Origin of the sequence: Bradyrhizobium zhanjiangense (assembly GCF_004114935.1) — a bacterium.
GTDB lineage: Bacteria > Pseudomonadota > Alphaproteobacteria > Rhizobiales > Xanthobacteraceae > Bradyrhizobium > Bradyrhizobium zhanjiangense.
In genome coordinates, this window is sequence record NZ_CP022221.1 from 4,514,691 (window position 1) to 4,569,870 (window position 55,180).

Genomic DNA, 55,180 nt, shown 5'->3' on the forward strand with positions numbered 1-55,180 from the left:
GGGACCCGGGTGGCATGGATCGAGATCACCTTGACGCGATGTCCATTGATGAGTTGTGGGCGCTGCACACCGACGTGGGGCGCGTCCTAGCTGTCAGGCTGATCGCAGCAAAGCGCGAACTTGAAGAGCGGCTTAGTCAGCTCGGCAGGAGCGCAGACTGGAAGGAACCGGGGAAAAAGCACTAAGGCGCACGACAGAGCCTCCGGCGCGAGTGTTATAATTCGTGATTAATTTGAATTAACTTTATTTATTTTTTTTGGCTTGCTGTGTGATTTAATTGTTGCCTCGCTATGCAAAAAGCGCGGCGCTGCCTTCCTACTCCATTTCCCATGCGCCCGCTCGGAAGGTCCGGCCATGACTGGTCTCCATCATTTCCAGAATTCCCCAGCGTCAATGCGATCGGCAGCTCCCTTCGAATGGGCCAACTTGCCCGAGGCGGGCAATCGCGGAGGTCGAGCAGATACAGCTGCCGCTGTTCTTCGGCACCGCTTCGAAGCGCTCGCTGCTCAGATTGCCGAATTGGAAGCACTGCGCGAACGCGTCCTTGAGGCTGAGCAGAAGATCGCCTTTTGAGTTGGCAGCTACCTCCGCTCACGTCGGCCGTCCGCGCCAGATGAAGCGCCTGCCACAGCGCAGCAGCACCAATTGCTCGTGCCATGAACGACGATCAGCGCACATAAGCAGGTGGGCACCGTCACTTCTGCGCCAGCTTAATCGTTGCCACAGGCCACTTTCCGGGATGGCCAGCAATGGAAAGACGCAAGCCGTGCGCTTCGTCCAAGTACAATTCCTCGACAGTCCCTGCTGTACCGTCCGTGAGCACCACCGCCTTACCGATCAATTCTGTCTCGGCTTCGTGATATTCGCGTAGAATAGCAGAGGCGTGAGCTTCAGCCCGAGGCATCTGCCGCATCTCGTCCTGGCTATGCGAGCAAAACCGTCGAGACTGAACTGCGTTCCTTTCGCCTATCGGAGTAGAAAGGGTCGGCGAGACGGAGATCATAACTCCCGATCAATCGCAGCAGCATGGCTGCGGTTCTTCACCTTGATCCAGTGCTTCTGCCGACCGCCTCGGTACGGCCGACGCGCTGTGCAGAGCGTTGAAGCCGCTGATACCGTCGACGCCGAGGATCACGGCCTCGCCATCGATCACAAAGCGCCTCTGCCGGTTTTTCAGCGCGGCCTCAGCAATCCAGAGATAGCGCTTCGTCCAGTCGGTGCCGTTGCGAGAGAGGAGGCGCACGCGCTCATCCCGACACAATGTCGATTAACTTGGATTATTGTTTAAATTTTAAACTGCAGATAAACTGACATTTAATTGGCAGGGACTGCTCGGGGGAGCGCAACCTGAGAGAGGAGAGATCCATGAAGCTCACCTTTGGCGTTCTTTCCGCAGCGGCATTTGCGTTGGCTCTTGCGATGACGACCGTGCCACCTGCCTCGGCTTGCAACGGCAATGGGAATTGTCCCAACGCGCCCGGCCAGAATAAGCCTGGTCATGTCAGTGGAGCCCCCGGACCGATCGCAGGTGCCGGCCTTCCTATTCTCGCGATTGGATACGGCGTGTACTGGCTGGTAAAACGGCGGCGGACCCGCTAGGTCCCCGCGATCGCTCTCACCGATGCAGCTGGCCAGCAGCGAGAACTCCAAGCAACCTCCAAGCGGCCCCGGCCTTTCTCGACGCCCAAAAGCCCCACGGCCGGGGCCGTTCCACTCGGGCTTGATGCAAAGCAATCGGAAATTAGTTTAAAAGGATCTCATAGCGACGTTTGAGCCGGTCGCTTGTGGTCTTTGCTGCGTATTGAATGCGTGCAAGGTCGCAGCCTTCTTGCGCGACGACATGCAGCTTCCACTCTGAGGTGCCGGGTCGGTGATCGGGCCCGAACTCAACTTCGATGGACACGACCTTCTCTGTGCCTGGAAAACTTCGGATCTCCTGCAGCGCAATCCGCTCGAGCTCGTCCTTCGACACCGGTGATCTCGACACCGTTCGCTCCTAAGGATGGAGGCGGCTGCTTGAAGCCGCGCTCAGCTCAATGCAGTCAGTGACCTCGACGTTCCTCCTCAAGATGAGAAGGCGCATCGCGAATCGCTGTAAGCTCGCGCGGATCTTATGATCAGCGCAATTGCTGCAGAGCTTCCGGAGTCAGCTCGTATCGACCCCCCACCTTTTTCAACCAGCGTACTTTAAGCATACGCCTTGACCCGCACAGTGGACGGTTGCCTCCTGGATGAAATAGAAGGCCATCGCGTTCGATCAGATAGCCGTACAGCTGTGCGCTCCGCAGCGGCCTCAGCATTCCCGGTCTCGGGGCGGCCTGGACGCATCCTCTCTGGCGCTGTGAGCAGCCCGAAGAGGAACGGGGAATCGTCCGCTCTGGAACTGGAACCTTGCTTACCCCGTTTGGCTAGCGGGCAGAACAAGGAGAAGGAAACCATGCCCTGCTTTGGGCTGTGCCTACGGTTCTCGTGATCGGTGGCGTCAGCTACTATTTTCTCCGTGTCGTGCACTGATCCTGTTGCTTTGAGCGTTCGGGCGATGCTCGATGGCGCCTAGGTCGACGCTGCAGCACTGCCGGAAGCCCAGCGCACTCCCATTGCCCGGCGCTGGTCTGAAAAGGTCGAACCATGAAGCACGCGCTTCCGACAATCGGAATTGTTCTCGGGCTAGTCGTGACACCTGCATCCGTCGACCCCTGGAAGGATGAGAGCGGCAAAGGCCGATGGGGCTACGATCGTGGTCCTTACCGCGCCTACAACTACGACCGCGAATACAAGCAGGAGTATCACCGAGGCCACTGCAAGATCGAGCGCAAGTGGGGCAAGCACGGCGAGTACAAAGAAGAGACGAAGTGCAAGGGCTATCGCGACTGACGGGCGAGCTCCGGGCCTGCCGCGACTGGTTTACAACCCCAATGAGTCGTGTCGGCTCAGTCAGAACCAGCTCAGTAGTTTCCTGAATTTTCCTTAGTGGAACAAAGGTCTGCTTGCGCCTGGGAGACTGGGGGGAGGTTCAAATCCTCTCGCTCCGACAATTTTTCTCAACATCTGTCGGGTGGATTGACCGTCGGTGGGAGCCTGCTCCCGCCGGCGGCGGATGCGCGCTCACCAGCCCCATGCACAGTAGCGATGTCATTTGGTTTTTCCGAGTCGATTTGACGCGTCGGGCAAAACAGGAGCACGCAGTAGCGTCGGAGTTCTTTTAATTGCAGGCAATTTCGCTTCGGCGCCGGTTGTGTGTTCACAACACCTCGGCACGAATCTGAGCCACGCCACGATCCGTAATCCCCAAGCTGCGCGCAGCAGCGAGCGAAAGGTCGAGGACACGACTGCGGACGAACGGACCGCGGTCATTGACTGTGACGATGACGCTTCGGCTGCCGTGAGTGACGCGCAACTTGGTGCCGAAAGGCAGGCGGCGGTGCGCCGCTGTTAGCCGATTACGATCAAACGATGAACCGCTCGCTGTCTTGCCTTTGAAATAAGAATAGTAGGAGGCTTTGCCGGAAAAGACTCGATTAGAAGATTGGGCTCCTAAACGATCTTTCGAGGGCTCTTCCGGAGTCAGAGGTTGCGCTTGCTGTGGGGTCGAAGGTTGCGTCTGCGTTACGTCCTTCTTTGTCTGGTCGAGGCCTTCAGGAGCTGGCTCCGCCTGAGCTTTTGGAATGATGAACCACCTATCATCGAAAGTTTGTGCGACAGCAGGAGTCGAGTACATCGCCATCCAAGCTGGGATTGTTGCAATCGCGATCATTCTACAAAGAACTTGCATGATCGGCCTCACGCATGAAACTGACGGACAATGCAACTCATCGGCCTGTGTTCCTGCACACGCATTCTCGTGCAGACAAAGGTGAATGCATACCGATCGTTATATGCGTAGTTCCGAGAGTGCTTAGGCGCAGCGCAGCAAGCAATTGTCTCGCTGCGGCGCATCACGGCCGTAGATCTGCAACCCGAGGCACGAGATTGCCGCTCCAGCAGCCGCTGCTTGGCTTTTTACTCCAACAGTGTAGTCCTTCGATCTCGAAACTGCTCGAGCTTCGCAATTTGCGTTAGCTGCCAGAACTCTCAGTCGGGCAAGGTCGAGATCAATAACCTTCTGGGACTTGTCGACGCTCTAGCAATGAGCGCTTGCAATATCGACTGCTAAGCGGTTGGTCGCAAATATCCCACCACCATCCGAGTCGTCTCGTCCACCAGCGTCCGCACCATTTTCTCCGACAGCATCTCGGCCTGGTTCAGCACGGTGTTGTGCGCGACCGCTTCGATCGCGCTGACGCAGATGAACGTCGCTAGGGCCGGGTCGATCTTGCGCATCTCCTTGCGGCGGCTTTCGAGATAGGCGCGCACGAGAGCGTGGACCTCGCGGTTGAAGGCTTCGACGTCTTTGAGCTGGCCGGTGCGCGGGATCTGCTCGGCGAGGACGCGGTGCAGTTTCGGGTCGATGCGGTGGGCTTCGATCGCGACGGTGACGAGCTTGCGCACGGCATTTTCGATCGGCAGGTCGGCGACTTCGGACAATGCGGCGCGGACGAGGCCCATGATCTCCTCGTTGTGACGGTCGATCACGGCGGCGACGAGCGCCTCCTTGCTCGGAAAATACTGATAGAGCGAACCGACGCTGACGCCGGCGACCTCGGCGATGCGGTTCGTGCTCGCCTTCTCAAAGCCTTCGCGGACCAGAATGCGAGCGGTTGCCTCGACAAGTGCGTCGACGGTGGCGCGGGATCGCGCTTGCGAGGCGTTTTTCCGGGGTTTTGTCGGCGGTTTGCGCGCCATGATGTCGAATCCGAATGCGAGTAGGAAAAGCGAGCGAATGCTCGCATTATAGCCGCAAGTGGCGGCGGGTCGGCAAGAGTCTTTGTCGCCCTGAGAGATCAAGCCAGGCGGAGAGAAGTGGCCATGAGCGTCGCAAAGATGTTGTCGTCCCTGCAGTTTTGCCCTGACTTCGGTGCCTTGCGCCGCGGCGATCCCGCACCGAGCTTGCAGAGCCGTTGCTTCAATGCGTTGCTGCGTCAGCTTCCGTTCAAGCAGCAGCTCGCCTCAGCCGAAGCCGTGCAGGCGCATGTTCAGAAGCTCGCATTACAGCCGGCCTCGTATGAGCCGACGGGACTGGGCCGCGGCGTCGAGGTGACGTTGACCAAGATGGGCGGCTGGCCCGTGTATTACACCGTGCCGTCGTCGGGCCATGAGGGCTGCAATCACGTCATGTTCCTGCATGGCGGTGGCTTCATCAACGAGATCGTGCCGGCGCATTGGCGCTTTGTCGGGCAGATGACGCGGAAGGCGCGCGTCGTTTGCGTCGTGCCGATCTATCCGCTGGCGCCGCGCGCGACCGCGAAGGAGATCGTGCCGGCGACGGCCGAGCTGTTGCGCATGCTGCTGGAAGACGCGGGGTCCGCAAAGGTCACGGTGGTCGGCAATTCCGCCGGCGCGGGTCTTGCGCTCGCCGCCTGCCAGTGGCTGCGCGATCGCGGGCACCGGCAGCCGGCTCGCCTGGTGCTGATCTCGCCTGCGGCGGATGCCTCGGTCAGCCGTCCGGAGCAGGTCGCGCTTGCCGCCCGCGATCCCATTCAGGACATTCCGGGGATCGTCGAGGCGGGACGGCTCTATGCCGGCGAGCTCGATGTCGGTCATCCCTTCGTCAGCCCGCTCAACGGCGCGTTCCGCGCGCTCGCGCCGATGACGATCTTTTCGGGCACGCGCGACCTTCTGTATCCCGACAGTGTCGATCTTGTGGAGCGGGCGAGAGCGGTGGGTGTGGCGGTCGAGCTGCACCTGCTCCGTGACCAACCGCACAATTATGCGCTGATGCCGACGCCGGAGGGGCGACGTGCGCGTGCGCTCATTTTGCGCACAGTGGCTTAAAGGAAGGGCGTGACCATTGTCACAGAGCGCGGCGGCTCAATGAGGGTGGCGCTATCGAGCCCATGCGGAGGGAGAATGGGCGCGCCTCCGGGGCGTTTCCTCGACGTCGTAATTCTACGGGCCTACGCGTGGCCCTTGATCTCGTAGTGGCCCGGCACGCATTTGTAGCGCTCGAGGCGCCAATTGGCGTGATAGATCGGATGCTCGCCCATCCATTTCGCCAAGGGGGCCTGCGCGCCGATCGCGCATTGCATCATCGACATCTCGGGCGTCATGTTGCTGTCGGTCACGATTTCCTCGACGCAACTGCCTGAGCTGACTGCGCTTAGCCGGCAAAGCACGGCAACGACGGTCACGAACATTCCTGTCACCTCATCGGTTTTTTCTGACCACGAAGAGGATGCAAGCGGAGTGCCAGAGCCTGTGACACGCACACAACACGCTGGCCTGGCCGAATCGCCCCAGCGTCCACGCCAATTTGGCGATTCGGACTGTAAAAAAATTCCCCCTAACCCGAAGCCGGACAAATACGGGAACGGGGCAGTCATCCCCCGATTGTGGGACCAGCGCCACGCGGCAGCCTTTCGCGAGGCGCGCCCGACGCGCTGAGCCAGCCGCGCGTCGACGCGGCGGAATAGTCCGTCCGCCGAAATAACTGATGTCGGACCTGGCTGGACGCCGCTTTTACCTGCGGATGCGGCGCTGCTACAGTTTTGCGCGCGTTGCGGTGAGCGACGCTGTGACGAAGAAACATACCGACAAGGGGAGGGACCGAAGTCCCATGAAGGATTTTGCAGGAAAGATCGCGGTCATCACCGGCGGCGGCACGGGAATGGGGCGCGAGCTGGCGCGGCAGCTCGTGGCCGAAGGCTGCAACGTCGCGATGTGCGACGTCTCGGAAGCGGCGATGGCCGAGACCAAGCGGCTCTGCGAGGTCGAGAAGCTGCCCCAGGGCCTGCGCGTCACGACGCATGTCGCCGACGTCGCGATCGAGGATCATCTGAGGCGCTTTCGCGACGAGCTCGCCGAGCAGCAGAAGACGGACAAGATCCATCTGTTGTTCAACAATGCCGGCATCGGCGGCGGCGGCAGCTTGTTCACCAACACGCGCGAGCAGTGGGAGCGCACCTTCAACATCTGCTGGGGCGGCGTCTATCTCGGTGTGCGCACCTTCCTGCCGATGCTGGTCGCCGCGGACGAGGCCCACATCGTCAACACCGCGAGCGTCAACGGCTTCTGGGCCTCGATCGGCATGAACCAGGCGCACACCGCCTACAGTTCGGCCAAGTTCGCGGTGAAGGGATTTACCGAAGCGCTGATCAACGACCTCCGCCTGCACGCGCCACACGTCAAATGCTCGGTGGTGATGCCCGGTCACATCGGCACCTCGATCGTCTCCAATTCGCGCAAGGTGCAGAGCAGGGACGGCTCGGACCGACTCAACGCCGACGAGGTCGCGCTGACCCGCAAGCGCATGGTCGCGGCCGGCGTGCCGGATGCCGACAAGATGTCGGACGATGACATCCAGGCGGCGTTTGCCGAGCGCGCCCGCAGCTTCCTGGAGGATGCGCCGACGACGGCGGCAGAGGCCGCGAAGATCATTCTCGATGGGGTCAAGGCGGAGCGTTGGCGCATTCTCGTCGGCGAGGACGCCAAGCGCCTCGACGAGCGCGTGCGCGCCACGCCGGAGCAGGCCTACGACCGCGCCTTCTACGAAAGTTTTACGCAGGAGGTCGGCTGGCGGCTTGGCTGACCGCCCAAGAGGCGCGCGAATGTAGGTATGATAATCGTCATGGCAAGAGGTGCGCCGGTGATAATGCGTGCCACCTCTTGCCAGTTTTCTTGCCAATGTTCAGCGCCTTATGCCGAATTCGAATGTCACGCATGCGACGCGTCCGTGCGTTCAAGCGATGGTGATCTTGAATGGGTCTCATTTGACGCACGCCAGCTTGGTTGGCCAACCAAAATAGTCTAGTCAATCAGGGGTAACGCGACGATAGAGCGTAGCTCCCGATGATACCCGCATGCCTCTCCGACGACTGGACCCTTTGCCCGGAGAGAGAGGACATCTCCGCTGAATTCACGCGGCTGCTCACCGCGGCCCAGGAGGGCGGTGCCACGATCGCCGAATGCCTGATGATTGCGCGGCAGCTGAAGCGGGGCAACGATCAATCCTGGCATCGCGAATGGAAGAAGCTGGCGCAGGCCAACCGGCAGCGTGCCGAAGCCGCCTTCGCGGAAGGCCATTTGGCGACGGCACAGCGCAACTGGCTGCGTGCGACGAACTACTATGGTGCAGCGGCGATGCCGCTCGACCCGGCCGACGAGCGCCGCTGGGTCGCAGTGCTCGCGATGCAGGAGTGCGCCCGCCGCTATTTGTCGGCGCGCGGCCCGGCCGGCGAGGTCGTGACCATCCCCTGGATCGACGGACATGCGCTGCAGGGCTACTTCCTGCCTGCGTCGTCGGGAAGTGGGCGGGCGCCGACCGTGATCTGCATTGGCGAGCCCGGCCACCGCAAGGAGGAGTTTCTGTTCAAGCTCGCGCCGCATGCGCGCGAGCGCGGATTCTCGATGCTGGCACTGGACCTCTTCGGCGACCAGCGCGACGATTTTCTCGACGAGCTGCTGCGACGCCGGGATCTCGAGAGCTCGATTCCCTGCGTCATGGACTATCTGGAGATGCGCAGCGACGTCGATTTCGGGCGCGTCGCGATCGTTGCGGACGGCTGGGGCTCTTCCTTCGTCGCGCGCGCGGTGTTGCAGGAGCCGCGGCTTGCCGCCGCCGTCTGCGACGGCGGGCTGTGGGATCTGCACGAGCGGGCCTTCTTCGCCAGCCGATTCGCGATGAGCGACGTCAGCATCGTGCCGGTGCCGCATGCCCCGCTGATGGCTTCCAGCGCCGACTGCCCGGTGCTGATCACGCTCGGCGAGGACGGCTGGCTCAAGGCCGATCGGGCCCGTCAGCTCGTCCAGAAATCTCGGCTCGGAAGCTCGGACGTGATGCTGAAGGTGTTCACTGCGGCAGAGACCGGCGCGGCGCAGGCGCATGCGGACAACCCCAGCCTTGCCAACGAATACATCTTCGACTGGCTCGAATCGCGGCTCGGCGCGGCCGGGCGGATCTGATCTAAAGCGCGCGTCAGAAATCGAGGGTGAGGCGGACGCAGGCCTTCTCGAGGCGGGACTTCAGCATTGCGAGCTTGGCGGTGAATTCAGTGAGCTCGTGCTCGTCGAACTCCTGGAAGACGAATTCCTTGATGGTCTTGTACTGCTCGTTGAGGCTCGCCAGGTGCTTCTGCGTCTTCTCGGTCAGGGACAGTCGCACCACCCTGGCGTCGGTCGGCGAGGGACGACGGCGCAACAGGCCCTTCTTCTCGAGGAGCTTGGACTGGGTGGTGACGAACGAGGGATCGACGTGGAGGAGCTTGGAGACGACGTTGACCGGGATGCCGTCGTCCTTGTCGAGGTCGGAGATGGCCATCAGGATCAGCCATTGCGGGCCGCTGATGCCGAGCGTCCTCGCCCAGAACTGACGCAGCTCCTCCAGATACATGTTGATCGACGATATCTCCCAGGTGAAGCGCCTGATGATATCCAGATTTCCGATGGAGCGCAGGCGCGCACCCTCTTTCCTCGTTGCGGACACAGCGTCACTCCCGTGAACTGATTCTTCAGGCCGGTGTTCATGGAGGGCCATAGTCCACGCAAGCCTGCCCTGACGCAAGTGCAGAGCAGGGTAATTTCGTCACTAAAACTACAAAGATGATCAGCTCAGCAGATTTGGCTCACCCTGGTGTTGCGCGCGGGGCACAGGTTTAGTGAAACAATAAAGCTGACTAAATAAACTATTTTGATTAGCGGAACAGCGTAGGCATATTGGCTGGGACGGTGGGGGGTACTCGATCGTCCCGTTGCAGGTGGTTCGCTCACGTCCCTCGCGTTGCAAGCGGGTGCGTCCGAAAGCGCGAAGCGGCCGAGCGGATTGAAGAGGCGGGGACCTGGGGGGCCTCACGGTCCAGTCTCCGTAAAATGAGCAACTTGGAGGTTTTAAATGAAAGTAGTGAAGAGCCTTTTGCTCGGCACTGCGGCGGGTCTGATCGCCGTAGGTGGAGCCCAGGCGGCCGATCTTCCGGTCAAGGCCAAGGCGGTCGAATACGTGAAGATCTGTTCGCTCTACGGCGCGGGTTTCTACTACATCCCGGGCAGCGACACCTGCATCAAGCTGGGCGGCTATCTGCGTGCCGAAGTCGCGCTCAACGCGGGCGGCAACTATAGCGCCCAGTACAACGGCGTCTTCGCGGCGAACAACCGCCTGACGAACTACTACTCGATGCGTGCTCGTGAGGATCTCAACATCGATACGCGCACCGCGACCGAGTACGGCGTGGTCCGCACCTATTTCGACGCGGTCTTCACCTGGACGACCGGCAGCTATGTCGGCACCGGCTCTGCCACAGGTGCGACCGGCTACAGTGCCACGACGGCTGGCTCGTCCACCATCAACCCGACGGACGGCGGCATCTCGGGCGGATCGCTCGGCGTCTACTACGCCTTCATCCAGTTCGCCGGCTTCACCATGGGTAAGTCCGTGTCGCAGTTCGACGCGCCCTGGATCAATTATCCCGGCAACAACTTCGACCAGCTGGTCGGCGGCAGCGGCTCGACCAATGGCGTCGCCCAGTTCACCTACACGGCTGATTTCGGCCAGGGCGTGACGGCGACGATCTCGGCGCAGGACCAGACTCAGTTCTTCACGACCAACATCTGGAACACGGCCGGCATGAGCACCACCGGCGTCCTCGGCGGCGCCTACGGATCGAACGACATCGGTGGCACCCGGTCGCCCGACATCGTCGGCGTCGTCCGTGTCGACCAGGCCTGGGGCCTGTTCCAGGCGTCGGTCGCCGCGCACGACAATCACGTCGGCTACTACGGCGCCACTGAAGTCACCGGTCATCCGGAAGACAAATGGGGCTGGGCCGTCCAGCTCGCTCTGTCGATCAAGAACATTCCGACCGGCGCAGGCGACGTGATCAACGTGTCGGGCGTCTACACCGAAGGCGCGAGCCGCTACAACTTCCAGTCGCTGGCTGCGACCAGCTACTCGATGTTCGGCAGCTCGAATGCGGCGTATCAGAGCATCGGCTTCGCCGGCGTGTCTGACGCGGTGTTCGGCCCCGGCGGCAACCTCGAGCTGACCAAGACCTACGGCTTCCGTGGTGCCTACACCCACAACTGGAGCCCGTACTGGAACACGGCGCTCTACGGCGCGTGGGCTGCGGTCAACTACAGCGGCACGGCGAAGGGCCTGATCTGCGGCAGCGCCGCGTTCGCGACCCTGACCGGCACCTGCAACCCGGACTTCAACATCGGCCAGGTCGGCGTCATCACCCGCTGGACGCCGGTGAAGAACCTGACCTTCTCGGCCGACTTCACCTACAGCCATCTCGACCAGAAGTATTCGGGCGCGATCACGACCGGAGCACTGACGAGCGTCGCCAAGCCCGCGGCAACGTATGAGCTGAAGGACCAGGACACCTACAGCCTGCTGCTGCGCGCCCAGCGCAACTGGTAAGCACGGTCTTCGGATATGAAGCAGCCCCGGCGGGAAACCGCCGGGGCTTTTGTTACGATGAGAGGTTCGGAAATCCGGCAGCTTTCCACGCAGCCAATGAAGGCAAGCCATGCGATTCGATCGTCCTCAGACTTATTTACTTACCTGAGTTACTAAGCTATATACTCCCAGCCGATGACGAAAGTTGCGGCTCTTAGCTTCACGCTAAGCCTCCAAGAACCTCCGGTGATGCCCCGCCGGAGGTTTTTCGTTTTCTAGAGCATGATTGAGATGCGGCTTGATCGCTGCAACACCGGAGGTGCACTCCCTCTCCCGCTTGCGGGAGAGGGTTGGGGAGAGGGTGTTTCCGCAATGGGACAATCCCTAAGAGGAGACAGCCCTCACCCGGCGCTTCGCGCCGACCTCTCCCGCAAGCGGGAGAGGTGACCGAGCCGCGGCTACACACATTTCATGCTCAAGAGATCCCGCGGTTTCAGCCGCGCATGGCGCGGCTGCGCGAGTTCGGCCGGTAGGCGAGGCGGCTGTGGCCGGCGCAGTAGGACTGGCCGTCGGGTGCAGCGTTGCCGCAGAAGCAGAAATCGTCTTCGCCCGGCGTCGAGATCGGCCAGCGGCACCGGTTCTCGGAAAGCTCCAACAGCGAGCAGCGGTTGGCCTCGTCGATCGGCCCTGTGATCACGGGCGCGTCGGTCTCGCCGTAGATCGTGGCGAGCATCTCATATTGCAGCCGCGGCACGGCCCTCGGTGCGCGCGCCGGCGCAAAGCCCCTGTCGTGAACCTTGCGCTCGTCGGCCGTCCGGCCCCGCGTCAGATTCAATCGGGACAGCTTGCCGATCACGGCGTTGCGGCTGACGCCGATGTCGGCGGCGATCTCGCGGCAGGAGAGGCCGGCCTCGAAATGCCGCTTCAAGAGTTCAATGCGTTCGTCGGTCCAAGTCTGTGAAGCAGTCTGTGAAGCAGTCGGGGAAACAGCAGGCATGTGTAACGGTCCCAGGTTGCGAGATGTCGGCCATCCGCCGCTCGAGATCGGTCCGCCTCACGTCCGGCGCGCGCTCACGTCCTGCCATTGTCGCGGATCGACAAAAGCCCGTCCTTGATGGCGAGACGGATGCCTTCCTCGATCAAGGTACGTGCGACGCCGGGGACGCTGGTGCCGTGGGTGCCCTGTCTCACCAGTTTCTCCAGATAGGTGATGGTCGAGAGCGCCAAGGTTACGGGAATACGGTCAGTCTCGGCTTTTTCGGTGGCCATGGCCCGAACGCTAGCCTCTTACTCGGGTACATAAAAGTAACGATTAAGACTCTATTTAGGTTCAGGGGTGGAAGTCAAATCCGGGCCATGCCGGTGCATCAGCCCATTGGAATCGCTGGAGAAGTTCGGGCATGGCGCGGCGCGCCGCCCGAAAGCCGGGCGGCGGGATGCATCGACACGTCAGGGAAGGGTGGCCGGCTCAGCCGTGCACGATCGCCTTTTCGATCATGCAATGGATGCCCTTGGCGCCGTTGACGGTCTGGGTCACCCGCAAATCGGCGGCCAGGCTGCACAGCGTGTAGGCGTCCTCGCGCGACAAGTTTCGCGTCTCGCCGAGCAGCGCGATCATGTCGCGCAGCGCGCGCACCGCGCACTGGTCGAGGTTGGGGTCCATCGCCATGGTCATGTAGTGTGTCGCCGTCTCGGCGCGGGGATAGTCGAACTTGAGGTCCTTGCGCAGCGTCAGGCGGAAGCGGCCCCGGAGTGCGGTCTCGATCGCGGTGACGCAGACCTCGCCGTCGCCTTGCACGCCGTGGCCGTCGCCACAGGAGAACAATGCGCCCGGCACGAACACCGGCAAATAGAGCGTCGCACCCGCACCTAACTCCTTGTTGTCGAGATTGCCGCCCATCGCGCGCGGGATCAGCGAGGAGATGCGGCCCCAGCTAGGTGGCGGCGACACGCCCATCACGCCGAAGAACGGTTTGAGCGGCAGGTCCAGGCCCCATGGCATGCGGCCGACCATCCGCGACCGGTCGAGCGGGATATTCAGGATACGCGTCTCGTGGAAATCGTCGGGCAGGGTGCCGGACAGCGGCTTGATCATGTTCCAGCCCCAATCCTGCCGGAGCTGGACGTCGAGGATCTCGACCGCGAGCACGTCGCCGGGCTCGGCGCCTTCGACCGCGATGGGGCCGGTGAGGATGTGGCCGGGCAGCATGCGCTCGTTCCTGGCATGAACCTCGAACATCTCCGGCGGAATGTGAAACTTATTGCGGTCGGGCAGCATGTCCGGACCGCCGCTGATGGTGTCGACCGTCACCTCATCGCCGCTGGCGATGGTGAGGACGGGCTTGAGCGCGGCTTCGAAGAAGCCCCAATGACAGGTTTCGGGGCTGGAATGCAGGTGATGATGGGTCATTTGCCGCGCCCGGTTGGTTTCATCGGCCGCGGGCTTGACCCGACGATCGATCCTCTTTCAAGAAGATTTCTGAAGAAGGCCGGGCCGGTCAAGCCCGCGCATGACAGGCACGATCATTTCAGCGAGGCTCCCCTGTTTTTCGCTCTTTCCAAGACCCTCGGCGTCGCGCTGCTGCCGATCAATCTCCTGGCCGAACTCGGAATCCTGTCTGTCGTGCTGATGGCGACGCGCTTTGCTGCGCTCGGCCGCAAGCTCGCCGTGACGACGCTGGTTCTGCTCGCGCTCGCCGCGTTCTCGCCGCTGGGCAATCTCCTGATCTATCCGCTGGAGTCGCGCTTTGCGCCCTGGGATCCGTCGCGCGGTGCGCCCGACGGCATCATCGTGCTCGGCGGCTCGGTCGACACCGATCTGTCGGCGGCGCATCGCACGCCGGTCGTCGCCCACGCGGCCGATCGTCTGTTTGCGCCGGCCGAGCTCGCCCGCCGCTATCCCAATGCGCGCATCGTCTTCACCGGGGGCACGTCGAACCTGGTCTCGACCAACGCGAGGGAAGCTGATTATTCCGCGCCAGTCCTGGAGAATGCCGGCATTGCGAAGGAACGCCTGATCCTCGAGCGGGACTCCCGCAACACCTGGGAGAATGCCATCTTCACCAAGCAATTGGTGTCACCGAAGCCGGGCGAACGCTGGCTCCTGGTGACGTCGGCCTTTCACATGCCGCGCTCGATGGGAATCTTCCGCAAGGCCGGATTTGACGTCGAAGCCTATCCGGTGGACTGGCGAATGGGCGGGCGTGACGATCTCTTCTCCTTCACCAATATGGGTGCGGACGGCCTTGGCCGAACTGACGTCGCTGTGCGCGAGTGGATCGGCCTCGTCGCCTACCGCCTGATGGGCAGGACTGGCGAGTTGCTTCCGGGACCCACCAAGGACTAGAACGAGAGCCGCAAAACAAGAACAGACGGCGCGCGCGATCGCCGGCTCGGAGGACGCCATGCAACAGCAGAGTGCGGACAGGATCGATCTTGCCGGCCTCGTCGCCGATCTCAACAGCCTGCTGCGGCTGAAGACGACGGTGATCGGCATGAAACTGTTCGCGCGTGCCGCGGACATGGAGGCGATCCCAAAAATCCGGCGGCCGAACGCGATCCACACCACCGATCAGATCGTCAGCATGGCCGCGCGTCTCGGATGGACCGTCGGCATCGCGGCCGACGATCTCGTGGGCGCGCAATGCCGCGCGGTGATCGGCCTTGCGCCGCAGGATGAAAAATGGCTCGCCGGCGAAAATTACGTCGGCGTGTGGCACGGCACGGCGGAGGACGCACGTAAGCGCCAGGAGGCGCTGGACGTGGTGCCGTTCGGGCAGTATCAGGCGCTCGCCGTCAGTCCGCTGGCGAGCGGCCGGCTCGATCCGCCCGACATCTGCCTCGTCTATGCGACGCCCGGGCAGATGATCATCCTGATCAACGGGCTGCAATATACCGGCTACAAGAAGTTCGAATGGGGCGTGGTCGGGGAGACCGCCTGCGCGGATTCCTGGGGGCGGGCGCTCAAGTCCGGCGAGCCCAGCCTGTCCTTGCCATGCTATGCCGAACGGCGCTATGGCGGCGTGCCGGACGAGGAGATGCTGATGGCCTTGAAGCCCTCGCATCTTGCGAAGGCGATTGAGGGCATGAAGGCGCTGGCTAAGAACGGCCTGCGCTATCCGATCCCGCCCTATGGCATTCAAAGCGACGTCCGCGCCGGCATGGGCGTGAGCTACGCGAAAAAGTAAAGGCCGATCATGAGCTCTGCGAAATTCGACATCGTCGTCTATGGCGCGACCGGTTTCACCGGCCAGCTCGTCGCCGAATATCTGGCGGCGCATTACAAGGATGACAAGGCGCTGAAATGGGCGATGGCGGGCCGCAGCCTCGACAAGCTGAAGTCCGTGCGCGAGGCGATCGGCGCGCCCGTGGATACGCCGCTGATCGTGGCGGATGCGGCCGATCCAGCATCGCTGAAGGCGATGGTGGCGCAGACCAAGTCGGTGATCACGACGGTCGGTCCGTACCAATTCTATGGCGAGGGCTTGCTCGCGGCCTGCGTCGCTGCGGGTTCGGATTATTTCGATCTCTGCGGCGAGCCGGTCTGGATGCGGCAGATGATCGACAAGTACGATGCAGCGGCCAAGGCCAGCGGCGCGCGCATCGTGTTTTCCTGCGGCTATGATTCCGTGCCGTTCGAGCTTGGCACCTTCTTTGTGCAGGAAGAGGCCAAACGCGTGTTCGGCGCGCCGGCTGCGCGTGTGAAGGGCCGCGTGCGCGACATGCGCGGCACGCTGTCAGGCGGCACCGCGGCGAGTGCGAAAGCGACCTTCGATGCGGTTGCCAAGGACCTCAGTCTTGTCGCCATTCTCAACGATCATTTTGCGCTGACGCCGGGCTTCACCGGTCCGAAGCAGCCGAAGGGTAACAGGGCGGTCTATGAGGAGGATCTGCAATCCTGGGCCGCGCCGTTCATGATGGCGCTGATCAACACCCGCAACGTGCATCGTTCCAACATGCTGATGGACTTTCCCTACGGCAAGGACTTCGTCTACGACGAGATGGTTCTGACCGGTCCCGGCGAGAAGGGCGAGGCCAACGCGAAGCGCGTGATGGCGGCCAATGCCGAGAAGACCGGGCCGAATGCGCCGAAGCCGGGTGAGGGGCCATCGAAAGAGGAGCGCGAGAACGGTCTCTTCAATCTGCTCTATGTTGCCATCGCACTGGATGGCCGCCAAGTGCGCGCCGGCGTCACCGGCGACCGCGATCCCGGCTACGGCTCCACCTCGAAGATGATTTCCGAATGTGCGATCTGCCTGCTGCGCGATGCGGCCGACGTTCCGCGCGGCTTCTGGACCCCGGGCGCAGCGATGCAGCACAAGCTGATCAAGCGGCTGCGTGACAATGCGGGGCTGACGTTCGAGGTGGAAGGGTGAGCGCGGGTGCGCATCACAACCACGGTGTCATCGTCCGGCTTGACCGGACGATCCAGTATTCCAGAGACGGTGTGATTGAATCGAGAGGCCGCGGCGTACTGGATGCCCCGCCTGCGCGGGGCACGACAACGTCCGCCGTCACACCGCCCGCGCGTCATAGGCGTACATGAAGTCCATGCCCTTGGCGCCCAGCGGTAGCAGCCATTTCAGCATCTGATTTCTGATCCACGCACCGGTCGCGCTGAACTCGCGCTTGCTGTTGCCGTTGCGGCGGGCCATGGCGACGATCTTTTCGGTGCGCGGGCGCCGCTCGGCCTCGAAAGCCTGGAAGGTGGCGCTGAGCTCCTGGCCCTCCTGCATCAGCCGCGCGAGCCGCATCGCATCCTCGAGCGCCAGCGAGGCGCCCTGGCCGGCATGGGGGCTGGTCGCATGCGCGGCATCGCCGATCAAGAGCGAGCGCTTGCGCGACCAGGTCGGCAAGGTCGCGACGTCGAGCGTATCGGTGACGACGATGTTCTCGGCCGCTTCGATGATGTCGGGAATCGGATCGTGCCAGCCGCGGTGGAAACCGCGCAGATGCTGCTTCAGCGTCGCTGGGTCGAGCGCGCGGAACATCGTGGCGTCCATGCCGTGCGCCGGCTGCGTGCTCCACCACATCACGCCGTCGTTCGGATCGGGGCTGCAATAGCCGTAGCCGAAGAAGCCGCTTTGTCCGAACGTGGTCTCGACGTGACGGCCGATCGGCCTGCCGTCGAGCACCGCGTGCGGGACGAAGCCGCCGAAGCCGATCAGTCCGGTGTTGAACGGTTGCGGTCCGTCCGGCAGCACCTGACGGCGCGCCACCGAGTGCACCCCGTCGGCGCCGATCAGGAAGTCGCCTTCGGCCGTGGTGCCGTCGGCGAAGTAGGCGATGATCGGCTGGTCGCCGCGGTCCTCGATCTTGATCAGGCGCTTCTCGAAATAGAGCGAGACGCAGGCGCACCAGGCCTTGTCGATCAGGATCTCGTTCAGCGTGGCGCGACAGACGTTCACGGCCGGTTGGCCGAAGCGCCGCGCCAAGTCGTGGTTGATCGAGCCGAGCCGTTCTCCGCGCTGCGAATAGAAGTCGAAGGATTCCGCGACCGAGCCGCGGCTGATCAGTTCGTTCGCGAGGCCGATCTCGTCCATGACGTGCATGCCGTTCGGCGCGATCTGGAGGCCGCCGCCGATGCCTTTTGAATAGGGCCAAGCCTCATAGATCGCGGATTCGATGCCGGCGCGGCGCAGCAGGATGGCGGCCACGGGCCCGGCGATACCGGCGCCGATGATCAAGGCCTTGCGGGGACGGCTGGACATGGCTTGCTCCCGAGGTTTCCGTGGTGCTAGGAGAAATTACGGTTGCTAAATCTCTTAGCAACTAAGATGTACATCGAGTAAGAGAAGAGGCCGACCTTGTCAAGGACGAAGGCGCGCACGGCGTTGTTGCAGGAGCTCGAGGCGGCGATGCGCAGGTCGTCCGCGCAGGGCGTGCTCTATGGTCAGACCGTTGCGAACGTTGCCGGAATTGCCAATTCCGACCTCGAATGCATGGACATCCTCTATCTCGAAGGCCGCGTCACCGCGGGCCGGCTCGCCGAGGTCACGGGCCTCACGACGGGCGCGATCACGGGCGTGGTCGACCGGCTCGAAAAGGCAGGGCTGGTGCGCCGCGAGCGGGACGAGACCGATCGCCGGAAGGTCTTCATCGCGGTCGTGCCGGACGCGGCGATGAAGATCGGTCAGTTCTACGTGCCGATGCAGCAGGCGATGGAGAAGGTGTTCGGCGGCTATTCCGACGAGGAATTGCGCTTGCTGCTACGCTTCGCCAATGATGGCTACAAGGGCGTGCTCGCAGCCACAGAGGCGCTCAAGAGCCTGCTCGACACGCCGCCGGAAAAGCGGCCCGCTCTCAAGCTGAAGAAGCTTCGTCGCTAGCCGCCTTGTAGACCTGCGCGGCCGCGATCATGCCCCACATCGCGCCCAGCATCATCCAGAAGTGCCGCCAGTGGTCGGTGTCGATCACAAAACTTTCGCCGACAGTGCCGACGAAGGCTGAAAATATCGCGAGATAGGCGCGCTGCCAGGGCACACGGACGAAGATGTGGCGGAAGCCCATGATGACGGTGGTGAAGACCAGCGCGGGATAGCATACGCCGGAGAGCCAGCCGCCGGACATGAAGGCGTTGAGGTAGGAGTTGTGGGTGTCCTCGGGGAAGTAGCGGTGGAATTGCAGGGGTCCGATGCCGAGCGGCAGGTCGAGCGCCATCTCCGCACCGAGGATGTGGCGGCCGAACCGGCCGAAGCGGCCCTCGTCATAGCTCTGGTCGAAGCTGGCGCGCTGCTTGAACATTTCGGCAGTGGAGTCGAATGACAGCAGTGCTGCGATCAGCGCCAGCCCCAGCACCGCGGCGACGATCGCCATGATGATGATGCGCGAGCGCTGCGCGTTGGTGCGGCTGGTCAGCACCATCAGCGCCAGCATAAAGGCGGAGGTCAGCACCAGCCCGCCCCAGGCGGCTCGGGAGAAGGCGAGCAGGATCGCCAGCGACATGATGCCGAAGGCGATGACGTTGCGGAAGGCCTTGCCGAGCTTGTCGGAGACCACGCTCTGGAGCGCAAACAGTGCCGGCAGGATCAGGAAGGCGCCGAGCACGTTCGGGTCCTTGAACGTGCCGCGTGCGCGTCCGTAGAGCGTGAGGAGGTCGTTGCCGCCGGGAACCAGGTGGAAGTAGCCGGCGACCGCCAATAGCGAGGCGACCATGGCGCCGACCACGAGCCCGCGGCGGAGCATGTCGAGCCGGACCGCCGTATCCTCGGAGGTGACCATCGCGAAGAACACCACGGTCACCGCCATGTACCAGGATGTCGCGATCCAGCTCACCACCTCGGACTGCTCGAACAGCGGGATCGCGCTGATCGTGTAACCGACATTGAGCAGGACCAGCAGCGCGACCAGCGGCATCAGCGCGAGCCTCAGCCGCAGGCCGGTGGCGAAGAAGAAGACGGTCGCGAGCAGCGTCGCGATCTCGTAGGGGCTCGGCTCGATGAACACGATCGCGCCGGACGCGCCGACCAGCCACACCAGCGCGCGCTGCAGGGCCAGCACGCCGGGCGCAGCCGGTGCGGCTAATTTCACTTCATCGGCTGTCGCCGCATAGGCCATCACACGCTCATACGCTTACGCTACTGGTACGCCACAAATACCGCTGTCGTCGCCCGGCTCGACCGGCGATCCAGTACTCCGCGGCGCCTATTGCGGAAAACGATTGGCGCTGCGGAGTACTGGATGCCCCGGTCAAACCGGGGCATGACCACAACTCAATACGCGTTCTCGTTCTTGGTCAGCAGCGAGATCGGCGTCTTCAGGAGAATGTAGAGGTCGAACAGCACCGACCAGTTCTCGATGTAATAGAGGTCAAACTCGACGCGCTTCTGGATCTTCTCTTCATTGTCGATCTCGCCGCGCCAGCCGTTGATCTGGGCCCAGCCGGTGATGCCGGGCTTGACCCGGTGGCGGGCGAAATAGCCGTCGACGGCTTCGTCGAACAGGCGGCTCTGCAGCTTGCCCTGCACCGCATGCGGACGCGGGCCGACCAGCGAGAGATTGCCGGAGAACACCACGTTGAAGAGCTGCGGCAGCTCGTCGAGGCTGGTCTTGCGGATGAAGCGGCCGACGCGAGTGACGCGTGGATCGTTCTTGGTCACGACCTTCGAGGCGGTCGGATCGGCCTGATGGTGGTACATCGAGCGGAACTTGTAGACGTCGATCCGTTCGTTGTTGAAGCCGAAACGCTTCTGGCGGAACAGCACCGGGCCGGGGCTGTCGAGCTTCACCGCCAGCGCCACCAATCCCATCACCGGCAGGGCGGCGAGCAGCGCGAGACTGCCGACGACGCGGTCGAACAGCCATTTCATCACCAGATCCCAGTCGGTGATCGGTGCCTCGAACACGTCCAGCGTCGGCACCTCGCCGAGATAGGAATAGGAGCGGGGACGGAAGCGCAGCTTGTTGGTGTGTGCGGAGAGGCGAATGTCGACCGGCAGCACCCAGAGCTTCTTCAGCATCTCCAGGATGCGCGTCTCCGCCGAGATTGGCAGTGCGAACAACACGAGGTCGACGCGGGTGCGGCGGGCGAACTCGACGATGTCGTCGACCTTGCCCAGCTTGCGCGCGCCGGCGCAGGTGTCGAGCGCGCGGCTGTCGTTGCGGTCGTCGAATACGCCGAGCACGTGGATGTCGGAATCCTCCTGCGCCTTCAACGCCTCGACGAGCTGCTCGCCGTTCCTGTCGGAGCCGACGATGATTGTACGGCGGTCGAGCCGACCTTCGCGCGCCCAGGCGCGCACCAGCGAGCGCAGGACGAGACGCTCGGCCATAAGGGCGGCGAGCCCGAGGAAGTAAAAGGCGGCAAGCCACAGCCGCGACACTTCGCTGCCGAACTTGGCGAAGAACGAGATGCCGATGAACAGCAGGAAGACGACCGACCACGACCAGATCATCCGCGTCATCTGCCGGAGCTGCCCGCGGAACAACTGCACCTGATAGATGTCGGCGGCCTGGAAACAGACCACGGCGGCGACCGCCACCGCGATGATCTCCGCAGGATAGACCCAGCTGAAGGCACCGGCGAGCGGCATGACATAGCCGACATAGAGCGCAATGCCGACGAGGCTGAGCAGCGCGAAATCAGCCAGGCGGACGAAGCCGGCGATCACGATCGGCGAATAGGCGCGGGCGACCTTCTGATTGACGACCTCGAGCGCAGCGGGCGAGAGCCGGCGGCGGCGCTCCACAAAGGGTTGGGCAGCGGGCGTCGCCGCGGCGCTGGCCGCGGCATCGAGCATCGAGCGTGCGTTGAGCGGTTCCACGGGCGTCCACGTCCATTCCAAAGCCCCGCGGCACGGCCTTGCGCGCCCGGGCGAGCATCCCCTGGGCCTTCGATTATCGAACAAATCGGAAGATTTTCTAAAGCGGACTTAAGGATGGTTAATGATTGGCAAATGCGTCGCGATAGGCGGCGAGCACGCCGTCGACCATCGCGGCTTGCGAGAAATGCGCCGAGATGCGCGCGCGCAAGGCGGCCGCGCGCTGCGCCGTTGCTTGCGGATCGTCGAGTGCGGCCGCGATCGCCTCGGCCATGGCCTCGGAATTGCTCGGCGCGAACAGGGCCGGACTCTCCGCCCCGAAGATCTCGGGAATGCCGCCGATGCGGGACGCGATCATGGGAATGCCGGCCGCGCCCGCCTCGATCACGACATAGGGCATGGAATCGCCGCGCGAGGGGACGACCAGCAGCCGCCCCTTGGAGAAGCCGTAGCGCGCCTTGACGTGGCCGATGAAGCGGATCGCGCTGGAGAGGCCGAGCCTCTCGACCTGAGCCTTCAGCGCCGCGGTTTCCTCGCCATCGCCGCCGAGCGTCAGCGTGACCTTCTTGCCGCCCTCGTGCAGGCGCGCCACGGCATCGACCAGCAGATCCGCGCCCTTGATGTGCCTGAACTCGCCGACATAGGCGAGGTCGGTGGCATCGTCGGCGATCACGACCGGCTCGAACTCCTCAGGGGTGACACCGTTGAAGACGCAATGCACCACGCCCTTGGGCGTGCCGACGATGCGTTGATAGGTGTCGCGGGCAAAGGCGCTCTCGAACAGAAACAGGTCGGTCGCGTCCATCAGCGTGCGTTCGAGCCGCGCGTAGAACTCGCCCTTGAAGGTGTTGAGGGGATAGTGCAGCGAGCCGCCGTGCGGGGTGTAGATGCGGATGGTATCGTCCGAGCGCCGCCGCATGCGGATGAAGGCGCCGGCCTTGGCGCCGTGGCCGTGCATGACGTCAGGCTTGAGCGTCGCGATCAGGCGCCGCATGCGAAGCCACACCAGAACATCGCCAGGTGACGGTTCGCGGTGGATCGCCAGCCGGTGCACGCCGAGCTTCAGCCGCGGCGCGAGCTCGGCAAGCGCCTTGTCGGCGCGCTCGCCGCCGGTGAGGCTGTCGGCGAGGATGCCGACATGATGGCCGCGGTCGACCTGGCCATTGGCGACGTCGAGGATATGGCGGAAGATGCCGCCAACGGGTGCGCGCACGGCGTGCAGGATGCGAAGCGGCCGGTCGGGAGAGGGGGGCATGATCAAAACCAGCGCTCGACGGCGGCTACCGAACAAATCTCGCGAAATAATCGAGATGGATTAAGGGGCCTCGTGGTTAACAAACGGTGACGAGCGCGCGTGCGCCGGTCGCCGGACGTTGCGATTAACCCAGCGGCAACCTTAATGGAGTGTAATCGCTCCGGTTGAGATAGAGTCGCAGCGTTGCCCTGCGGGAGTGTTCGATGCGTTTAGCGTTCTGGCGTGCCGGCAAGGACAAGGCTGTGATCGAGCGGGCTGTCTCGAAGTCCAAAGCCGAAGTCGCGCCCAAGATCGAAGCCAAGATTGAAGCAGGGCCTGCGCCCGTTGTCGTGAAGCAGGCGCAAATCCAATCCGGCGACATCGACCTGCACGCGCTCGGCGCGGCATTGACGCGCAAACGCGGCTGGATCGTCGTGCCGACGGTGCTGGTGCTCGTCGCATCCATCGCCGTCGTGAATCTCGTCACGCCGCGCTATAAGTCCGAAGCCCGCATCCTGATCGACGGCCGCGAGAACGTGTTCCTGCGCCCGAACAGCGATCGCACCGAGGAGCGGCAGGCGCTCGACGCCGAAGCCGTCACCAGCCAGGTGCAGCTCGTGCTGTCGCGCGATCTCGCGCGCGAGATCATCAAGAAGAACAAGCTCGCGGAGCGACCCGAATTCGATCCGGTGCTGCAAGGCATCTCGCCGCTGAAATCGCTGGCGGCGCTGGTCGGCATCGGCCGCGATCAGTTCTCGATGACGCCGGAAGAGCGCGTGCTGGATGCCTATTACGAGCGCCTCCAGGCTTACGCCGTCGACAAGTCGCGCGTGATCGTGGTCGAATTCCAGTCCGCCGATCCCGAGCTCGCCGCGCGTGTCGCCAACTCCATCGCCGACGGCTATCTCGTGCTCCAGCAGGGTGTGCGCCAGGAGCAGGCCAAGAACGCCAGCCAGTGGCTCGCGGGCGAGATCGAGAATTTGCGTAAGAAGGTCTCCGACGCCGAGGCCAGGGTCGAGGATTTTCGTTCCAAGTCGAGCCTGTTCGTCGGCACCAACAACACCACGCTGTCGAACCAGCAGATGGGCGAGATCAATACCCAGCTCAACAACGCGCGCTCGATCAAGGCCGACGCAGAGTCCAAGGCGCGCCTGATCCGCGAAATGCTCCAGAGCGGAAAGCCGATCGAGGCATCGGAGGTGGTGAACTCCGAATTGATGCGGCGGCTGTCGGAGCAGCGGGTGACGCTGCGTGCGCAGCTCGCCGAGCAGTCGTCCACGCTGCTCGGCAATCACCCGCGGATCAAGGAGTTGAAGGCGCAGCTTGGCGATCTCGACAACCAGATCCGCGACGAAGCGGGCAAGATTTCGCGTTCGCTCGAAAACGACGCTCGAATCGCCAGCGGCCGGGTCGACGGGCTGACGACGAGTCTCGAGCAGCTCAAGAAGCAGGCGGCATCCACCAACGGCCAGGACGTGCAGCTCCGCGCGCTGGAGCGCGAAGCCAAGGCGCAGCGCGACCTCTTGGAAACCTATCTCGCCAAGTACCGCGAGGCCAACACCCGCGAGACCATCGATACCGCGCCGACGGATGGCCGCATCATTTCGCGCGCCATCGTCTCGAACACGCCGGCCTATCCGAAGAAGCTGCCGATCGTGCTGATCGCGACCATCGCGACGTTGCTGCTGTCGTCCGGTGTCGTCGTCACCGGCGAGCTGTTGCGCCAGACCGCGCCGCGCGCGGTGGGTGCGATCCTGCCGTCGCGGGTGGCGGTGCGTCATGAGCCGGTGGTCGAGCCGATGGTCGATCCGGTCGTCGACGAGCCGGGGCCGCTTCAGCCAGCGATGACGGCTGAGGCCGACATCACCGAATTCACCGAGATCGAGCAGTTGGCCGAGCGCCTGCGCGCAGCGGGCGCGGCGGCGAAGAAGATCACGGTGCTCGGCACCGCGGCCGGCGCATCGATCACGCTCACGGCGCTGACGCTCGCCCGGCATCTCGCGCGTGACGCTCGCGTCGTCGTGGTCGATCTTGCTGCGTGCTCGCCGACCATTGCCGCGGTGGCTGTCGATGCCTCTGCGCCTGGCCTTGCCGAGCTGATGCAGGGCGAAGCGTCTTTCGCGCAAATCATCACCCGGGACAAGCTGTCGCGGCTGCATCTGGTCATGGCCGGCCGCCCCGGCTTCGATCGCAGCTTGCTGCAATCGCCGCGGGTGACGCTCGCGATCGATGCGCTCCTCCGCGCTTACGACCACGTGCTGCTCGATGCCGGCAGCGCCTCCGACCTGCCGGCGGAATTGCTGACGACCCATGCTCGCGCCGTCGTGGTGCCTGAGGCGTCGATGGCAGCGGATGCGCGTACGTTGATGTGCGAACAGCTGAGGGCGGTCGGCTTCAGCGACGTGACGATGCTGAGCAAGCCGGTGCAGCCGTCGGATGCGAGGGAGACGCCGCGCGTCGTGGCGGCATAGGCTTTTCTTTCTCTCTCCGCGCGCTCGGAATCGTATCGTGGGCAAAGGCGCGCTTGCGCCGTGCCGACCATCGATCCAATACCGCAACAGAAGTGGTGGGCACGCTTTGCTTTGCCCACCCTACGATACTTTCCTTTGCGGGAGCAGGGCAGCTCGCAAGCGGAGAATTGCTACCCGAACGCCTGCCGCAACGTACGCGCCAAATCGAACAGCATCTGGTTCTGCTTGACCATTCGCTTGCCGCGGCTCAGTGAGGACATCGCCATCGCCGCAAGCTTTCCGCGTGAGGTCAGCGGGACAAAGCTGTCGAAAATGTCTTCGTCGTCCTTGCAGAACATCCGCTTGTAGTCGTCCGAGCCGATGCCGAGGTCGAGCGAGCAATAGCCGCGCTCGGCGCAGCCATCGATGATGTAGCGCATCAGGATCAGGCCCGGGCTGTAGCGGGCGTGCTCCGACATCGTGTAGGTGTTGAACATCATCGAGAGGCGCTGGCCGTCGGCGACGCCGGCGAAAATCGCGATCACGTCCTCGTCGCATTCGAGCGCGTGGATGTCGATCACGCGTCCGTCTCCGCGCCGGGCAAGGCAGGCGCTGCGGATGAACTGTTCGATGCCCGGTTCGGCGAAGACGTTCGGCAGCTTCTGCTCCGCCATCCGCGCCGGCTTGACGCGGAAGAACCAGTCGAGCAGGCGCACGATGTCCGCATCCTCGGTCGCAAGGTGGTAGCGGTAGCCGGCGAGGGCCTGGAGCTTCTTCTCCTTGCTCTTGAGACGGCGGCGGAACGAATTGCTGATCCGCGATGCGGGCGGGCCGGCCGGCTCCATCGCCAGCAACGGGCAGCCGTTGACCGAGCTCTGCAGCGGCAGCAGCGCAAACGGGTTCTGTTGATCGTGCCAGCGCTTGGGTTGCTGCGTCAGCGAGAGGACGTCGACATGCTCGTGCAGCGGCGCAAGCAGCGCATCGAGGTCCGCGAGGACGGCCTGTGCCGCGAATTCGGCGTTCCACAGGCCCATGTTGAAGGTGGTATGCTTGCCGCCCATGAAGCAGGCCGTGCGCACGCCGTGGCTTTGGCGCAGTGACAACGGCAGCAGCAGGAGCGGCCGTTGCTCGGCGTCGCGGGCGATCACGATGAACGGGCGGGCGCCCTCGCGTTCGCCGACCAGCTGCTGCCAGGGAGCAAGCAGGTCAAAGCGCTGATAGGGCGTGAAGAGGTGGCCGCTCTCCTCGAAGGCGCGCCAGGCCGCCTCGGCCTCGCCGAGATCGGTGACGATGTCGACCTGGGCGATGCGGCTCGTTTTCGACCGCGCTGGCGCTTCTGCCGTCCGGCTTTGCATCGCCGCAGCCATGGTCATTCGCGAAACCTGTCGAGAAATCAAAAATATACGTATTTCGGCCCGTGGCCGACCTTTGCAAAGAAGTGTCAACAAAGGGTAATGATAATAGGCGGGGGGAACAGGCGCCGGAGGGAGGTGTAGACCTTGGCATCCGACGACAGATGGCCGGCGCGTCTGCGGCTTGAGCTGGCCTGGTTCAGCGGTCAGGCTGCGCTGCGCAGCCGCGGTGCCGGCGCCATCCTGCGCTTCGCGCATGTGCGGCCGCGGCGGCGTGGCCGATTTCAGCCGCTAGGCCAGCACGAGATCACGCCGCAGTTCCTCGATCGCGCCATTCGCGCGCTGAAGCAGTGGAAGTACGATTTCCTTGGCATGGACGAGGTCTGCCGCCGCGCGGTGACGCTGCCGGAGAAGCGGCGCTTCGTGGCACTGACCTTCGATGGCGCCACTAAGGATCTCATCAACTTCGCTTATCCGGTGCTATCGCGCCACGCTGTGCCGTTCACGATCTATGTGCCGACCGCGTTCCCCGATGGCGTCGGCGAAGCTTGGTGGCTCGCGCTCGAACGGATGATCGCGCGCGAGAGCCGCATCAGCCTGATCATGGACAACCAGGAGCAGCGCTTCACCATCACTGACAATGCCGAGAAGCAGGCGGTGTTTTCGTATCTCGAGGGCTGGCTGCGTTCGCTGCCGCCGGCGGATCTGTCAGCGGCGATCGCCGATCTCTGCACGCGCTACCGAATAGACCTCGCCGCGCTCTCACGCGAAGCGTCGATGGATTGGGAAGACCTGACCAAGCTCGCCGCCGATCCGCTCGTCACGATCGGTAGCGCGACCGTAAACTATCCCGTTCTCGCCAACATGAAGGATGCGGCCGCGCTCCGCGAGATGACGATGGGCAAGGCGGTCGCGGAAGCGGCCTTCCGCCGCGAGATCAGGCATCTCGCCTTTCCGTTCGGCGATCGCTCTTCGTTTCGGCGCAGCCACGTCGTGATGGCGGAGGAGGCCGGCTTTGCCAGCGCCGTGTCGACGATCCCTGGTATCGTAGATGCGGAGGGACGCACCAATTTGCGCGCGCTGCCGCGGATCTCCTGGGACGGCCGGATCCAATCGCTGCGCAGGATGCGCGTGCTGATGTCAGGCGTTGCCTTTGCGCCGGTGAAACCGACGGGAAGCGCCAGGAGCTAGACGTTACGAGCTAGCCGCTACGAGCTGGATTTGGCGCGATCGGGACGCTGCATCCAGCTCACGATCGGCATCGCCGGCAGCACCCAACCCATGCCGACCACCACGTAGTAGATCGCCTGCCGCCAGCCGGACTCGGCGATCCACGGCATCTGCGCCAGCGCCATGCCGAGCAGAGCCCAGACCGTGGCCAGCACCAGGAGCAGGATGGCGCCGAGGAACTTGCGGGTGCGGATCGTCATGGCGGAATGTTGCGGCTTTCGCGTAACTTGCGCTGCGGGAGCGGGGGACTATAAGGGGCGCGCAGTCCGGTTCAAGCCTGGTTTTTGCTCCCAATGACGACGATTTCCGCCCCGTCCCAACCGCATCGCGCCGTGCGCGTGTGGCTGATCGCCGTGGCCGCGCTGATCGCGCTGATGGTGCTGGTCGGCGGCGCGACGCGGTTGACGGAATCCGGCCTCTCGATCGTCGAATGGAAGCCAGTCACGGGCAGCGTGCCGCCGCTGACCGAGGCGCAGTGGACCGAGGCGTTCGAGGCCTACAAGAGGATCCCGCAATATCGCGAGCTGAATGCGGGCATGAGCCTGTCCGAGTTCAAGGAGATCTTCTGGTGGGAATGGAGCCACCGGCTGCTCGGCCGTTTCATTGGCGTCGCCTATCTGCTGCCGTTCCTGTTCTTCCTGTGGCGCGGCGGGCTGCCGGGTGAGCTGAAGCGGCGGCTGTGGCTGTTGTTCGCGCTCGGCGGCCTCCAGGGCGCGGTCGGCTGGTGGATGGTAGCCTCGGGCCTGTCGGAACGCATCGAGGTGTCGCAATATCGGCTGGCGACCCATTTGATGCTCGCGCTTCTGATCTTCGCCGGCATCGTCTGGACGGTGCGGCGGCTCAAGGAGCGGCCGCAGATCGCCGTGCCGGCGCGGTTGAGGTTCACGAGCGCGCTGCTCCTCGTTGTGACCTTCGTGCAGATTTATTTCGGTGCCCTGGTCGCGGGTCTGCGGGCCGGGCGCGCCTACAACACCTGGCCGCAGATTGATGGTGCGTTCATTCCCTCGGCGGATCGGCTGTGGTTCGAGACGCCGTGGTGGCGCAACCTGTTCGACAATGTGCTGACGGTGCAGTTCGAGCATCGCATGACGGCCTATGCGCTGTTCGTGTTGGCGGCGCTGCACGCGATCGACGCGGTGCGCTCGCGCGCAGGTGCGGCGGCAAGCGGCGCGCTCTGGTTGCTTGCTGCGGTGAGCCTGCAGGCGGTGCTCGGCATCCTGACGCTGCTCAACCAGGTTCCGATTGGACTGGCGCTGGCGCATCAGGCGGTCGCGATCGGCGTGTTGACACTCGCGGTGATGCAGACGGAGCGGCTGGCCTCGCGGCAGTTGACTGAGGTGCGGCCGCGCGGTGTTCCGCTGGGTCAGGCCAGCTGATCAACAATAGCCGTAGACTCCGCACGCGTAAGGCAGGCGCCAGAAATAGTCGACCTGCTTCCCGCCGTAATACGAGCCCTGATAATCGTAGTCCCAGGGGCGACCGTAATAGCCCGGCAGCGTGTGCGAGCCGGGCAGGAGCGGGGTGCCCGGCAGGTTGCGGATGTAACTGCCGATGCCATAGGCCGGCGAGATCAGCGCGTCCGGATCGGTCTCGACATAGACTCTTGGTGCTTCCTGCGGCGGAACAGCGGCGCGCCGCTTCGGCGTGGCCGGCAGATCGGCAGCCAGCGCCGTTGAAACCGTCAGCATCGCCGCAAGGGCAGGCACCATCCAGCGCAGCATCGTCGGCTCCGAATCAAAGGGGCGATCCAAAGACGATGTATGCGGCAGATGTGGTTAATGACTATTAACTGAAGCGATCAATCCGGGGCGGCTTTGTACTCCGCCCCGGAATGATAAGAACTAAGCGCCCAGCGCCTGTTCCAGATCCGCGATCAGGTCTTCCTTGTCCTCGATGCCGATCGAGAGCCGCACCACGTCAGGGCCGGCGCCGGACCTGACTTTGGCGGCGTCGTCGAGCTGGCTATGCGTGGTCGAGGCCGGGTGGATCACCAGCGAGCGGGTGTCGCCGACGTTTGCCAGATGCGAAAACAGCTGCAACTTCGACACCAGGCTGACACCGGCGTCATAGCCTCCCTTGAGGCTGAAGGTGAACACGGCGCCCGCGCCCTTCGGCGCGTATTTGCGCGCGAGCTGATTGTACTTGTCGCTCGGAAGGCCTGCATAGCTGACCGAGGCCACCGCCGGATGGCCGGCGAGGAATTCGGCGACCGCCTTGGCATTGTCGCAGTGCTTCTGCATGCGCAGCGGCAGCGTCTCGATGCCGGTCAGGATCATGAAGGCGTTGAACGGGGAGAGCGCCGGTCCGAGGTCGCGCAAGCCCAGCACGCGGCAGGCGATCGCGAAGGCGAAATTGCCAAAGGTCTCCTGGAGGCGAATGCCGTGATATTCCGGCCGCGGCTCCGACAGCATCGGATATTTGCCGCCTATGGACCAGTCGAAGGTGCCGGCATCGACGATGATGCCGCCGAGCGAATTGCCATGGCCGCCCAAGAATTTCGTCAGCGAGTGCACGACGATGTCCGCGCCATGATCGATCGGGCGGATCAGATAGGGCGAGGCGAGCGTGTTGTCGACGATCAGCGGCACGCCGGCCTTGCGCGCCACCGTCGAGATCGCCTCGATGTCGGTGATGCTGCCGGCGGGATTGGCGATGGACTCGATGAAGATCGCCTTCGTGCGCGGCGTCACCGCGCGCTCGAAGCTTACGATGTCATCGGGGTCGGCCCACACCACGTTCCAGCCAAAGCTCTTGAACGCATGCGTGAACTGGTTGATCGAGCCGCCATAGAGCTTTCGCGCTGCGATGAATTCATCGCCGGGCTGGAGCAACTGCTGCAGCACCACGACCTGTGCGGCATGGCCCGAGGCCACCGCGAGCGCGGCCGTGCCGCCTTCGAGCGCAGCGACACGCTCCTCCAGCACCGCGTTGGTGGGATTGCCGATGCGGGTATAGATGTTGCCGAACGCCTGCAAGCCGAACAGCGAGGCGGCGTGGTCGGCATCGTTGAACACGAAAGACGTCGTTTGATAAATCGGAGTTGCGCGCGCACCGGTGGTGGGGTCGGGCTGTGCACCGGCATGCACGGCGAGCGTGGAAAATCCCGGAAGGCGATCGCTCATTGAGGGCGTCCTGTTCTCTTGGTCTGAAATCGCGCGGCATGCTGATCGCCACGGCGTCCGCCGTCAAGCTGCGGCTTCACATCGAAAACGATCGTGCTACGCATTGTCGCGATCGCGAAATGAATCCTACGCGATCGCGTCAGCTTTGCTCGGTCTTGTTTTTGGCGGCGCGATCTGATGCCGCGGTGTCGCCACCGCCGACACTCATCCGATTGAGGGATAGCCGCATGCCTTGCGTCGGTACCGGAGCGCGCTTGGAGCTGAGCGTGCGTGAATTCACGCCCATCCAGGAGATCTCGGACGACAAGCGGCCGTATTCGATCTTGGGGCAGCGGTTCATCACCACCTTGATACCGACGGACTCTGCCTTCGCCGCCGCAGCGTCGTCGCGCGCGCCAAGCTGCATCCAGATCACCTTCGGCAGTGGATCGAGCGTGAGCGCCTCTTCGACCACAGGCATGATGTGGCTGGAGTTGCGAAAAATGTCGATCATGTCGATCGGACGGCCGATGTCTGAGAGCGAGGCGACGAAGGGCTTTCCGAGCAGCTCCTTGCCGACGTGTCCGGGATTGACCGGGATCATGTCGTAGCCGCGCTGCGCTAGATATTTGAACGCAAAGTAGCTCGGCCGCACGTTGACCGGCGAGGCGCCGACCATCGCGATCGACTTCACGCTGTTGAGGATGCCGCGGATGTAATTGTCGGGATAGGCGTCGTGGTTCATCTCATATCTTTTCTTATTGTCATTCATCCCGCCATGTCGGCGTACGCTTTGCGATGAAGGCGCCAATGCCTTCCTCGGCGTCGCGCGCCATCATGTTCTCGGTCATCACCTCTGCCGCATGGCGATAGGCCTCGGCAAGACTCATCTCGGCCTGGCGATAGAATGCCTCCTTGCCGAGCTTGACGGTGTAGGCAGATTTCAGTGCGACCTGCTGTGCGAGCGCAATCGCGGCCTCGCGCTCGGTGCCAGCGGGGACGATGCGATTGACGAGGCCGATCTCGCGGGCGCGCGCGGCCGGGATCGGCTCGCCCGTCAGCAGCATCTCCATCGCCTGCTTGCGCGGCACGTTGCGCGACAGCGCCACCATCGGGGTCGAGCAGAACAGGCCGATGTCGACGCCGGGCGTGGCGAAGCTCGCCGCCTCCGAGGCGATCGCCAGATCGCAGCTTGCCACGAGCTGGCAGCCCGCCGCGGTGGCGATGCCTTGGACGGCAGCGACCACGGGCTTGGGCAGGCGCACAATCGCCTGCATCATGGCGCTGCACGCCGTCATGATCTGCGCAAAATAAGCCCGGCCGCGATCCGGATCGGTGCGGCGCGCGGTCAGTTCCTTCAGGTCGTGGCCGGCGGAAAAGGCGGGGCCGTTGGCTGCGATGACGGCCGCACGGATGTGCTTGTCTTCCGCGATCGCATTGAGGCTCGCATGCAGCTGTCCGATCATCGCCTCCGAAAGGCTGTTGCGCGCGGCTGGTCGGTTCAGCGTGAGCACGGCGACGCTGCCGACGATCTCGCGCAGCAGGATCGGCGGTTGCGGGGGGGGGGCACGGGCGGCCTGGGCGGACATCGAAGCGTTTCCAGTTGGATTATTGCAATTGGATGATGCAGATAACTTAATGTAACAGGGCAAGCGAAGCGAGGGTGGGAACAGCATGGCATTGGCGAAAATGAGCGTGGCGGAGGTCGAGCAGTTTCTGCGTGACGAATTTCCCCAGGCCTTCAGCGGCGATGACATCACGATCGAAAGCGCCGATGGCCAGACCTGCCTTTTGCGCCAGCGCTACAGCGAAAGGATGCTGCGACCGGGTGGAACCGTGTCTGGACCGACGCTGATGGCGCTGGCCGATTTCGCCATGTACGTGGTGCTGCTGTCCGCAATCGGGCCGATCGGGCTGGCGGTCACCACCAATCTCAACATCAACTTCCTGCGCAAGGGCCAGCCGGGGCAGGACGTGCTGGCCGAGGCCCGACTGCTCAAGCTCGGCAAGCGCCTGGCAGTGGGGGAGGTGAATCTCCTGTCGGGCACATCAGCCGATCCAATCGCCCATGTCACCTCGACCTATTCCATTCCAAATGTTTGAACTTTTTGCAGGTAATATAGCACCATATTTTTAAGTTATTGATTCTACGAATATAAATTCCGTCTTGGGGCATTGACCGCTGCGCCTCTCTTCTCTAGAAACCCGCCCAGTCCGGTGCGGTGTTCGCGCCGATGTCTCCCTCACGGAAATTCTGACATGAAAACCTTTTCGGCAAAGCCGGCCGAGGTGACGAAGAAGTGGGTGCTGATCGACGCCAAGGGTCTGGTCGTCGGCCGTCTCGCCACCATCGTCGCCATGCGGCTCCGCGGCAAGCACCTCCCGACCTACACCCCGCACGTCGATTGCGGCGACAACGTCATCATCATCAACGCCCAGCATGCGGTCCTCACCGGCCGCAAGCGCGAGCAGAAGACCTACTACAAGCACACCGGCTACGTCGGCCACGTCAAGGAGCGCACCGCGCGCCAGATCCTCGAAGGCCGTCATCCCGAGCGCGTGCTCGAGAAGGCCGTCGAGCGCATGATCCCGCGTGGTCCGCTCGGCCGCGTGCAGATGGGCAACCTGCGTGTCTACGGCGGCGCCGATCATCCGCACGAGGCGCAGCAGCCCGAGAAGATCGACATCGCCAAGTTGAACCGCAAGAACACGAGGGCCGCATAACATGGCCGAATCCATCCAGTCGCTCGACCAGCTCTCGCAGCTCAAGACGGCGGCCGCGCCCGAGGCGCCCAAGCACGAGAAGAAGGTCGACAAGTTCAACCGCGCCTATGCCACCGGCAAGCGCAAGGACGCGGTCGCCCGTGTCTGGATCAAGCCGGGCGCCGGCAAGGTCACCGTCAACGCGCGCGAGGTCGAGGTCTATTTCGCCCGTCCCGTGCTGCGCATGATGATCGAGCAGCCGTTCTCCGTGGCCCAGCGTTCCGGCCAGTACGACGTGATCTGCACGGTCGCCGGCGGTGGCCTGTCCGGCCAGGCTGGCGCCGTCCGTCACGGCATCTCCAAGGCGCTCACCTATTTCGAGCCGGAGCTGCGCAGCGTGCTCAAGAAGGGCGGCTTCCTCACCCGCGACTCGCGCGTGGTCGAGCGCAAGAAGTACGGCAAGGCCAAGGCCCGCCGGTCCTTCCAGTTCTCGAAGCGTTAATCGTTTCGATCACATTTGCCGCGAAAGCGGTTTCAATGAGATGCAAAAGGGCGCTGTTTTCAGCGCCCTTTTTGTTGTTCGTTTGTACGCAAATTGATGACGTGTTTCCCGAAAACTTGGGTCCACGCGAAAACCTGAATGGAACCCGCGAGACATAGCGTCACATTCGGAAGGGCGCGCAAATCGGCTGTGCCGATCGCGTAACTGCTATGTTTTAGAGGGGGCCGACATGATGTCGCTCGATAGCATCACGCTCTATTTGGTCGCCACCATGGTTGCCGCACTGCTCGGCGCCATGATGGTGTTTTTCGGCAGGCAGGAGAACAGCCCCGCGCTGAAATGGTGGGGCACCGCCTATCTCCTCGGCGCCGTCTCCGTTGCGCTATGGACTGCGGCCGGCGACAGGCTGGGGCCGCATCTCTATCTGGCGTTAAATGCCGTCGGCTTCGTCGCCTGCGGCATGGTGTGGAATGCGGCGCGCGTCTTCCATGGCCGCAAGCCGAACTGGCCCGGCCTCGTGCTCGGCGCGCTCGCCTGGGTCGCCGCCGTCACGCTGCTCGCCCCTGAGGCGTCCATGCTGCGGATGATCGTCGGTGCCGGCATCGTCTCGGTCTATGCGGCGCTGACCGCGAGCGAGCTCTGGACCGAACGGCGCAAGAGCATGCAACGGCGCTGGCCGGCCTTCGTGATGCCAGTGATGCACGGCTGCGCATTGATGCTGCCGATCGTGCTCGGCAGCTTCCTGCGCCCGCACGATGCGACCTTCTCGTCGAGCATCTGGGTCACCGTGTTCGCGGTCGAGCTCGTGCTTTATGCCGTCGGCACCGTGTTCGTGATCTTCATGCTGGTGTCCGAGCGCACGGTGACCGCGCACCGGACCGCCGCGTCGACCGATCCCCTGACCGGCATGCTCAACCGGCGCGGCTTCTCCGAGGCCTGCAGCCGGGTGATCGAGCGCGAGGCCAAGGCCGGGCGGCCGGTGACTGTGATGATCTTCGACATCGACCACTTCAAGTCGATCAACGATCGGTTCGGTCATCCCGCGGGCGACGAGATGCTGAGACTGTTCTCGACCGTCGTCGTCAGCAACTTGCGCATCTCCGATCTCTCGGGCCGCATCGGCGGCGAGGAGTTTGCGGCCTTGCTGCCGTGCTCGCTGGAAGAGGGGGTGCTGGTCGCCGAGCGTGTGCGCGAAGCGTTCGAGACCTCCGGCGTCGTGGTCGATGAAGGTCCAGTCGATACTACCGTCAGCATCGGCGTCGCCGGCGGTCCGGCCGGCACCGAGCTCGAGGTGCTGCTGGCTTCGGCCGACACCGCGCTCTACCAGGCCAAGCGCGGCGGCCGTAACCGCGTCGAGGCGGCGGAGGAGCTGCCGCTGTCGCTGGAGAACTGGCGTCGCCAAAGCGCTGCGCGGCCCGGTGCGCCGCAGGCGCGTCCGGCTACCGCCTGAGACGACAGGCGGCCTTGCGGTAATCCTCTGTTTACCATTCGATCCCTACCATCATGGTCATGGAATCGATCCGTCGACAGACCCCGCAGGCCGCCCTGATGTCACTCGAAGCCCAAGCTGCCTCGGCACGCGGCGGTTTCGCCTGTCTGTTCTCGACGGCGGACGAATACGAGAGCGCGCTGATCACGGAGCGTCGTGCGCAAGGACGATACGGCCAAGCCCGCAGCTACTGGCCGTTCGTGCTGTTCGTCGGCTGCGCGTTCATCGTGGCGGGCACCGTGCTGCTGCTTGCCTGAGAGGCTTGCATTCAAGAGACCTGCACTTTCCAGCCGTCCAGGCGTCGTTTCGGCGCCTTTTTCTTTTGCGCCGGCTGCGGTAGACACGCCCAGCGAACAAGAATGGGTGGAAACCGATGATCACAGAGATCGCGCAAATCGACGTCAAGCCGGGCAGCGAAAAGGATTTTGAGGCGGCCGTCGCCAAGGCCAAGGCCGCCTTCGGCCGCTCCAAGGGCTTTCACGGCTTCGAACTGCACAAGTCGATCGAGAAGCCGCAGCGCTACCGGCTGATGGTGAAGTGGGCGACCCTGGAGAGCCACACCGTCGATTTTCGCGGCTCCGAAAACTTCACCGAATGGCGCGGCCTCGTCGGGCAGTATTTTGCTTCGCCGCCCGAGGTCGAGCACACCGAGACCGTGCTGACGACCTGAGGCAGGCTCAGGCCACCTCGGCCAGAGACGGCGCCTCATATGTCTTGAAATGGTCGATCATGACCTTGGCGATGGCGACCAGTGGCAGCGCCAGCGCGAGGCCCCGGATTCCGAACACGACGCCAAGCAGGATCTGGAACGCGAACAGTGTGGCCGGCGGAATGTCCAGTGCCTGGCGCTGGAGGATCGGCGTCAGCACGTAGCTTTCCATGGCGTGGACGCCGAGGAACAGCAGCAGCGCGGACAGCGCCGCGATCCAGCCCGACGCAAGGCTCGCCAGCACCACGATGACCCCGGCGATGATGGCGCCGACGGTCGGGACAAAGGCGAGCAGGCCTGCCTGGATTCCCAGGATGAACGCGCCGGGGATGCCGATGACGGCAAGGCCGATCCAGGTCACCGCGCCGACCGCGAGCATGACCGTAATCTGCGCGATCAGCCAGCGCTCCAGCGTCTCGCTGATGCGGTCGATGATGAGGGTGATGCGCGTGCGATGTTTGGCCGGCGCGAGGAACAATAGGCCGTCGTGATAGACGCTGGGCTGGGCGGCGAAGGCGAGACCCAGGAACAGCACGATAAAAATGTTTCCGACACCGTGGATGGTGCCAAGCAGCAGCTTGAAGGTCTGGCTCACGATCGCTCCGCCGCTGGAGGCGAGCGCGCCGGCGCCGGGCAATGCACCGCGCGGGGGCGTTGCCGGTGAGGGCGTCGAGTCCGATGTTGTCGCCGCCGTGGCGTCAGGCGCCGCGTTGCCGAGATCGAAGAAGCTGGTGTCGATGCCGTGGCCTTCGAGGAAGGACCGGACGTTGGTGATCTGCGACTTGATGGTGTTGCTCAGCAGCGAGGCCTGCTCGGCGATGGTGGCACCGCCGAGATAGGCGACGCCCGCGAGCATCAGGGCGAGGGCGATGCAGACGACCGCGAGCCGGACGGGATGCGGCAGGTGCATGCGGCGGCCGAGCGCGCCCGTCAGCGCATTGAGGCCGAGGCCGAGCAGCATGCCGGTGAAGATCAGCAGCAAGGTGGCGGCAAAATACCAGGTGAAGACCAGCATCGCCGTGAACAGCACAACGCCGATGCCCCCGACCGAGATCGCCCAGGCGAGATCGGCACGGGGGCGGGGCCGTTCATCTGCGGGGATGGTCACATCGGGTCCTTTCGGCGGCTGCGGGGAGGCACTCTTTCGCGAAATCCCGCCTTGGATCAAGCCGGCCGATAACCGCCGGTTTGACGTTGTCCACGGTCTCGTCGGGCGAACGCCACCGGCGTGAACGGCGCCGCGGCCGCCCTCCGATCGGGCATTTGCGCGAAAATAGCATTGCCGTCCCGCGATCCCTTCTGTTGAATTTGTTCCACCCCAAGGGCATGTTTGGAGAATCTTCTTACGGAGGAGGTCGGAACGGGAGATGAGAAAGCCGGTCGTCGGCGTGATCGGGAATGCCCATCGCGTCGAAAATCGATTTCAGGTCCAGATGGTCGGCGAGCGAAATCTGCGCGCCGTGGCCGAGGTCTCCGGTGGCTTGCCGGTGATGTTCGCGGGCTCGCCCGACATCACCGATATCGGGGCGCTGCTCGATACCGTCGACGGCGTCATCCTCACCGGCGCCCGGGCCAACGTGCACCCGACGCGTTTCAACGTCGATCCCTGCGAGAAGCACGAGCCCTACGACATCCACCGCGACGAGGTCGCGCTGGCGCTCTCGGTTGCCTGCGTCGCCCGCGGCATCCCCCTGTTCGGCATCTGCCGCGGCCTCCAGGAGATGAACGTCGCCTTCGGCGGCTCGCTCCACCCCGAGATCCGCGAAATCCCCGGCCGCATGAATCACCGCATGCCCCGGCTCGAGAACGGCGAGATCCATCCCGATCCGACCGTGGTGTTCGCCGACCGTCACGACGTCGACCTGACGCCGGGCGGGGCGTTCGCGAAGATCCTCGGCTGCAAGAAGATCCGGGTGAATTCGCTGCATGGCCAGGGCATCCTCGAGCCCGGCAAGCGCGTGCTGATCGAGGGGGTCGCCGAGGACGGCACCATCGAAGCGATCCGCATCGCGGAAGCCCCGACCTTCGCGCTCGGCGTGCAATGGCACGCCGAATACGATCCGCAGCACAATCCGATCAATCGCAAGCTGTTCGAGGCCTTTGGCGAGGCGCTCGTGGCGCGGCAGAAGGCGGTGGCGTAGGCTAAGCACACGTCGAGGCTTTGGGGCCGACTCTCGGCACGCCGTCATTGCGAGCCAACGGGTCCGACGAATTCAATTCATCGAGCTCATGCTAGGCATGTACGCTGAGGAGCCGATCAATTCGATCTGCCGGAACGAGCTCCATTAGGTCTGCATGGCTGCTACACCATCGATCGCTGCGGGCCTATAAAGGGGCTGGACCGCCGCGCGCGGTGAGCGCCCGTGCGTACCACCCATTTTCATAGAACTAGATTGTAACTGCCCCACGTAGCTTAATTCGGTTGTGAGGGCTTAACTCATGACGAAGCACTTTTCGAAACGCATCGTGACTGATGTGTTCGTAGTCGTCATATCGGTGGTGACAATCACGATTGCAGCGACCTCATTGGGTGAGCCCATTTTGTCAAGCATCGCGGCTTCTATTCCGGGCCCATTTCATCTTGCGATGGAAAACACACTTGGAAGTGCCGGGCCGAGCACACCGAAGCAGGCCTCCGCGCAAACAGGTTGTCGGCTTCGATCTGCTCCTCCGCAATGGAACGTGGACTGGCTTTTCCGGCCGCCTGCCGCTCCCGCACGATGAATTGCGATTCCAATTGAGGGCGCGGCAAAGGTGGGCGGCCCGTGTTTCGCCCATGCGCCTTCCAAATCTCGGGCGGCATAAACCAATCAGTAGGAATTGGTCCGTCCCGATTTTCGCGGCGCTGATTTGTTCTTTGAGAACGAAGTGGAGTCAGATGCAGAACGAAAGCTGACGGTGAGGTGCAAGTTCATCCAGTGCGGTTGAATCGTAGGCGCGCTCAGTTGGTCGTCTGGCGTCAGCCTCACACCGTCCGCTCCACCCGCCGCGTGCGGTAGGCCTGCGGCGACATCAGGGTCAGCTTGCGGAATGCCTTGCGAAAGCTGCTTTCGTCCTCGTAGCCGGCCGCCCGCGCGATGGTCTTGACCGGCTGAGCCGTCGTCTCCAGCAGCGTGCGCGCGTGCTCGACGCGGCGGCGCGTGATGAAGGCCTGCGGCGGCTCGTGCGCGAGCTCTTGAAACTTCCGGTTCAGCGTGCGCTCGCTGAGGCCGAGTGCGTCGGCGAGGCGCTTGACCGTCATCGGACGCTTGCCCGCGCGCCGTACCAGCAGGTCGGCCCTGGTCAGCAGCGGATCCTGCGACAGCAGGTAACCGACGGGCATGAAGATCGACTGGCTGCGCTGCGCGGTGTCGATGACGACGTAATCGGCGCACAACTTTGCGATCCCCTTGCCGTCGACCATCTCGATCAGTCTGAGCAGGAGGTCGACCCACGACATCGGTCCGGCCGCGCAGACGAGGCGGTCCGCGCAGGTGATGACGGCGTCCGGGGCGAGGTCGATCGCGGGATGGCGTTGCCGCAGCTCGTTTTGCAGCCACCAGGTGATGGTGGCGCGGCGGTTGTCGAGCAGGCCGGCGCCGGCCAGCAGGAAGACGCCGCTGCAAAATGCCCCGATCAGCCGGCCATTTGCGTGCTGCTGCCGGAGCCAGGCGCCAGCGCGGGCATATTGCGGTTGCAGCCGCGCGGCCGTGACGTGGTCGACGAGATTGCCGGGGACGATGATCGCGTCGAAGCTGCCGCGGCTCGTGATCGCGCCATCGACCGAAACCAACTGGCCGCCGCCGGCGCGCACCGCCTTGCCATCGAGCGAGAGCGTCTGGCAGGCGAAGCGGGATTTTGCTCCGCTCTGCTGCATCACGTGGTTGGCGAGCGACAGGATGTCGGCGACGCCGGCGATCGCCGAATGCATGCAGCCTTCCAGCGCCAGAATTGCGAGCTTCATAGGACCTCCGGGCGATGCGACGATCCTATCCGATCGGCGTACGGGTGCGTGGCGGAAATTGCCCGATCTCTGTCTTATCCGCCACTGCCTGGCCGCCGCTGACCGGTCCAATCTGCCGCCGTCGTCACACGACATGATTGGAGAAAGACATGCCTTACGTCACCATTTCCACCGTCCGCGGCATCCTGGACGCCGCGCAGAAGAAGACGCTGCTCGAACGCGTCACCGACCTCCTGGTCGAGGTCGAAGGGCAGGGCAACCCCGATTTCCGCCGCAACGTCTGGGTGAGGATCGAGGAGCAGGAGCCCTCGCACTGGTCGCTCGGCGGCATGCAGCCGACGAGCGAGATCATCGCGAGCACGTTCGGACCGATCGGCGCGGACGGCGTGAGGGTGGCACGGTAGCAGCGCCTGGCGCAGGGCGGATCAGCCGTACGCAGGTCCGCCACTGCCTCTGCTCAACCGATCACATCGCCACCCTGCATGGCCATTTGCATTGCGTTGCACAATCGCGACGTTGGCCTCCACGCGCAGCATTGAGGTTCACAAGGGGAACACCATATGCTCTGCAAGGGAGCCCTTGCCGTGCAAACCATGAAGGCGGCCCTCGTTGCGGCGATCACCGTCGTGGCATTGACCTGCTGCCTCCTTCCCAGCTCAGCGGAGGAGAGCGGCCGCCTTGCACTGGTTGTTTCGATCGACGGGGCCATCGGCCCTGCGTCAGCCAGCTACGTGCGGGAGGCTTTGGCCAAGGCGAGCGAACGGCGCGCCGAGGTCGTGCTTCTGAGAATGAACACGCCCGGCGGTCTCAATTCCAGCATGCGCGAGATCATCGCGGATGTGCTCGCCTCGCCCATCCCCGTCATCGGCTACGTCGCTCCCTCCGGCGCCCACGCGGCGAGTGCCGGGACCTATATCCTTTATGCGACCCACATCGCGGCGATGGCACCAGGCACCAATATCGGTGCGGCGACGCCGGTGCAGATTGGCGGACCGTTGCCGGGCCTGCCGAGCGGCACACCCGACAAGGATGGCAAAGACAAGAAGGACGAGCCGAAGGATGCGATGACGGCGAAGGCCACGAACGATGCCGTCGCCTTTATCCGCAGCCTCGCCGAGCTGCGCAGCCGCAATGCGGACTGGGCGGAGAAGGCGGTCCGTGAGGCCGCCACTCTCTCTGCCAACGGCGCGCTAGAGGCCCATGCCATCGATCTCGTCGCGCGGGACCAGGCTGAATTGCTGCGGCAGCTCGATGGCCGTGCGGTGGAGGTTGCAGGCGGCAAGACGCAGCGCCTCGCCACGAAGGATGCGGTCGTCGAAGCCATCGAGCCGGGACGGATATCCCGCTTCCTGGCGGTCATCACCGATCCGAACGTGGCGTTCATTCTCCTGATGGTCGGCATCTACGGTCTGATCTTCGAGTTCATGTCTCCCGGAGCCGTCGCTCCCGGAGTCGTCGGCGCGATCTGCCTGCTGATCGGCCTCTATGCGCTCAATTTGCTGCCGATCAACTATGCCGGCCTCGCCCTGATGCTGGTCGGACTCGTGCTTCTCACCGTCGAAGCCTTCAATCCAACGGTGGTGATCGGTCTCGGAGGGATCATCGCTTTCGTGCTGGGTGCGCTGATGCTGTTCAGGGTCGAGGCGCCCGGCTACCAGCTGTCGTGGTGGGTGATCGGCATCACTACAGCTGTGTTCGTCGGCTTCGCTCTGGTCGTGCTTGGTTCGCTTCGGCGGGCCGCCAAGGCTCCTGAACGGGTCGGCGCGCAGGCCATGCGAGGCTTGTCCGCCGAAATTCTCGACTGGAACGGGAACGAGGGTCATGTGTTCGCCCATGGTGAACGCTGGCAGGCGCGCGGCGCCGACGCGTTCGAGCCCGGAGAGACGGTCGAAGTTACCAGCGTCGTCGACCTGACGCTGCTGATACGGCGCGCACCGGCGAGGACCGGTGAGGGAGGTACATCATGATGCTGGAATATCTGACCTATGCGGCGCTCGCGCTGCTAGTCGTCATATTTCTGTCCCAGGCCATTCGAATCCTGCGCGAATATGAGCGCGGCGTCGTCTTTACGCTCGGCCGCTTTACCGGTGTGAAGGGCCCTGGCCTCATCATCCTCATTCCGATCGTGCAGCAACTCGTCAAGGTCGACCTCCGGGTGATGGTGCAGGTCGTGCCGCCGCAGGACGTGATTTCGCGGGACAACGTGTCCGTCAAGGTCAACGCTGTTCTGTACTTCCGGATCGTCGACCCCGAGCGCGCCATCATCAAGGTCGGTGATTACATGGCGGCCACCAGCCAGCTCGCCCAGACCACGTTGCGTTCGGTGCTCGGCAAGCACGAGCTCGACGAGATGCTTGCCGAGCGCGACAGGTTGAACGCCGACATCCAGGAGATCCTCGACAAGCAGACTGACGTCTGGGGCATCAAGGTCACCGGCATAGAGATCAAGGACGTCGATATCAACGAAACCATGGTGCGTGCGATTGCCAAACAGGCCGAGGCCGAGCGCTTGCGGCGGGCCAAGGTGATCAATGCGATGGGCGAGCAGCAGGCCGCCGAAAAGCTCGTCGAAGCCGGCCGGATCCTCGCGCAGGAGCCTCAGGCCATGCAGCTGCGTTACTTCGCGGCTCTGCACGACATAGCCGGCGAACGGTCGTCGACTGTCGTGTTTCCGCTGCCGACGGGCTTGCTCGACCATTTGATGCCGCGGCCTAACAACCCGTAGCCGTAAGCCGCGAAGATGACCCATCTTCGGCCCAAATGGGCGTGTCGAATGTTGATGCCTACTTAAACGGGAGCAACATTCGATGACCAAGCACGCCGTCAGCCCACCAAGCCGCCGCCAACGTCGGACATTCATGCTTGCCGTTCCGCTGGTCGCCTTCGCACTTTGTTCGTGGCCGATCGGCGGAGCGGCGCATGCCGCAGAGCCCGGTAAGGACACCCTTGCCGCCAATCTGCCCCGCATTCTCGTGCTGGCGACGGGCGGCACCATCGCGGGCCAGGCCGACCCGCGCGCGACGGGTGCGTACAAATCCGGCCAGATCACGGGCGAGCAGCTGATGCAGTCAGTGCCGGGCCTGGACAAGCTGGCGAAGCTGAACGCCGAGCAGATTTCGTCGATCGGATCCCAGGACATGAACGACAAGGTCTGGTTTGCGCTAGCCCGCCGCATCCAGGAGGCCTTCGACAAGAATGAAGCCGACGGCGTCGTCATCACCCACGGCACCGATACGCTGGAGGAGACCGCGTTCTTTCTCGACAACGTGGTGCGCGGCGACAAGCCCGTGGTGATCGTCGGCTCGATGCGGCCGGCCACGGCGGTGAGCGCGGACGGCCCCGGCAATCTCTACGAGGCGGTGCAGGTGGCCGCCGATCCGCGCTCGCGCGGGCGGGGCGTCATGGCCGTGTTGAACGACAAGATTCAGGGCGCCCGCTCGGTCACCAAGACCAACACCACGAGCATCGAGACGTTCAATACGTCCAATGACGGGCCGATCGGCTATGTCGACACCGCCGGCGGCATCCGTTTCATGACCCAGGCCGCCGGTTTCAAGCGCGCGACCTATCAGCTGCCGGCAGGCGAGCAATTGCCGCGCGTCGCGATCGTCTACTCGCACGCCAATATGGATGCCGTTCCGATCGAGGACGCCATCTCGCACGGCGCCAAGGGCATCGTGCTCGCCGGCGTCGGCGACGGCAATACGTCCAAGCCCGCCCTCGAAGCGCTCGAAGCGGCGGCGAAGAAGGGCATCATCGTGGTGCGCTCCACGCGGGTTCGATCCGGCTTCGTGACGCGAAACGTCGAGGTCGACGACGACAAGAACGGATTCGTCGTGTCCGAGGACCTCAATCCCCAGAAGGCGCGCGTTCTCACCCAATTGCTGATCGCGAGCGGTGTGACGGCGCCGGCTGATCTGCAGCGGGCGTTCACGGCAACGTGGTAGCGGCTGGCTCGTATCTTAGCTTAGCGGGTTGCGCAAAGCGCAAATCGCTAGGCGTAACCCACCAACTTCGTTCTGCATTTGCTGAAGCATGGTGGGTTACGCCAGCGGACTGCGCTTCGCGCAGCCGCCAGCTAACCCACCCTACAGACCCAACGGCCCAAACGAAAAGGCGCTCCTTTCAGAGCGCCTTTTGCTTGCCGTATGGCGTTCGGGCCGATCAGCCCGAATAGTACATGTCGAATTCGATCGGATGCGGGGTCATCTCGAAGCGCTCGACTTCGGTCATCTTCAGCTCGATATAGGCGTCGATGAAATCGTCGTCGAACACGCCGCCGGCCTTGAGGAAGGCGCGGTCCTTGTCGAGATTCTCGAGGGCTTCACGCAAGCTGCCGCACACCGTCGGGATCTGCTTCAGCTCTTCCTTCGGCAAGTCGTAGAGATCCTTGTCCATCGCCGGGCCCGGATCGATCTTGTTCTTGATGCCGTCGAGACCGGCCATCAGCATCGCGGCGAAGCCGAGATAGGGGTTGGCGAGCGGATCGGGGAAGCGCACCTCGACGCGCTTGGCCTTCGGCGAAGCGGTGTAGGGGATGCGGCAGGAGGCCGAGCGGTTGCGCGCGGAGTAGGCGAGCAGCACGGGGGCCTCATAGCCCGGGACCAGGCGCTTGTAGGAGTTGGTCGAGGGATTGGTGAAGGCGTTGATCGCCTTGGCGTGCTTGATGATGCCGCCGATGTAGTGGAGGCAGGTCTCCGACAGGTCGGCGTATTTGTTGCCGGCGAACACCGGCTTGCCTTCCTTCCAGATCGACTGGTGCACGTGCATGCCCGAACCGTTGTCGCCATAGACCGGCTTCGGCATGAAGGTGGCGGTCTTGCCGTAGATGTGCGCAACCTGGTGGATGCAGTACTTGTAGATCTGGAGGTGGTCGGCCATCAGCGTCAGCGTGTCGAACTTCATGCCGAGCTCGTGCTGGGCGGAGGCGACCTCGTGGTGATGCTTCTCGACCTTGACGCCCATCTTGGCCATGGCCCCGAGCATCTCCGAGCGCATGTCCTGCACGGAGTCCTGCGGCGGAACCGGGAAGTAGCCGCCCTTGGTGCGGACGCGGTGGCCGAGATTGCCGCCTTCATATTCGGTGTCGGAGTTGGTCGGCAGCTCCGAGGAGTCGAGGCGGAAACCGGTGTTGTAGGGGGTCGAGGAGAAGCGCACGTCGTCGAACACGAAGAACTCGGCCTCGGGTCCGACGAAGACGGTGTCGCCCACGCCCATCGACTTCACCATCGCCTCGGCCTTCTTGGCGATGCCGCGGGGGTCGCGGTTGTAGGGCTCGCCGGTGGTCGGCTCGAGCACGTCGCAGGTGATGACCATCGTGGTCTCGGCGAAGAACGGATCGATCGTCGCAGTCACCGGATCGGGCATCAGGCACATGTCGGACTCGTTGATCGCCTTCCAGCCGGCGATCGAGGAGCCGTCGAACATCGTCCCTTCGGCGAAAATGTCCTCATCGATCATGCTGACGTCGAACGTCACATGCTGCCACTTGCCGCGCGGATCGGTGAAGCGCAGGTCGACGTATTTGACGTCGTTGTCCTTGATCGATTTCAGGACGTCTTTGGCGGTCTTCATGCATACCCCTTTTGGCTCTGCGGGTCGGTTTCCAGATGAGCAAGATTATTCTCGCTTGGGCGAGTTTGGCGCGACCGCACAAACGAAATCAGGCCGCCGAAGCAGCCTTATTTCCTGTCAGAGTGTCGCAAAACGCGGGATAGCACCCGGCTCAGATAGCGTCCAGCCCGGATTCGCCGGTTCGGATGCGGATCGCCTCTTCGACGTTGGAGACGAAGATCTTGCCGTCCCCGATGCGCCCGGTCTGCGCGGCGCGGCGGATCGCCTCGATGGCGCGCTCGACCAGATCGTCGCCGATCACGATCTCGATCTTCACCTTGGGCAGGAAGTCGACGATGTATTCTGCGCCGCGGTAGAGTTCGGCGTGACCCTTCTGCCGGCCAAAGCCCTTGGCCTCGGTGACGGTGATGCCCTGAAGGCCGACTTCCTGAAGCGCTTCCTTCACCTCGTCGAGCTTGAATGGCTTGATGATGGCTTCGATTTTCTTCACTGCGCGCCTCCCGGCCTCTCGATCAAATAGCAACGTCTTCGTCAGGATGCGCTTTGTCACGCACGATCTTGTCTTCGCTATGCCGGGATGCCTGACCAGCCCGGCAACGACGGCCGGCCACACCCTGATGAATGCCAGTGAGCACGACAAACCGAAGCGGCTTCCTCGAAAGCAGGGTCTATGCCAAGTTGCAAATGCCCTGATTATTGGAGCGTTATCAGCCTTTTAACGAGCACAATCTGATAGGTGGCGCCGACCGGCCCAAAATACCGAAGACTACGAAATAGGCAAACGGTTCAATATGTGTGCAGATCATTGTTCCGTGGGATGGGTCGGCACGGAACGTGCCCGTTGAACGGGCGTTTGGACCAGGGAAGTGGCATGGAAGTTCTGACCAACACTGAAATGCAGCGCGCCGATCAGCTCAGTATCGCGGCAGGCACGCCCGGCTTCAAGCTGATGCTCAGCGCCGGCCAGGCGGTCGCCGAGGCGGCCAATGCGCTGGTCGAGGAGGGGCCGATCCTGATCGTCGCCGGCCCGGGCAACAATGGCGGCGACGGTTTTGTCGCAGCCGCCGAGCTCGCCGCCCAGGGCCGCGAGGTCTCGGTGATCCTGATGTGCGAGCGCGACCAGCTCCAGGGTGACGCCGCTTCCGCCGCACGCGGCTGGAAGCACCCGGTGCTCCCGTTCAATCCGCAGGCGATCGGAAGGCCGGCGCTGATCATCGATGCCCTGTTCGGCGCGGGCCTCAGCCGTCCCGTCGTTGGCGAGGCGCGCGCCATGATCGAGGCGATCAACGCCAACGGCGCCTTGGTGCTGGCCGTCGACCTGCCGAGCGGCATCAACGGAACCAGCGCCGCCGTGATGGGCGCGGCCGTGAATGCCACCGAGACCGTGACCTTCTTCCGCAAGAAGCCGGCGCATCTGTTGCTGCCCGGCCGCATGCATTGCGGCCGTGTGCGCGTCGCCGACATCGGCATCGACGCGAGCGTACTGGACGAGATCGCCCCGCAGCTCTTCGAGAACGATCCGGATTTCTGGGGCGCCGCCTTTCCGGTGCCGCGCATCGACGGCCACAAATTCGCGCGAGGCCATGTGCTGGCCGTCTCCGGTGACGCAGCCGCGACCGGCGCTGCGCGGCTCGCCGCGCGCGGGGCGCTGCGGGCCGGCGCGGGCCTCGTGACGCTGGCGACCCCGCGCGATGCGCTCGCGATCAATGCGGGCGCGCTGACTGCGGTGATGGTTCGCCCGGTCGACACCGCAATCGAGTTCGGCGAGATCCTCGGCGACAAGCGCTATAACACCTGCATGATCGGCCCCGGCGCGGGCATTGGCGAGCGCACCTGCGATCTCGTTCATACCGCGCTGACGGCGCAGCGGCATCTGGTGCTGGACGCGGACGCGCTGACGAGCTTTGCCGCAAAGCCCGAGCGGCTGTTCGAATCGATCAAGTCCTCGCAGGACAATGCGGTGGTGCTGACCCCGCACGAGGGCGAGTTTCCGCGGCTGTTCTCGGATCTCAGCAACAAGCATCCCGGCCGGTCCAAGCTCGAGCGCGTGCGTGCCGCCGCCGAGCGCTGCGGCGCTGTCGTGCTGCTGAAGGGACCGGACACGACCGTCGCGGCCCCTGACGGCCGCGCCACCATCGCCGCCAACGCGCCGCCCTGGCTCGCCACCGCCGGTGCCGGCGACGTGCTCTCGGGCATCATCGCTGGCCTCCTGGCGCAAGGCGTGCCGGCCTTTGAGGCCGCCAGCATCGGCGTCTGGATGCACGGCGAGGCAGGAAGCGAAGCGGGGCCGGGGCTGATCGCGGAAGACCTCACCGAGACGCTGCCGGCCGTGCACCGGCGCGTCTATGATGCGCTCGGGGTGGAGTACTAGTGCTGCGGCAGCTCGCGCTCGCGGACATGGATGCGGCCGCCCAGGTCCATCGGATTGCGTTCGACCAGGCGATGCCGTGGCTCGCCGGGTTGCACAGGCCGGACGAGGACCGCTGGTTCTACCGCGAGCGTATTTTTCCGACCTGCCGCGTGTGGGGACGCTTCGACGACGCAGTGCTCAGCGGGATCATTGCGTTCCGTAAGGGCTGGATCGAGCAGCTCTACGTGCTTCCGGTTGCCCAAGGCGATGTCGGGCCGGTGGGCGATGGAGTGAGCGAACTGCGTATCCATTACGGCCCCGGCTATCGCATCTATTTTCAGAAGCGGGGCAACACGATCATTGTTTTGGCTGTGTGGTGGCGACAAGAGCACGCAGGCCAAAGACATTTCGGCGGCCAAGCGCCTTGCCGAGATCTGGAGCGAATGAGAAGGGCGAGACGCTGACGACTTACGATCCGGCCGAAGACCTTCAGTCCGACGAAGCCATTGCCGTGTTCATGGAAGAGGCGTTCAAGACTGAGGACGCCGCCTACATCGCGCACGCGCTTGGCGTCGTTGCCCGTGCCAAGGGGATGACGCAGATCGCCAAGGAGACCGGTCTTTCTCGCGAGCAGCTTTATCGCTCGTTCAGCACCAACGGCAATCCGACGCTCAAAACGACGATCGCGGTGATGAAGGCCCTCGGAATCGAACTGACGGCCAAACCGCACGCTTAGCCGGAGCGCTCACTCCACCGCGTACCAGCGCACCAGCCGCGGGGCCGCCCAGTCAGTCAGAACCGATTCGATCAGCCATCGTCCGGGTGAGGTTGCGGCGAATGCGATGCGCTGGGTCTGGCCGGGCTCGATCGCGAGCGTATCAAGCCAGTAGGGCTTCCAGCCGTCGTCGAGCTTGTCTAGCAGGCGGAAATGGTGGCCGTGCAGGTGGAACACGGTCGTGATGGGGGCTGGGTTCTTCAGGGCCAGCACGATCGTGCGGCCGGCCTTGGCGCGGAAGGTCGGGGCGGAGGCGGTGGAGAAATTTGCCGGCCGGGTCCAGCCGGCGTCGGCTGCGCCGAGCGCGACATCGAACCGCAGGGCGCCTCTCAGATCGAGTTGATCGGGCAGGTCATTGGAAGGGAGCGGCTGTGGCGGCACTGGCGGCGCGCGCCGCTCCAGCCTGCCTGTGACCGAGAGGCTGCCGACCTGGCGGGCCTCCTTGCCGTCATGCAGCAGGAATGGGGCCGACGTGGCCGCGTCTACAAAGACATCGGCCCGCGCGCCCGGGGCTAGCACCAGCGCCCCGCTGCGCGCCGAAAACGGCTCGGCCGGTTGTCCGTCCAGGGCCATCACGCGGACGTCGTGGCTTTCCAATTTGATCGCCAGAACAGTACGTTGGGAGCCGTTGATAAAGCGCAGCCGCAGCCGCTCATTGGCCGCGGCTGAGAGTTCGAATGAAGTCTGTCCGTTGATCGTATAGAGCGGCGTCGTGTCCTTGGGATCGCGCCCCGGGGGAAGCGCGGTCCCATCCGGCCGCACGCGCCATTCCTCGATCAGCAAAACCTCATCACGATCAACAGTGACCCGATTTGCCTCCTCCGCGATGATCGGAAGCGGGCGCGCGGGTTGCTTCAGGCCGTCCTCGAAGAGGCGGAAGTCGGCCAGCAGGGTTCCTGCATTAGATATTGAAATAATTGATGTTTCCGTCGTGTCCGGGGCGGTCGGCGCGCGCCCCCGGAGGGGATCGGAAGTGGCCGGGCCGGTCAGGCCGTACCAGACTGGTGCAAGTGGCACAGGCAGTTCGTTCCGGAACACCACCTCGCAGCGGTTGCCGCGTTTGAGACGGACGTTTCCCAGGTGGCTTACGGCGGCCAGCTCCCAGATTGGTGTCGGCGGCTGACCCTGCTTCAAGGCCAGCGTGGCCGGCCTTGCCTGGAGCGCGAGCTGGGCGGTCACGAGCGGGCCTGCGCCGCCGCCGATCAGCCCGGCCGCCGAGGCGCCAAGTCCAGTCAAAAGTCCAGCCAAAACCTCACGTCGGCTCGGGTCAAAAATCCGCGTTGTCATGGCCGATCCGGACCATGCCGCGCTGGATAAGTCCAGCCGTCGTGCCTACTTGAAGCTTGCCTCCAACCGGCCATTTTTTTGCTGCGAACAGTCAGGCACATGCTATAAGCCCGGCCGCCCGCGGCATCGCGGCCGGTCTTGATGCAAATTCACGCGGGCGTGGCGGAACTGGTAGACGCGCTGGATTTAGGTTCCAGTGACGAAAGTTGTGGGGGTTCGAGTCCCTCCGCCCGCACCAAGCGCTTTCAGCGTTTGCACGGATTACGAGACCTGCTTCCGCGCGGATGTTGTCCGCTTGGAGCCGGTCCAATGAACCACCGGCGTTGAGGCGTTTGCCTCGTGTCGGATCGATTAATGACAGCGTCCCGACGCATGCGCGCCGGGACCGAACGAGAAGAAGATTGGACGCCATGCAGGTCACAGAGACCCTCTCGGAAGGTTTGAAGCACGAGTTCAAGATCAGCGTCCCTGCGTCAGATCTCGACGCCAAGGCCGATGCCAAGCTCGTCGATCTCAAGGACAAGGTCCGTCTCAACGGCTTCCGTCCCGGCAAGGTGCCGGTCGGTCACCTGAAGAAGGTCTATGGCCGCTCGGTGATGGCCGAGACCATCGACCAGACTATCCGCGACACCAACACGCAGCTGTTCTCCGAGCGCGGCTTCCGCCTCGCGACCGAGCCGAAGATCACCATGCCGACCGAGCAGGCCGAGGTCGAGGAGCTGCTGAGCGGCAAGACCGATCTGACCTACACGGTCGCGATCGAGGTGGTGCCGGCCATTGCGCTCGCCGATTTCAAGACCTTCGAGGTCGAGAAGCCCGTCGTCGACGTCACCGAATCCGACGTCGACGAGGCGATCAAGCGCATCGCCGATTCCAACCGCACCTTTGCCGCCAAAGGCGAGGGCGCCAAGGCCGCCTCCGGCGATCGTGTCACCATCAACTTCAAGGGCACCATCAACGGCGAAGCCTTCGAGGGCGGCACCGGCGAGGGCATCCAGGTCCTGATCGGGTCCAACACCTTCATCCCGGGCTTCGAGGAGCAGCTGACGGGCATCGGCGCCAACGAGTCGCGCACGCTGAAAGTGTCGTTCCCGAAGAACTACATGAACGACAAGCTTGCCGGCCAGCCGGCCGAGTTCGAGACCACAGCGACCTTGATCGAGGCGCCGCAGGATCTCGCGATCGACGACGAGTTCGCCAAGACGCTCGGCCTCGAATCGCTCGACAAGCTCAAGGAAGCCGCGCGCGAGCGGCTGGCCGCCGAATTCGCGACCGCGACGCGTCAGCGCGTCAAGCGCGCGCTGCTTGATCGCCTCGACGAAGCGCATCGCTTCGATGCGCCGCCCTCGCTGGTCGACGAGGAGTTCAATCTGATGTGGAACTCGGTCAAGGCCGAGATGGCTTCGGCCGGCAAGACCTTTGCCGACGAGAACACCACTGAAGACGCCGCCAAGGAAGAGTACCGCAAGATCGCCGACCGCCGCGTGCGCCTCGGCCTCGTGCTCTCCGAGATCGGCGAGAAGAACAAGATCACCGTGACCGACGACGAGGTCGGCCGCGCCGTGATCGAGCGGGCGCGCCAGATGCCCGGCCGTGAGAAGGAAGTGTGGGACTATTACCGCAACAACGCCCAGGCGCTGGCCCAGCTTCGTGCACCGATCTATGAGGACAAGGTCGTCGACTTCATCCTCGAGCTCGCCAAGGTGACCGAGAAGAAGGTCTCGCGCGAGGAGCTCTACAAGGATGACGAGGCGGAAAAGAGCGCTGCCTGAAGGCGTTGAGAAAGCCTTCCATTAAGGATGATCAGCGAAGGGGCTCAGCTAGCCAGATGGCCGGCTGGGCCTCTTTGCGCGAATCAGCTTCAACTGCCCGACGGGTTAAGCCTTAATGCGCTCCGCACTTGTCAGGCGCGAATTGGGCTATATCTGTCGGTACACCCTGTACCCAATGTACTATCTCTACCAAGTTCCTGCATCACAGGACGTCCATCCGCCTTCAGGCAAATCCAGCCAAACTGGCGATGTCCGTCTCCGAAACCCTAGGTGACTCATGCGCGATCCGGTTGAAACCTACATGAACCTCGTGCCCATGGTGGTCGAGCAGACCAACCGTGGCGAGCGCGCCTACGACATTTTCTCGCGCCTGTTGAAGGAGCGCATCATCTTCGTGACCGGTCCGGTCGAGGACGGCATGTCGACGCTGATCGTCGCGCAGCTGTTGTTCCTTGAGGCGGAAAATCCGAAGAAGGAAATCTCGATGTACATCAACTCGCCGGGCGGCGTGGTGACGTCGGGCCTTGCCATCTACGACACCATGCAGTTCATCCGTCCGCCGGTCTCGACGCTGTGCACGGGGCAGGCGGCCTCGATGGGCTCGCTGCTGCTTGCCGCCGGCGAGAAGGACATGCGCTTCTCGCTGCCGAACGCGCGCATCATGGTCCACCAGCCCTCCGGCGGCTTCCAGGGCCAAGCCACCGACATCATGCTGCACGCTCAGGAAATCCTGAACCTGAAGAAGCGGCTCAACGAGATCTACGTGAAGCACACCGGCCAGACCTACAAGTCGATCGAGGATGCGCTGGAACGCGACAAGTTCCTGACTGCGAACGACGCCAAGGAGTTCGGTCTGGTCGACAAGGTCATTGACAAGCGCGCCGAGGAGCCGACGCTGGCGAAAGCCCCATTGTAGCACTACCGGGGCGTTACGGCGATCCCTCGGGATCGCCGCGTAGCGTCAGGGCGGTGTTCACGTTAAGGGCGCGTGCGCGCGCCGCACAACGCGGTTTTGCGCCCTGCGGCAGGCGGAAAGTTCCGCTTTCGTGCTTGTTTTTCGTGGCAATCCAGCAACGCCGGGGTGATTTCGATCACTTCGCTCGTGCCAAGACCGGAAATCACGGTATTGTCACGGGTAGCCGGCGAGCCCCGATTAGCGAATTCTTGATAGTCGGGTGACAGCATGGTTGGCTACGATTGATCGGCTATGATCGCGGAGAATCGAGCGACCGTGATTCGCACGGGATGTAACGCGTAGGGTCTTTTTTGGTACGGAATTTGCTCTACTTAAGCTTCATGCCGGCCATCGTGTCGGAGTGGAGCGATCGAGCGGAACGGGATCGAACCGCGGACGGAGACATGAATGAGTAAGGTCGGCACGAGCGACTCCAAGAACACGCTATATTGCTCGTTCTGCGGCAAGAGCCAGCACGAAGTCCGCAAACTGATCGCGGGTCCCACGGTCTTCATCTGCGACGAGTGCGTTGAGCTCTGCATGGACATCATCCGCGAGGAGAACAAATCCTCGCTGGTTAAGTCGCGCGACGGCATTCCGACGCCGAAGGAAATCTGCAAGGTGCTGGACGACTACGTGATCGGCCAGAGCCATGCGAAGAAGGTCCTGTCGGTCGCGGTGCACAACCACTACAAGCGCCTCAACCACCAGACCAAGCACAACGACGTCGAGCTCGCGAAGTCGAACATCCTGCTGATCGGTCCGACCGGTTCGGGCAAGACGCTGCTCGCGCAGACGCTCGCCCGCATCCTGGACGTGCCGTTCACGATGGCCGACGCGACGACGCTGACCGAAGCCGGCTATGTCGGCGAGGACGTCGAGAATATCATCCTGAAGCTGCTTCAGGCCGCCGACTACAATGTCGAGCGCGCCCAGCGCGGCATCGTCTACATCGACGAAATCGACAAGATCAGCCGCAAGTCCGACAATCCGTCGATCACGCGCGACGTGTCGGGTGAGGGCGTGCAGCAGGCGCTGCTCAAGATCATGGAAGGCACGGTGGCTTCGGTCCCGCCGCAGGGCGGCCGCAAGCATCCGCAGCAGGAGTTCCTGCAGGTGGATACCACCAACATCCTGTTCATCTGCGGCGGGGCCTTCGCCGGCCTCGAGAAGATCATCTCGGCGCGCGGACGGTCGACCTCGATCGGCTTCGGTGCCCAGGTGCTCGCGCCGGAGGACCGCCGTACCGGCGAGATCTTCCGTCACGTCGAGCCTGAGGACCTCCTGAAGTACGGCCTCATTCCTGAGTTCGTCGGTCGTCTACCGGTCGTGGCGACGCTCGAGGACCTGGACGAGACGTCGCTGAAGAAGATCCTCACCGAGCCGAAGAACGCGCTGGTGAAACAGTACCAGCGGTTGTTCGAGATGGAGAACATCGAGCTGACCTTCGCCGACGAGGCGCTTGGCGCGGTCGCCCGCAAGGCGATCGAGCGCAAGACCGGCGCGCGCGGCCTGCGCTCGATCCTCGAGGCGATCCTGCTTGAGACCATGTTCGACTTGCCGGGCCTGGAAGGTGTGGAAGAGGTCGTGATTTCGCGAGAAGTCGTGGAAGGCACGGCGCGTCCGCTCTACATCTACGCCGATCGGTCCGATCGCGCCGTCGAGAATGCCAGCGCCTGATTTTTTCGGCGCTGGAACGCTCCAATTGTCCGATCAAGGAGGGCTGCGGAAATGTATCTCCGCAGCCGGTGTTGCGTCGCTTACCTGCGTGCGTAAGCGCCTGATGGCGCGCGTTTTTCGATGACTTGACACCCCCCGGGTCGATAGCCACCTAATGTCGGCGGGCGAGCGAAAATTCTCTTCAAGATTCGCCTCAGTTCCGATCCGGCAAGCCGGTCCAACTCGCAAAAGGACCGACCGGTTCTGCGGATCACCTCGGCACCTCGTGGCGGTTGCGCATGATCAGCGGGCTGCGTGCGAGGGGGCAAAGCAAAAGGAAAAGGCCATGACTAATCCCAAACCCCGGCCAACCATCGTTCATGGCGCAACGCACGCTTATCCCGTGCTGCC

Annotated in this window: 58 protein-coding genes and 1 tRNA gene (1 of these 59 running past the window's edge); 33 read left to right on the forward strand and 26 right to left on the reverse strand. The window is 63.6% G+C overall.

The features are described from left to right. Window positions 1-354 precede the first annotated feature (354 nt). Complete coding sequence (locus XH85_RS21530) at window positions 355-573, forward strand: hypothetical protein (RefSeq protein WP_128933374.1); 219 nt, start codon at window positions 355-357, stop codon at window positions 571-573. A gap of 121 nt (window positions 574-694) precedes the next feature. Here XH85_RS21530 and XH85_RS46775 read toward each other — a convergent pair whose 3' ends face one another. After that, complete coding sequence (locus tag XH85_RS46775; protein ID WP_128933375.1) at window positions 695-904, reverse strand: PRC-barrel domain-containing protein; 210 nt, start codon at window positions 902-904, stop codon at window positions 695-697. 108 nt (window positions 905-1,012) lie between these two features. Beyond that, on the reverse strand, window positions 1,013-1,243 hold the full coding sequence (locus tag XH85_RS21540; RefSeq protein WP_245474192.1) for a DNA ligase-like domain-containing protein: 231 nt from the start codon (window positions 1,241-1,243) through the stop codon (window positions 1,013-1,015). Between the two features lie 122 nt (window positions 1,244-1,365). Between XH85_RS21540 and XH85_RS21545 the strand changes: the two genes are divergently transcribed. After that, entirely contained in the window at window positions 1,366-1,599 is a 234-nt protein-coding gene (locus tag XH85_RS21545; protein WP_128933376.1) for a hypothetical protein, read from the forward strand. A 142-nt stretch (window positions 1,600-1,741) separates the two neighbouring features. On the opposite strand, the gene XH85_RS21550 is transcribed toward XH85_RS21545, so the two are convergent. After that, window positions 1,742-1,972: a hypothetical protein gene (locus XH85_RS21550; protein ID WP_245474193.1), complete on the reverse strand. Its 231-nt coding sequence runs from the start codon at window positions 1,970-1,972 to the stop codon at window positions 1,742-1,744. A 656-nt stretch (window positions 1,973-2,628) separates the two neighbouring features. Between XH85_RS21550 and XH85_RS21560 the strand changes: the two genes are divergently transcribed. Then, window positions 2,629-2,874 (forward strand): hypothetical protein, encoded by a 246-nt coding sequence (locus tag XH85_RS21560; RefSeq protein WP_128933379.1) that lies wholly within the window; start codon window positions 2,629-2,631, stop codon window positions 2,872-2,874. Window positions 2,875-3,241: 367 nt separating this feature from the next. Here the strand turns inward: XH85_RS21560 and XH85_RS21565 are convergent, their stop codons facing one another. Beyond that, window positions 3,242-3,772, reverse strand: a complete 531-nt coding sequence (locus XH85_RS21565) for a septal ring lytic transglycosylase RlpA family protein (RefSeq protein WP_245474194.1) — start codon at window positions 3,770-3,772, stop codon at window positions 3,242-3,244. A gap of 377 nt (window positions 3,773-4,149) precedes the next feature. Continuing rightward, on the reverse strand, window positions 4,150-4,782 hold the full coding sequence (locus XH85_RS21570; RefSeq protein WP_128933380.1) for a TetR/AcrR family transcriptional regulator: 633 nt from the start codon (window positions 4,780-4,782) through the stop codon (window positions 4,150-4,152). Window positions 4,783-4,905: 123 nt separating this feature from the next. Here XH85_RS21570 and XH85_RS21575 point away from each other — a divergent pair, with 123 nt between their 5' ends. After that, window positions 4,906-5,871, forward strand: coding sequence for an alpha/beta hydrolase fold domain-containing protein (locus XH85_RS21575; protein ID WP_128933381.1), 966 nt, complete (start codon window positions 4,906-4,908; stop codon window positions 5,869-5,871). A gap of 122 nt (window positions 5,872-5,993) precedes the next feature. On the opposite strand, the gene XH85_RS21580 is transcribed toward XH85_RS21575, so the two are convergent. After that, entirely contained in the window at window positions 5,994-6,233 is a 240-nt protein-coding gene (locus XH85_RS21580; RefSeq protein WP_128933382.1) for a hypothetical protein, read from the reverse strand. Between the two features lie 419 nt (window positions 6,234-6,652). Here XH85_RS21580 and XH85_RS21585 point away from each other — a divergent pair, with 419 nt between their 5' ends. Together XH85_RS21585 and XH85_RS21590 are read left to right on the forward strand one after the other, a co-directional pair. Further along, the gene (locus XH85_RS21585) at window positions 6,653-7,624 is read left to right on the forward strand and encodes an SDR family NAD(P)-dependent oxidoreductase (protein ID WP_128933383.1); all 972 of its coding nucleotides are present in this window, start codon (window positions 6,653-6,655) and stop codon (window positions 7,622-7,624) included. Between the two features lie 260 nt (window positions 7,625-7,884). Further along, window positions 7,885-8,997 carry an alpha/beta hydrolase family protein gene (locus XH85_RS21590; protein WP_128933384.1) on the forward strand — a complete coding sequence of 371 codons (1,113 nt, stop codon included), beginning with the start codon at window positions 7,885-7,887 and terminating at the stop codon, window positions 8,995-8,997. 13 nt (window positions 8,998-9,010) lie between these two features. On the opposite strand, the gene XH85_RS21595 is transcribed toward XH85_RS21590, so the two are convergent. Next, on the reverse strand, window positions 9,011-9,517 hold the full coding sequence (locus tag XH85_RS21595; RefSeq protein WP_164935046.1) for a MarR family winged helix-turn-helix transcriptional regulator: 507 nt from the start codon (window positions 9,515-9,517) through the stop codon (window positions 9,011-9,013). A gap of 405 nt (window positions 9,518-9,922) precedes the next feature. On the opposite strand from XH85_RS21595, the gene XH85_RS21600 reads away from it, so the two are divergent. Further along, window positions 9,923-11,446 carry a porin gene (locus tag XH85_RS21600; RefSeq protein WP_128933386.1) on the forward strand — a complete coding sequence of 508 codons (1,524 nt, stop codon included), beginning with the start codon at window positions 9,923-9,925 and terminating at the stop codon, window positions 11,444-11,446. 472 nt (window positions 11,447-11,918) lie between these two features. On the opposite strand, the gene XH85_RS21605 is transcribed toward XH85_RS21600, so the two are convergent. The 3 genes from XH85_RS21605 to XH85_RS21615 form a co-directional block, all read right to left on the reverse strand. Continuing rightward, complete coding sequence (locus tag XH85_RS21605; protein ID WP_128933387.1) at window positions 11,919-12,422, reverse strand: GcrA family cell cycle regulator; 504 nt, start codon at window positions 12,420-12,422, stop codon at window positions 11,919-11,921. Window positions 12,423-12,496: 74 nt separating this feature from the next. Further along, the gene (locus XH85_RS21610; RefSeq protein ID WP_007603456.1) at window positions 12,497-12,694 is read right to left on the reverse strand and encodes a hypothetical protein; all 198 of its coding nucleotides are present in this window, start codon (window positions 12,692-12,694) and stop codon (window positions 12,497-12,499) included. Window positions 12,695-12,893: 199 nt separating this feature from the next. Further along, window positions 12,894-13,835, reverse strand: coding sequence for an acetamidase/formamidase family protein (locus XH85_RS21615; protein WP_128933388.1), 942 nt, complete (start codon window positions 13,833-13,835; stop codon window positions 12,894-12,896). A gap of 168 nt (window positions 13,836-14,003) precedes the next feature. Here XH85_RS21615 and XH85_RS21620 point away from each other — a divergent pair, with 168 nt between their 5' ends. Genes XH85_RS21620 through XH85_RS21630 form a run of 3 tightly spaced genes read left to right on the forward strand, consistent with a single transcriptional unit; the run spans window position 14,004 to window position 16,800 of the window. Beyond that, complete coding sequence (locus XH85_RS21620) at window positions 14,004-14,771, forward strand: YdcF family protein (protein ID WP_164940928.1); 768 nt, start codon at window positions 14,004-14,006, stop codon at window positions 14,769-14,771. 58 nt (window positions 14,772-14,829) lie between these two features. Then, window positions 14,830-15,612, forward strand: coding sequence for a DUF169 domain-containing protein (locus tag XH85_RS21625; RefSeq protein ID WP_128933389.1), 783 nt, complete (start codon window positions 14,830-14,832; stop codon window positions 15,610-15,612). 9 nt (window positions 15,613-15,621) lie between these two features. Next, complete coding sequence (locus XH85_RS21630) at window positions 15,622-16,800, forward strand: saccharopine dehydrogenase family protein (protein ID WP_128933390.1); 1,179 nt, start codon at window positions 15,622-15,624, stop codon at window positions 16,798-16,800. Between the two features lie 138 nt (window positions 16,801-16,938). Here the strand turns inward: XH85_RS21630 and XH85_RS21635 are convergent, their stop codons facing one another. Next, a complete protein-coding gene (locus tag XH85_RS21635; RefSeq protein WP_128933391.1) occupies window positions 16,939-18,135 on the reverse strand; it encodes an FAD-dependent monooxygenase in 1,197 nt (398 codons plus the stop codon). Window positions 18,136-18,282: 147 nt separating this feature from the next. On the opposite strand from XH85_RS21635, the gene XH85_RS21640 reads away from it, so the two are divergent. Beyond that, window positions 18,283-18,753 carry a MarR family transcriptional regulator gene (locus XH85_RS21640; protein WP_164935052.1) on the forward strand — a complete coding sequence of 157 codons (471 nt, stop codon included), beginning with the start codon at window positions 18,283-18,285 and terminating at the stop codon, window positions 18,751-18,753. On the opposite strand, the gene XH85_RS21645 is transcribed toward XH85_RS21640, so the two are convergent. The 3 genes from XH85_RS21645 to XH85_RS21655 form a co-directional block, all read right to left on the reverse strand. Next, entirely contained in the window at window positions 18,728-19,981 is a 1,254-nt protein-coding gene (locus tag XH85_RS21645; RefSeq protein ID WP_164940808.1) for an O-antigen ligase family protein, read from the reverse strand. The genes XH85_RS21640 and XH85_RS21645 overlap by 26 nt on opposite strands. Before the next feature lie 155 nt (window positions 19,982-20,136). Next, a complete protein-coding gene (locus XH85_RS21650; RefSeq protein WP_128933394.1) occupies window positions 20,137-21,687 on the reverse strand; it encodes an undecaprenyl-phosphate glucose phosphotransferase in 1,551 nt (516 codons plus the stop codon). 118 nt (window positions 21,688-21,805) lie between these two features. After that, on the reverse strand, window positions 21,806-22,939 hold the full coding sequence (locus tag XH85_RS21655; protein WP_128933395.1) for a glycosyltransferase family 4 protein: 1,134 nt from the start codon (window positions 22,937-22,939) through the stop codon (window positions 21,806-21,808). Between the two features lie 203 nt (window positions 22,940-23,142). Between XH85_RS21655 and XH85_RS21660 the strand changes: the two genes are divergently transcribed. Then, window positions 23,143-25,389 carry a GumC family protein gene (locus tag XH85_RS21660; protein WP_128933396.1) on the forward strand — a complete coding sequence of 749 codons (2,247 nt, stop codon included), beginning with the start codon at window positions 23,143-23,145 and terminating at the stop codon, window positions 25,387-25,389. A gap of 170 nt (window positions 25,390-25,559) precedes the next feature. Here the strand turns inward: XH85_RS21660 and XH85_RS21665 are convergent, their stop codons facing one another. Continuing rightward, window positions 25,560-26,741, reverse strand: a complete 1,182-nt coding sequence (locus XH85_RS21665) for a GNAT family N-acetyltransferase (RefSeq protein WP_128933397.1) — start codon at window positions 26,739-26,741, stop codon at window positions 25,560-25,562. Window positions 26,742-26,867: 126 nt separating this feature from the next. Between XH85_RS21665 and XH85_RS21670 the strand changes: the two genes are divergently transcribed. Then, window positions 26,868-27,911, forward strand: a complete 1,044-nt coding sequence (locus tag XH85_RS21670; RefSeq protein WP_128933398.1) for a polysaccharide deacetylase family protein — start codon at window positions 26,868-26,870, stop codon at window positions 27,909-27,911. A gap of 17 nt (window positions 27,912-27,928) precedes the next feature. Here the strand turns inward: XH85_RS21670 and XH85_RS21675 are convergent, their stop codons facing one another. Next, entirely contained in the window at window positions 27,929-28,150 is a 222-nt protein-coding gene (locus XH85_RS21675; protein ID WP_027529931.1) for a DUF2842 domain-containing protein, read from the reverse strand. A 93-nt stretch (window positions 28,151-28,243) separates the two neighbouring features. Between XH85_RS21675 and XH85_RS21680 the strand changes: the two genes are divergently transcribed. After that, window positions 28,244-29,326 carry a COX15/CtaA family protein gene (locus XH85_RS21680; protein WP_128933399.1) on the forward strand — a complete coding sequence of 361 codons (1,083 nt, stop codon included), beginning with the start codon at window positions 28,244-28,246 and terminating at the stop codon, window positions 29,324-29,326. On the opposite strand, the gene XH85_RS21685 is transcribed toward XH85_RS21680, so the two are convergent. The 4 genes from XH85_RS21685 to XH85_RS21700 all read right to left on the reverse strand — a co-directional run bounded on the left by XH85_RS21685 (window position 29,327) and on the right by XH85_RS21700 (window position 32,640). After that, window positions 29,327-29,671 (reverse strand): hypothetical protein, encoded by a 345-nt coding sequence (locus tag XH85_RS21685; RefSeq protein WP_128933400.1) that lies wholly within the window; start codon window positions 29,669-29,671, stop codon window positions 29,327-29,329. It abuts the gene before it with no gap. Window positions 29,672-29,791: 120 nt separating this feature from the next. Then, window positions 29,792-31,072: an O-acetylhomoserine aminocarboxypropyltransferase gene (locus XH85_RS21690; protein ID WP_128933401.1), complete on the reverse strand. Its 1,281-nt coding sequence runs from the start codon at window positions 31,070-31,072 to the stop codon at window positions 29,792-29,794. Between the two features lie 139 nt (window positions 31,073-31,211). Continuing rightward, complete coding sequence (locus tag XH85_RS21695; protein WP_091893390.1) at window positions 31,212-31,796, reverse strand: CoA-binding protein; 585 nt, start codon at window positions 31,794-31,796, stop codon at window positions 31,212-31,214. Between the two features lie 19 nt (window positions 31,797-31,815). Next, window positions 31,816-32,640, reverse strand: coding sequence for an enoyl-CoA hydratase (locus XH85_RS21700; protein ID WP_164940809.1), 825 nt, complete (start codon window positions 32,638-32,640; stop codon window positions 31,816-31,818). 85 nt (window positions 32,641-32,725) lie between these two features. Here XH85_RS21700 and XH85_RS21705 point away from each other — a divergent pair, with 85 nt between their 5' ends. The 6 genes from XH85_RS21705 to XH85_RS21730 all read left to right on the forward strand — a co-directional run bounded on the left by XH85_RS21705 (window position 32,726) and on the right by XH85_RS21730 (window position 36,415). Continuing rightward, a complete protein-coding gene (locus XH85_RS21705) occupies window positions 32,726-33,154 on the forward strand; it encodes a PaaI family thioesterase (RefSeq protein WP_128933403.1) in 429 nt (142 codons plus the stop codon). Between the two features lie 156 nt (window positions 33,155-33,310). Further along, complete coding sequence (rplM, locus tag XH85_RS21710) at window positions 33,311-33,775, forward strand: 50S ribosomal protein L13 (protein WP_018642440.1); 465 nt, start codon at window positions 33,311-33,313, stop codon at window positions 33,773-33,775. Window position 33,776: 1 nt separating this feature from the next. Further along, on the forward strand, window positions 33,777-34,256 hold the full coding sequence (gene rpsI, locus XH85_RS21715) for a 30S ribosomal protein S9 (RefSeq protein ID WP_027559530.1): 480 nt from the start codon (window positions 33,777-33,779) through the stop codon (window positions 34,254-34,256). Window positions 34,257-34,485: 229 nt separating this feature from the next. After that, on the forward strand, window positions 34,486-35,706 hold the full coding sequence (locus XH85_RS21720) for a GGDEF domain-containing protein (RefSeq protein ID WP_128933404.1): 1,221 nt from the start codon (window positions 34,486-34,488) through the stop codon (window positions 35,704-35,706). Between the two features lie 59 nt (window positions 35,707-35,765). Next, a complete protein-coding gene (locus XH85_RS21725; RefSeq protein ID WP_091893392.1) occupies window positions 35,766-36,002 on the forward strand; it encodes a hypothetical protein in 237 nt (78 codons plus the stop codon). Window positions 36,003-36,118: 116 nt separating this feature from the next. Beyond that, on the forward strand, window positions 36,119-36,415 hold the full coding sequence (locus XH85_RS21730) for an antibiotic biosynthesis monooxygenase family protein (protein ID WP_091893338.1): 297 nt from the start codon (window positions 36,119-36,121) through the stop codon (window positions 36,413-36,415). Between the two features lie 7 nt (window positions 36,416-36,422). On the opposite strand, the gene XH85_RS21735 is transcribed toward XH85_RS21730, so the two are convergent. Continuing rightward, window positions 36,423-37,562, reverse strand: a complete 1,140-nt coding sequence (locus tag XH85_RS21735) for an AI-2E family transporter (RefSeq protein WP_128933405.1) — start codon at window positions 37,560-37,562, stop codon at window positions 36,423-36,425. Between the two features lie 259 nt (window positions 37,563-37,821). On the opposite strand from XH85_RS21735, the gene XH85_RS21740 reads away from it, so the two are divergent. Continuing rightward, window positions 37,822-38,595, forward strand: a complete 774-nt coding sequence (locus XH85_RS21740) for a gamma-glutamyl-gamma-aminobutyrate hydrolase family protein (RefSeq protein WP_128933406.1) — start codon at window positions 37,822-37,824, stop codon at window positions 38,593-38,595. 824 nt (window positions 38,596-39,419) lie between these two features. Here XH85_RS21740 and XH85_RS21745 read toward each other — a convergent pair. Beyond that, entirely contained in the window at window positions 39,420-40,397 is a 978-nt protein-coding gene (locus tag XH85_RS21745) for a GlxA family transcriptional regulator (RefSeq protein WP_128933407.1), read from the reverse strand. Window positions 40,398-40,546: 149 nt separating this feature from the next. On the opposite strand from XH85_RS21745, the gene XH85_RS21750 reads away from it, so the two are divergent. The 4 genes from XH85_RS21750 (at window position 40,547) to XH85_RS21765 (ending at window position 44,344) form a co-directional block, all read left to right on the forward strand. Next, on the forward strand, window positions 40,547-40,801 hold the full coding sequence (locus XH85_RS21750) for a tautomerase family protein (protein WP_128933408.1): 255 nt from the start codon (window positions 40,547-40,549) through the stop codon (window positions 40,799-40,801). Window positions 40,802-40,981: 180 nt separating this feature from the next. After that, the gene (locus XH85_RS21755; RefSeq protein ID WP_128933409.1) at window positions 40,982-42,364 is read left to right on the forward strand and encodes an NfeD family protein; all 1,383 of its coding nucleotides are present in this window, start codon (window positions 40,982-40,984) and stop codon (window positions 42,362-42,364) included. Then, window positions 42,361-43,122 (forward strand): slipin family protein, encoded by a 762-nt coding sequence (locus XH85_RS21760; protein ID WP_128933410.1) that lies wholly within the window; start codon window positions 42,361-42,363, stop codon window positions 43,120-43,122. The genes XH85_RS21755 and XH85_RS21760 overlap by 4 nt, the downstream gene beginning before the upstream one ends. A gap of 82 nt (window positions 43,123-43,204) precedes the next feature. Continuing rightward, entirely contained in the window at window positions 43,205-44,344 is a 1,140-nt protein-coding gene (locus XH85_RS21765; RefSeq protein ID WP_128933411.1) for an asparaginase, read from the forward strand. A 217-nt stretch (window positions 44,345-44,561) separates the two neighbouring features. Here the strand turns inward: XH85_RS21765 and glnA are convergent, their stop codons facing one another. Further along, window positions 44,562-45,971 (reverse strand): type I glutamate--ammonia ligase, encoded by a 1,410-nt coding sequence (gene glnA, locus XH85_RS21770; RefSeq protein ID WP_128933412.1) that lies wholly within the window; start codon window positions 45,969-45,971, stop codon window positions 44,562-44,564. A gap of 151 nt (window positions 45,972-46,122) precedes the next feature. Further along, window positions 46,123-46,461 (reverse strand): P-II family nitrogen regulator, encoded by a 339-nt coding sequence (locus tag XH85_RS21775; RefSeq protein ID WP_091893396.1) that lies wholly within the window; start codon window positions 46,459-46,461, stop codon window positions 46,123-46,125. 381 nt (window positions 46,462-46,842) lie between these two features. Between XH85_RS21775 and XH85_RS21780 the strand changes: the two genes are divergently transcribed. From XH85_RS21780 to XH85_RS21790, 3 genes are read left to right on the forward strand one after another with little or no spacing between them, the layout of a single operon-like run. Continuing rightward, window positions 46,843-48,342 (forward strand): NAD(P)H-hydrate dehydratase, encoded by a 1,500-nt coding sequence (locus XH85_RS21780; RefSeq protein WP_128933413.1) that lies wholly within the window; start codon window positions 46,843-46,845, stop codon window positions 48,340-48,342. Further along, on the forward strand, window positions 48,342-48,785 hold the full coding sequence (locus XH85_RS46780; RefSeq protein WP_245474197.1) for a type II toxin-antitoxin system RelE/ParE family toxin: 444 nt from the start codon (window positions 48,342-48,344) through the stop codon (window positions 48,783-48,785). The genes XH85_RS21780 and XH85_RS46780 overlap by 1 nt, the downstream gene beginning before the upstream one ends. Beyond that, window positions 48,746-49,057, forward strand: a complete 312-nt coding sequence (locus XH85_RS21790; protein ID WP_128933414.1) for an addiction module antidote protein — start codon at window positions 48,746-48,748, stop codon at window positions 49,055-49,057. The genes XH85_RS46780 and XH85_RS21790 overlap by 40 nt, the downstream gene beginning before the upstream one ends. Before the next feature lie 9 nt (window positions 49,058-49,066). On the opposite strand, the gene XH85_RS21795 is transcribed toward XH85_RS21790, so the two are convergent. Continuing rightward, window positions 49,067-50,383 carry a multicopper oxidase family protein gene (locus XH85_RS21795; protein WP_128933415.1) on the reverse strand — a complete coding sequence of 439 codons (1,317 nt, stop codon included), beginning with the start codon at window positions 50,381-50,383 and terminating at the stop codon, window positions 49,067-49,069. 153 nt (window positions 50,384-50,536) lie between these two features. Here XH85_RS21795 and XH85_RS21800 point away from each other — a divergent pair. The 3 genes from XH85_RS21800 (at window position 50,537) to XH85_RS21810 (ending at window position 53,071) form a co-directional block, all read left to right on the forward strand. Continuing rightward, a tRNA-Leu gene (locus tag XH85_RS21800) sits at window positions 50,537-50,621 on the forward strand. A 172-nt stretch (window positions 50,622-50,793) separates the two neighbouring features. Next, window positions 50,794-52,155: a trigger factor gene (tig, locus tag XH85_RS21805; protein ID WP_128933416.1), complete on the forward strand. Its 1,362-nt coding sequence runs from the start codon at window positions 50,794-50,796 to the stop codon at window positions 52,153-52,155. 277 nt (window positions 52,156-52,432) lie between these two features. Next, on the forward strand, window positions 52,433-53,071 hold the full coding sequence (locus tag XH85_RS21810; RefSeq protein WP_128933417.1) for an ATP-dependent Clp protease proteolytic subunit: 639 nt from the start codon (window positions 52,433-52,435) through the stop codon (window positions 53,069-53,071). 62 nt (window positions 53,072-53,133) lie between these two features. Here the strand turns inward: XH85_RS21810 and XH85_RS21815 are convergent, their stop codons facing one another. Then, complete coding sequence (locus tag XH85_RS21815; RefSeq protein WP_128933418.1) at window positions 53,134-53,340, reverse strand: hypothetical protein; 207 nt, start codon at window positions 53,338-53,340, stop codon at window positions 53,134-53,136. 178 nt (window positions 53,341-53,518) lie between these two features. On the opposite strand from XH85_RS21815, the gene clpX reads away from it, so the two are divergent. Both clpX and lon read left to right on the forward strand, forming a co-directional pair. Next, complete coding sequence (gene clpX / locus XH85_RS21820) at window positions 53,519-54,790, forward strand: ATP-dependent Clp protease ATP-binding subunit ClpX (protein WP_008547851.1); 1,272 nt, start codon at window positions 53,519-53,521, stop codon at window positions 54,788-54,790. 325 nt (window positions 54,791-55,115) lie between these two features. Continuing rightward, on the forward strand, window positions 55,116-55,180 hold the start of the coding sequence (gene lon, locus XH85_RS21825; RefSeq protein WP_128933419.1) for an endopeptidase La. It continues 2,359 nt past the right edge of the window; only the first 65 of its 2,424 coding nucleotides appear in the window; its start codon is at window positions 55,116-55,118; its stop codon lies off the right edge, out of view.

Bases quoted from the DNA above. Each gene is read 5' to 3' on its own strand.
- XH85_RS21530 (WP_128933374.1), top strand. From the start codon at position 355: ATGACTGGTCTCCATCATTTCCAGAATTCCCCAGCGTCAATGCGATCG.
- XH85_RS46775 (WP_128933375.1), bottom strand. From the start codon at position 904: ATGCCTCGGGCTGAAGCTCACGCCTCTGCTATTCTACGCGAATATCAC.
- XH85_RS21545 (WP_128933376.1), top strand. From the start codon at position 1,366: ATGAAGCTCACCTTTGGCGTTCTTTCCGCAGCGGCATTTGCGTTGGCT.
- XH85_RS21560 (WP_128933379.1), top strand. From the start codon at position 2,629: ATGAAGCACGCGCTTCCGACAATCGGAATTGTTCTCGGGCTAGTCGTG.
- XH85_RS21565 (WP_245474194.1), bottom strand. From the start codon at position 3,772: ATGCAAGTTCTTTGTAGAATGATCGCGATTGCAACAATCCCAGCTTGG.
- XH85_RS21570 (WP_128933380.1), bottom strand. From the start codon at position 4,782: ATGGCGCGCAAACCGCCGACAAAACCCCGGAAAAACGCCTCGCAAGCG.
- XH85_RS21575 (WP_128933381.1), top strand. From the start codon at position 4,906: ATGAGCGTCGCAAAGATGTTGTCGTCCCTGCAGTTTTGCCCTGACTTC.
- XH85_RS21580 (WP_128933382.1), bottom strand. From the start codon at position 6,233: ATGTTCGTGACCGTCGTTGCCGTGCTTTGCCGGCTAAGCGCAGTCAGC.
- XH85_RS21585 (WP_128933383.1), top strand. From the start codon at position 6,653: ATGAAGGATTTTGCAGGAAAGATCGCGGTCATCACCGGCGGCGGCACG.
- XH85_RS21590 (WP_128933384.1), top strand. From the start codon at position 7,885: ATGATACCCGCATGCCTCTCCGACGACTGGACCCTTTGCCCGGAGAGA.
- XH85_RS21600 (WP_128933386.1), top strand. From the start codon at position 9,923: ATGAAAGTAGTGAAGAGCCTTTTGCTCGGCACTGCGGCGGGTCTGATC.
- XH85_RS21605 (WP_128933387.1), bottom strand. From the start codon at position 12,422: ATGCCTGCTGTTTCCCCGACTGCTTCACAGACTGCTTCACAGACTTGG.
- XH85_RS21610 (WP_007603456.1), bottom strand. From the start codon at position 12,694: ATGGCCACCGAAAAAGCCGAGACTGACCGTATTCCCGTAACCTTGGCG.
- XH85_RS21615 (WP_128933388.1), bottom strand. From the start codon at position 13,835: ATGACCCATCATCACCTGCATTCCAGCCCCGAAACCTGTCATTGGGGC.
- XH85_RS21625 (WP_128933389.1), top strand. From the start codon at position 14,830: ATGCAACAGCAGAGTGCGGACAGGATCGATCTTGCCGGCCTCGTCGCC.
- XH85_RS21630 (WP_128933390.1), top strand. From the start codon at position 15,622: ATGAGCTCTGCGAAATTCGACATCGTCGTCTATGGCGCGACCGGTTTC.
- XH85_RS21635 (WP_128933391.1), bottom strand. From the start codon at position 18,135: ATGTCCAGCCGTCCCCGCAAGGCCTTGATCATCGGCGCCGGTATCGCC.
- XH85_RS21640 (WP_164935052.1), top strand. From the start codon at position 18,283: ATGCGCAGGTCGTCCGCGCAGGGCGTGCTCTATGGTCAGACCGTTGCG.
- XH85_RS21645 (WP_164940808.1), bottom strand. From the start codon at position 19,981: ATGGCCTATGCGGCGACAGCCGATGAAGTGAAATTAGCCGCACCGGCT.
- XH85_RS21655 (WP_128933395.1), bottom strand. From the start codon at position 22,939: ATGCCCCCCTCTCCCGACCGGCCGCTTCGCATCCTGCACGCCGTGCGC.
- XH85_RS21660 (WP_128933396.1), top strand. From the start codon at position 23,143: ATGCGTTTAGCGTTCTGGCGTGCCGGCAAGGACAAGGCTGTGATCGAG.
- XH85_RS21665 (WP_128933397.1), bottom strand. From the start codon at position 26,741: ATGACCATGGCTGCGGCGATGCAAAGCCGGACGGCAGAAGCGCCAGCG.
- XH85_RS21675 (WP_027529931.1), bottom strand. From the start codon at position 28,150: ATGACGATCCGCACCCGCAAGTTCCTCGGCGCCATCCTGCTCCTGGTG.
- XH85_RS21680 (WP_128933399.1), top strand. From the start codon at position 28,244: ATGACGACGATTTCCGCCCCGTCCCAACCGCATCGCGCCGTGCGCGTG.
- XH85_RS21685 (WP_128933400.1), bottom strand. From the start codon at position 29,671: ATGCTGCGCTGGATGGTGCCTGCCCTTGCGGCGATGCTGACGGTTTCA.
- XH85_RS21690 (WP_128933401.1), bottom strand. From the start codon at position 31,072: ATGAGCGATCGCCTTCCGGGATTTTCCACGCTCGCCGTGCATGCCGGT.
- XH85_RS21695 (WP_091893390.1), bottom strand. From the start codon at position 31,796: ATGAACCACGACGCCTATCCCGACAATTACATCCGCGGCATCCTCAAC.
- XH85_RS21700 (WP_164940809.1), bottom strand. From the start codon at position 32,640: ATGTCCGCCCAGGCCGCCCGTGCCCCCCCCCCGCAACCGCCGATCCTG.
- XH85_RS21705 (WP_128933403.1), top strand. From the start codon at position 32,726: ATGGCATTGGCGAAAATGAGCGTGGCGGAGGTCGAGCAGTTTCTGCGT.
- rplM (WP_018642440.1), top strand. From the start codon at position 33,311: ATGAAAACCTTTTCGGCAAAGCCGGCCGAGGTGACGAAGAAGTGGGTG.
- rpsI (WP_027559530.1), top strand. From the start codon at position 33,777: ATGGCCGAATCCATCCAGTCGCTCGACCAGCTCTCGCAGCTCAAGACG.
- XH85_RS21720 (WP_128933404.1), top strand. From the start codon at position 34,486: ATGATGTCGCTCGATAGCATCACGCTCTATTTGGTCGCCACCATGGTT.
- XH85_RS21725 (WP_091893392.1), top strand. From the start codon at position 35,766: ATGGAATCGATCCGTCGACAGACCCCGCAGGCCGCCCTGATGTCACTC.
- XH85_RS21730 (WP_091893338.1), top strand. From the start codon at position 36,119: ATGATCACAGAGATCGCGCAAATCGACGTCAAGCCGGGCAGCGAAAAG.
- XH85_RS21740 (WP_128933406.1), top strand. From the start codon at position 37,822: ATGAGAAAGCCGGTCGTCGGCGTGATCGGGAATGCCCATCGCGTCGAA.
- XH85_RS21745 (WP_128933407.1), bottom strand. From the start codon at position 40,397: ATGAAGCTCGCAATTCTGGCGCTGGAAGGCTGCATGCATTCGGCGATC.
- XH85_RS21750 (WP_128933408.1), top strand. From the start codon at position 40,547: ATGCCTTACGTCACCATTTCCACCGTCCGCGGCATCCTGGACGCCGCG.
- XH85_RS21760 (WP_128933410.1), top strand. From the start codon at position 42,361: ATGATGCTGGAATATCTGACCTATGCGGCGCTCGCGCTGCTAGTCGTC.
- XH85_RS21765 (WP_128933411.1), top strand. From the start codon at position 43,205: ATGACCAAGCACGCCGTCAGCCCACCAAGCCGCCGCCAACGTCGGACA.
- glnA (WP_128933412.1), bottom strand. From the start codon at position 45,971: ATGAAGACCGCCAAAGACGTCCTGAAATCGATCAAGGACAACGACGTC.
- XH85_RS21780 (WP_128933413.1), top strand. From the start codon at position 46,843: ATGGAAGTTCTGACCAACACTGAAATGCAGCGCGCCGATCAGCTCAGT.
- XH85_RS21795 (WP_128933415.1), bottom strand. From the start codon at position 50,383: ATGACAACGCGGATTTTTGACCCGAGCCGACGTGAGGTTTTGGCTGGA.
- tig (WP_128933416.1), top strand. From the start codon at position 50,794: ATGCAGGTCACAGAGACCCTCTCGGAAGGTTTGAAGCACGAGTTCAAG.
- XH85_RS21810 (WP_128933417.1), top strand. From the start codon at position 52,433: ATGCGCGATCCGGTTGAAACCTACATGAACCTCGTGCCCATGGTGGTC.
- XH85_RS21815 (WP_128933418.1), bottom strand. From the start codon at position 53,340: ATGCTGTCACCCGACTATCAAGAATTCGCTAATCGGGGCTCGCCGGCT.
- clpX (WP_008547851.1), top strand. From the start codon at position 53,519: ATGAGTAAGGTCGGCACGAGCGACTCCAAGAACACGCTATATTGCTCG.